Source organism: Nocardioides sp. NPDC054178, assembly GCF_055585005.1.
The window spans coordinates 1-56,358 of record NZ_JBVJKY010000005.1 but is presented as its reverse complement, the minus strand read 5'-3'; the positions used below and the strand labels follow the sequence as shown (position 1 = coordinate 56,358).

Here is a 56,358-nt window from a genome sequence, read left to right as displayed (position 1 = left end):
TTCCTCGACAGCGGCGCCGAGCGCCGCGCCGCCGAGGAGCTCAGCCGCTCGCTCGACGTACGTCCGGCCGGGGTGGACCGGCCGGTCCGCAACCTGTCGGGCGGCAACCAGCAGAAGGTCGTGCTCGCCCGGTGGCTGCTGCGCGACTGCAAGGTGCTGCTCCTCGACGAGCCCACCCGGGGCGTCGACGTCGGGGCGCGCACCGAGATCTACAACCTCGTCCGCCGCCTGGCGGACGAAGGTGTCGCCGTGGTCGTGGTGTCCAGCGAGGTGGAGGAGGTGCTCGGTCTCGCCGACCGGGTCCTCGTCATCAGCGAGGGCGCCGTCGTCCACGAGGGACCCGCCACCGAGATCGACGAGTCGAAGGTCCTGGACCTCGTGATGGAAGGAGAGGTCGCATGAGCGACACGCCTACGAACGCTGCTGTGGCCCAGGGGGACACGGCTCGGGTCGAGAAGGAGGCGGCCCGCCGGGCCGAGTCCGGTGGGCTCGGCCAGCTGTTGCGCGGCGGCGCCGGGCACAACCTCGGCCTGGTCCTGGCGCTGGCCCTGCTGGCCGTCATCGGCATCGCCACGGGCGGTGAGCGGTTCGCCTCGGTCGACAACGTGATGACGATCCTGCGACTGGCCTCGGTGATCGGCGTGGTCAGCATCGGGATGACGTTCGTGATCACCGGCGGCGGCATCGACCTGTCGGTTGGCGCGCTGGTCGCGCTCTCCTCGGTCTGGTGCACGACGGTGGCCACCCAGACGATGGCCAACGACATCCACTGGATCATCATCGTGACCACCGCCCTCCTGGTCGGCGCGGGCGCCGGCCTGATCAACGGGTTGCTGATCGCGTACGGCGGCGTGGTGCCCTTCATCGCGACGCTGGCGATGATGGCCAGTGCCCGTGGCCTGGCCGAGATCATCTCGGCGCGCAAGACCCAGATCGTCAGCGTGCCGGGCTTCACCGATGCGCTCTCCCGCGACGTGCTCGGGATCTCGGTGCTGATCTGGATCTTCGCCATCGTGGCCGTGATCGGCTGGGTCCTGCTCAACCGCACCACCTTCGGCCGGCGCACCCTGGCCATCGGCGGCAACCCGGAGGCCTCACGCCTGGCCGGGATCAACGTACGACGCCACACGGTGCTCCTCTACGTGCTCGTCGGTGTCTGCTGCGGCATCGCCGCGGTGATGCTGATCAGCCGCACCACGACCGGCAGCGCCACCCATGGCGGGCTCTACGAGCTGGAGGCGATCGCGGCGGTCGTCATCGGCGGCACCCTGCTCTCCGGGGGACGCGGCACCATCGTCGGCACCGTCTTCGGCGTGGTGATCTTCGCGACGCTCACCAACGTCTTCGTGCTCAACAACCTCTCGATCTCCGCCCAGGCCTTCACCAAGGGCCTGATCATCATCGCCGCCGTGCTGCTGCAGAAGCGGTTCTCACGACAGCCCGGGTCATGACCGCCCGACGCCGTCCGGCCAGCCGTCCTCGGGTCTCGGACTCATCCCCACTCCACCCTTCCACGCTCTAGGAGCACCTCATGAAACTGAAGTCCACAGCAAAGATCCTCGTCGCCGGTCTCTCGGTGCTCGCCCTCTCGGCCTGCATCAGCAACACCCCCGAGAAGTCCGAGAACGTCGGTGGCACCTCCAACGCCGAAGCCGGCTCCAACGACGAGAAGGGCGACACGGTCGTCATCGGCTTCTCGGCTCCCGCCGCCGACCACGGCTGGATGGGTGCGATCAGCGAGCAGGCCAAGACTGCTGCCGAGGCCTACGAGGACGTCGACTTCCGCCTGGCGGAAGGCACCAACGAAGTCGGCCTGCAGATCAGCCAGGTCGAGACCTTCATCAACGACAAGGTCGACGCCATCGTGCTGCTGCCCTTCGACGGCGCCGCGTTGACCCCGGTGGCTCTCAAGGCGATGGAGGCCGGCATCCCGGTCATCAACGTCGACCGCGAGTTCAACGACCCCAACGCCGCCCGGGTCACCGTGCTCGGGGACAACTACGGCATGGGTGTCTCGGCCGGTGAGTACGTCTGCGAGCAGGCCGACGGCAAGACGGACGCCGTCGTCGCCGAGATCGCCGGCATCGACTCGCTGCCCCTGACCCAGGACCGCAGCAAGGGCTTCAAGGACGCGCTGGGCAAGTGCGGCCTCGACGTCGACAACCGCGTCGCCGCCGACTTCACCGTCGAGGGCGGCGAGAAGGCGGCCTCCAACCTGCTCCAGGCCGCGCCGAAGATCGACTTCCTGTGGAACCACGACGACGACCAGGGTGTCGGCGTCCTCGCCGCGATCAACAACGCCGGCCGCGACGAGTTCACCATGGTCGGCGGCGCCGGCTCGGCCAACGCGATGCGCGAGATCGAGGCTGACAAGGGTGTTCTCAAGGCGACGGTCATCTACCCCTCCACGCAGGCCGCCGACGGCATCAAGCTCGCCCGGCTCCTGGCGCAGGACAAGGCCATGTCCGACCTGGTCGAGGTGACCGTGCCGCGCACCATCCAGCTGGACGCGCCGGTCGTCACCAAGGACAACGTGGACGAGTTCCTGCCCACGGCCTTCGAGTCCTGACCGGCCGGCCAGACAGGCCGACAGGCCAGGCAGGGCCAGGTAGAGCCAGACCGCAAGGTCGCTCCGCGCTCGGGCGCGGAGCGACACCACCGAAACACAGGATCGAGTTCCGATGACCGACCAGAACGCCACGCTCGGCGTGGGGATGATCGGCTACGCCTTCATGGGCGCCGTCCACTCCCACGCCTGGCGAAGTGCCCACCGCTTCTTCGACCTTCCGCTGACCCCGCGGATGCAGGTCCTCTGCGGCCGTGACGCGACTCGCGTGGCCGAGGCCGCCACCCGGTTCGGCTGGGAGGAGAGCGTCACCGACTGGCGCGACGTGATCGCCCGCGACGACGTCGACCTGGTCGACGTGTGCACGCCCGGTGACACCCACGCCGAGATCGCGATCGCCGCGCTCGAGGCCGGCAAGCACGTGCTGTGCGAGAAGCCCCTGGCCAACAGCGTGGCCGAGGCCGAGCGGATGGCCGCGGCCGCCGCGGTGGCCGCCGAACGGGGCGTACGGGCGATGGTGGGGTTCACCTACCGCCGGGTGCCCGCGATCGCGCTGGCCCGGAAGCTGGTCGCCGACGGTCGCCTCGGGGAGCTCCACCACGTGCGTGCGCAGTACCTCCAGGACTGGCTGGCCGACCCCGAGGCGCCGCTGAGCTGGCGTCTGGACAAGGCCAAGGCCGGCTCGGGCGCGCTCGGCGACATCGGGGCCCACATCATCGACCTGACCCAGCACATCACCGGCGACCGGATCCTGGAGGTCTCCGGGATGCTGGAGACGTTCGTCAAGGAACGCCCCGTCGCCGAGAGCTCCTCCGGGCTCTCCGCCACCGCCGGGGCCGACCGCGGCCCTGTCACCGTCGACGACGCCGCGCTCTTCCTGGCGCGCTTCGCCGGGGGAGCGGTCGGCTCCTTCGAGGCGACCCGCTTCGCCACCGGCCGCAAGAACGCGATCCGGATCGAGATCAACGGGTCGAAGGGGAGCCTGGCCTTCGACTTCGAGGACATGAACGTCCTGCACTTCCACGACGGGACCATCCCGGACGCCGAGGGTGGCTTCCGCCGGATCGTGGTCACCGAGCCCGAGCACCCGTGGGTGGCCGGCTGGTGGCCCCCGGGCCACGGCCTCGGCTACGAGCACGGCTTCACCCACCAGGTCGTCGACCTCGTCCGGGCGCTCGGCGAGGGGGCCGATCCGGCGCCGACGTTCGCCGACGGACTCCAGGTGCAGCGGGTCCTCGCCGCGGTCGAGACCAGCTCCGACACCAGGACGTGGCAGGAGATCCCCACCTGATCCACCCGGGGCCGCTCGGCCGATTCCAGCCTGTTCAGACCGTTGAGCACAGAAGGGATACGCATCATGAAGCACGGATCGAGAAGGTTCCGGACACTCATCGCGGCGATCGGGCTGGTGGCGGTGGCCGCCATGGCCCCGGGCCTGTCACCGGCCGCGAGCGCAGGCCGCCCCAGTGGAGGCGAGGGGCCGGGGACGTACGACGTCCTGGTGTTCTCCAAGACGGCCGGGTTCCGGCACGGGTCCATCCCTGACGGCATCGCGGCGATCCAGAGGCTGGGCGCCGAGAACGGCTTCACGGTGACCGCCACCGAGGACGCGGCGGTGTTCAACGACACCGACCTGGCGGCGTACGAGGCGGTGCTGTGGCTCTCCACCACCGGGGACGTGCTCGACGCGGGGCAGCAGGCCGCCTTCGAGCGCTACATCCAGAGCGGCGGCGGATATGTGGGCGTGCACGCCGCCTCCGACACCGAGTACGACTGGCCCTGGTACGGCGGTCTCGTCGGTGCCTACTTCGCCGGTCACCCCGCCCAGCAGACCGCGACGGTGAAGGTGCACGGGCACAACACCGCGGCGACGGCCGGGCTGCCGAAGCGGTGGACGCGCTGGGACGAGTGGTACAGCTTCCGCGACCGTCCGGCCGACTCGATCCGGGTCCTCGCCGATCTCGACGAGCGCAGCTATGACCCGGGCCCGTTCGCCATGGGCAACCCGCACCCGATCGCCTGGTGCCACCGCTACGACGGCGGCCGGGCCTTCTACACCGGCATGGGCCACACCTCGGAGTCGTTCACCGAGCCGGAGTTCCTCTCCCACGTGCTCGGCGGCATCCAGATGGTCGCCGGGGTCGCCCGGTTCCGCTGCGAGGGAGACCGATGAGCGAGCGGGTCGGGCTCTGGCTGGTCGGCGCCTGCGGCTCGGTGGGGGTCACGACGACGGTCGGCGCGCTGGCCGTCAGAGCCGGGCTCGCCGGGCGGGTCGGGCTGGTCGCCGAGCAGCCCGAGATCGCGGCTGCCCAGCTGCCCTCGCTCGACGACCTGGTGATCGGCGGACACGATCTGGCGGCCGAGCCGTTGGCCAAGCGGGCCGAACGGCTCGCCGCAGGCGGGGTCCTTCCCGCCGGGATCCTGCCGGCGATCGCGTCCGAGCTGGAGGAGATCGAGGGGCGGCTGCGTACGGGCTACGACCCGGCGGGCACCGAGCCCCAAGGTGTCGCGGTCGAGCGGCTGACCGCCGATCTGGTGGCCTTCCGCGAGGAGCACGGGCTCGAGCGCGTGGTCGTGGTGGACGTGGCGAGCACCGAGCCACCTGCCGAGGTCACCGACGGTGGACCGCTGGCCGATCCCGACGCCCTCGACGCGGCGCTGGCCGCGGGGGAGTCCCCGCTGCCGGCGAGCTCCGTGTACGTCCTGGCCGCCTACCGGGCCGGGTGCCCGGTGGTCTCGTTCACGCCGAGCCCCGGGCCGCGGCTGCCGGTGCTGGTCACCCTCGCCGAGCGGGCCGGGCTCCCGTGGGCGGGCTCGGACGGCAAGACCGGGGAGACGCTGCTGAAGTCGGCGCTGGCACCGATGTTCTCGACGCGGGCGCTACAGGTCAACGCCTGGGCCTCGTACAACATGCTCGGGGGTGGGGACGGAGCCACGCTCGCCGACCCGGCCAACGCGCAGAGCAAGCTCGTCACCAAGGCCCAGGGACTGGAGGCGATGCTCGGTCACCCGGTGGAGGGGCCGATGCACATCGACTACGTCCCCGACCACGGCGACTGGAAGACCGCCATCGACCACGTCTCCTTCGAGGGATTCCTCGGCGTGCGGATGTCGCTGCAGTTCACCTGGAGCGGCTGCGACTCGGCGCTGGCCGCGCCCCTGGTGCTCGACCTGGCGCGGCTCACCCTGCGCGCTGTCGAGGTGGGGGAGTCCGGTCCGCTTCCGTTCGGGTTCTTCTTCAAGGACCCGGCCGGCTCCACCGAGCACCGGCTCGGCACGCAGTGGGAGGAGCTGGTCGCGTGGTGCGGCCGGGTCGGCCGAGCAGGCCGGGTGGGCGCATGACATCTCGCGCCCGAGCCTTCGCCGAGCTGGTCCGGCTGCCGGCGGCCCTCACCGTGCCGGGGGACACCCTGGCCGGGGCGGCCGCGGCCGGTCCGCTGGGGGCCCGCGCGGTCGCGATGCCGGCCGCCTCGGTGGCGCTCTACTGGGCAGGGATGGCGCTCAACGACTGGGCCGACCGGGACCTCGACGCCGTCGAGCGCCCCGAGCGGCCGATCCCGTCGGGTCGCGTCAGCCCCCGGCAGGCGCTGGGGGTGGCCGTCGGGCTGACCACGGCGGGTGTCGGGCTGGCCGCCCTCGCCGGAGGACGCCCGGCCGCGGTCACGGCGGTGGCCCTGGCCGGGACGGTGTGGGCCTATGACACCGTCCTCAAGGACACCGCTGCCGGGCCCGTCGCGATGGCCGCGGCCCGAGGCCTCGACGTGCTCCTCGGGGCGAGCGCGAGTGGACGTACGCGGGCCGGGCTGGTGCCGGCCGGCCTCCTCGCCGCGCACACCACCGGGGTCACCCTGCTCAGCCGGGGCGAGGTCCACGGCACCCGACCCTTCACCGCGAGCCTCGCCGGTGGCGTCACGGTCGCGACCGCGGCGGTGGCTGCCGGCCACGGACGGGCGGCGCTTCCCGTCGCCCTCGCCGCGACGTACGCACGCAGTGTCGGCTCCGCCCAGCTCGCCGCCGTCTCCTCACCGGATGCCGGCACGGTCCGGCGGGCCACCGGCGCCGGGATCCGCGGGATGATCCCGCTCCAGGCCGCGCTCGTCGCCCGGCGCTCGCCGCTGGCCGCGCTCGGGCTGCTGGCCGCCGGACCGATCGTCAAGGCCGCCTCGAAGGTGGTGTCACCGACATGAGCACGACGAGCACCCTGCGGTTCGGCTACGGCACCAACGGCATGCACAGCCACCGGCTCGAGGACGCGCTGGGCCTCCTGGCCGACCTGGGCTACGACGGGGTCGCCCTGACCCTCGACCACCTTCACCTGGACCCCTACCGCCCGAACCTGGCGAGCCGCGTCGCCCAGATCGGCGCCCGCCTGGACGAACTCGGCCTGTCGGTCGTCATCGAGACCGGTGCCCGCTACATCCTCGACCCACGCCGCAAGCACTACCCGACCCTGCTCCACCCCGGTCCCGAGGCGAGCCGCCGGGTCGACTATCTGCACCGAGCGGTCGAGGTGGCCGCCGACCTCGGCGCCGAGGCGGTCTCGTTCTGGTCGGGGAGCCTGCCGGACGGCGTGGACGAGGACCGAGCCTGGGGACGCCTGTGCGACGGGGTGTGGCAGGTCCTCGACCTGGCGAGCCGACGCGGCGTCGTCTGCGCCGTCGAGCCCGAGCCCGGGCACTTCGTCGACACCCTCGATTCCGTCCTCGAGCTGCGCCGGCGCCTCGACGACCCGGAGCTGCTGCGGGTCACCCTCGACCTGGGCCACGTGGTCTGCAACGAGCCGCGGGGGATGGCCGAGACCATCCGCCGGGCCGGTCCGCTGCTGGCCAACGTGCAGGTCGACGACATGGTCGAGGGCGTCCACGAGCACCTGGAGCTGGGCACCGGCGAGGTCGACTTCAGCGCCGCGCTCGGCACCCTCGTCGAGATCGGCTACACCGGGCTGGCCGCGCTCGAGCTGCCCCGGCAGTCCCACGCCGCACCGGTCGTCGCCGAGCGCTCCCTCGCCTTCCTGCGCGAGACCCTCGCGGCGCTTCCCCGTCCCGAGGAGGTGGGCGCATGAACGAGCTGCTGCTGGCCGAGTGGTGCGCCGAGATCGAGGCCGTTCCCACCCGGATCCGCACCCTCTTCCCGGCCGCGGCCAGGGAGATCGGCCGCACACCGGGCACCTCGCCGGAGCCGGGCGCGCAGCGGGCCGAGGACGACGTACGCGTGAGCCTGCTGCAGGCGCTCGGCCGGGGCCTGGCGGGTGATGCCGACACGTTGAGCACCGAGGTGCACGACCTCTACCGCTTCGGCGACGCCGACGAGCGGCGGGCGGTCCTGCTCGGCCTCGGGCACCTCGAGGACGCGCTCGGCGACCGCGCGGTCGACCTGCTCCACGACGCGCTGCGCACCAACGACCCGCGGCTGGTGGCAGCCGCCCTGGGGACGTACGCCGCTCGACTCGATCCCGCTGCGTGGCGCCAGGCCGTCCTGAAGTGCCTCTTCGTCGGCGTACCTCTTCGGCTGGTGGCCGGCCTCGACGGACCGGCCGGGTCCGACGACGAGCTGCGCCGGATGGTCGCCGACTACGCCGCGGAGCGGCGCGCGGCCGGCCGCGAGGTGCCGGCCGACGCCCTGCCCTTCGTTCCCGTCCCCACCCAGACCGATCGGGAGTCCTGATGCGCATCTTCGACCCGCACATCCACATGAGCTCGCGTACGACCGACGACTACGAGGCGATGGCGGCCGCCGGCGTCCGGGCCCTGGTCGAGCCGGCCTTCTGGCTCGGCCAGCCGCGGACCAGCGTCGACTCGTTCGTCGACTACTTCGACGCGCTGGTCGGCTGGGAGCGGTTCCGGGCCTCGCAGTTCGGGATCGCCCACCACTGCACGATCGCGCTCAACCCGAAGGAGGCCAACGACCCGCGCTGCACGCCGGTGCTCGACCTGCTGCCGCGCTACCTCGCCAAGGACGGGGTCGTCGCGGTCGGCGAGGTGGGCTTCGACTCGATGACCGAGGAGGAGGAGAAGGCCTTCAGCCGCCAGCTGGAGCTGGCTCGCGAGTTCGCGCTGCCGGCGCTGGTGCACACGCCCCACCGCGACAAGCTGGCCGGGACCCGTCGCACCCTCGACCTCGTCGAGGCGGCCGGGATCGAGCCCGGGATGGTCGTGGTCGACCATCTCAACGAGGTGACTGTCGACGTCGTCGACGAGGCCGGCGCCTGGATGGGCTTCTCGATCTACCCCGACACCAAGATGGACCCGGACCGGATGGTCGCCATCCTCCAGCGCCGTGGTCTCGACCGGGTGCTGGTCAACTCGGCCGCCGACTGGGGCAAGAGCGACCCGCTGCGCACCCGGGCGACCGGCGAGGCGATGCTCGCGGCCGGCTTCACCGAGGACGACGTGGACCGGGTGCTCTGGCGCAACCCGGTGGAGTTCTTCGGCCAGAGCGGGCGGCTGCTGCTCGACGTACCCGCCGCCGAGCAGGGCGCGACCTTCGCCGGCAACTCGCTGCTGCGTGGTGAGCGATGAGGTTCCGGCATCGAGACGGCACGGTCGTCCACCTCGGCTACTGCAGCAACGTGCACCCGGCCGAGGACGTCGACGGCATCCTCGACCAGCTCCGCCGCTACGCCGGCGAGGTGCGGACCCGGCTCGGCGTGCAGCGGCTCGGGCTCGGTCTGTGGCTGCCCGCCGCGACGGCGCACGAGCTGGCCGGCGACCCCGCCACCCTCGACCGGCTGCGCGCCGGCCTGGACCGCCACGGCCTGGAGGTCGTCACCCTCAACGCCTTCCCGTACGCCGGCTTCCATGCCCCGGTCGTGAAGCGTGACGTCTACTCCCCGGACTGGTCGACCCGGCGCCGCCTCGACTACACCCTCGACTGCGCCCGGGTGCTGGCGGCGCTGCTGCCCGAGGATGCCTCCCGCGGCAGCATCTCCACCCTCCCGCTGGGCTGGCGCACCCCGTGGTTCACCGACCGCGACCGGGCGGCGCGCGAGCTGATCGGCGAGCTCGCCGAGGGTCTGGCCGGCATCGAGGCCGAGCACGGCCGCACGATCCGGGTCGGCTTCGAGCCGGAGCCGGGCTGCGTCGTGGAGACCACCCGGGACGCGGTGACCCGGCTCGCCGGGCTGGCCCCGGAGTATCTCGGCATCTGCGTCGACACCTGCCACCTCGCCACCCAGTTCGAGGACGCCACCGAGGCGCTCGACCGGCTGCAGGTGGCCGGGCTGCCGGTCGTCAAGGTCCAGGTCTCCGCGGCCCTGCACGCCGACGACCCGAGCGACCCGGCGACGCGGGAGGCCCTGGCCTCCTACTCCGAGGACCGCTTCCTCCACCAGACCCGCGAGCCGCGAGGGGCGCGGGTGGACAGCCGCGACGACCTGCCCGAGGCGCTCGGTGGCCATCGCCCGCTGCCGGCCGAGCATCCGTGGCGGGTGCACTTCCACGTACCTCTCCACGCCGACCCGGCCCCGCCGCTGCGCAGCACCCGCGACCACCTCGCGGGCACGCTCGACGCGCTCCTCGGCGGTCCGGTGGCGCACACCGACCACCTCGAGGTCGAGACCTACACGTGGGGCGTGCTGCCCGAGCAGGTCCGCCCCGACGACGACACCGGCCTGGTCGCGGGCATCGCGGCCGAGCTGGCCTGGACACGCGACCGGCTCCTCGAGTCCGGTCTGGAACAGCTGCAGGAGGCCTCCGCATGAGCGAGAACCCGAACGAGAAGCTGCTGGTCATCGACGTGGTCGGGATGACCCCTGACCTGCTCCAGCACATGCCGCGGGTGCGGCAGGTGGGGGAGTCGGGGTTCACCGCCGAGCTGGGCACGGTGCTGCCGGCGGTCACCTGCTCGGTCCAGTCGACCTTCCTGACCGGCGCGCTGCCGCGCGAGCACGGCATCGTCGGCAACGGCTGGTACTTCCGCGACCTCGGCGAGGTGCTCCTGTGGCGTCAGCACAACGCGCTGGTGCAGGGGGAGAAGCTCTGGGACGTCGTCCGCCGCCGGAGACCCGGCGCCAAGGTCGCCAACATCTGCTGGTGGTACGCCATGGGCGCCGACGTCGACACGACCGTCACCCCACGCCCGGCCTACCACGCCGACGGCAAGAAGTCGCCGGACTGCTGGACCTGGCCGCCGTCGCTCCACGACGAGCTCACCGCGGAGCTCGGCCCGTTCCCGCTGTTCACCTACTGGGGACCGACCGCCTCGATCAAGAGCTCGGCGTGGATCGTCGAGGCCGCCCGCAAGGTCATGCCCGACCACGACCTCACCCTCGTCTACGTCCCGCACCTCGACTACGACCTGCAGCGCTTCGGCCCCGACAGCCCGCAGGCGGCCCAGGCCGCACGCGATGTCGATGCCACGCTGGCGCCGCTGCTCGACGACGCCGAGGCCGCAGGAGTCCGCGTCGTGCTGCTCAGCGAGTACGGCATCACCCGCGCCACCCGGCCGGTCGACGTCAACCGGCTGCTGCGCCGTGAGGGTCTCCTGCACGTCCACCACAACGCCACCGGCGAGCTGCTCGACCCGTGGACCTCGCGGGCCTTCGCGGTCGCCGACCACCAGATCGCCCACGTCTACGTCAAGGACCCCGCCGACCTGGAACGCGTCCGGGAGCTGCTCACCGGCCTCGACGGGGTCGCCGAGGTCCTCGACCGCGCCGGCCAGGCGGCGTACGGACTCGACCACGAGCGCGCCGGCGAGCTGGTCGTGGTGGCCGAGCCGGACGCCTGGTTCACCTACTACTACTGGCTCGACGACACGAACGCGCCCGACTTCGCCCGCGGCGTCGAGATCCACAAGAAGCCCGGCTACGACCCCGCCGAGCTGTTCCTCGACCCCGAAGACCGCTGGGTCAAGCTGCGTGCCGCCACCACGCTGGCCCGTAAGGCGGCCGGGCTGCGCTACGCCATGAGCGTGGTGCCGCTCGATCCCGCCCCTGTCGCCGGCAGCCACGGCCGGCTGCCCGACGACCCCGAGCACGGCCCGGTGCTGATCTGCTCCGACGCCTCCGCCAAGCGCGACCGGTTCGAGGCCACCGAGGTCCGCGACCTGCTCGCCTCCCTGCTCTGAACCCTCTGACCCCACGTGGAAGGACAACCATGACCCGCCCGATCACACTCTTCACCGGCCAGTGGGCCGACCTGCCGTTCGAGGAGGTCTGCCGCCTCGCCTCCGAATGGGGCTATGACGGCCTCGAGATCGCCTGCTGGGGCGACCACCTCGACCCCTGGCAGGCCGCCGAGGACGAGGCGTACGTCCGGGCGAAGCTGGACCTGCTGGCCAAGCACAACCTGCAGGTCTTCGCGATCTCCAACCACCTCAAGGGGCAGGCGGTCTGCGACGACCCGATCGACCAGCGCCACCAGGACATCCTGCCCGCCAAGATCTGGGGCGACGGCGACCCCGAGGGCGTACGTCAGCGGGCAGCCGAGGAGATGAAGATGACCGCCCGGGCGGCCAAGAACCTCGGCGTGAAGACCGTCGTCGGCTTCACCGGCTCCTCGATCTGGAAGTACGTCGCGATGTTCCCGCCCGTGTCCCAGGAGATGGTCGAGGCCGGCTACCGGGACTTCGCCGACCGGTGGAACCCGATCCTCGACGTCTTCGACGAGTGCGGGGTGCGGTTCGCCCACGAGGTCCACCCCTCCGAGATCGCCTACGACTACTGGTCGACGGTCGCGACGCTGGAGGCGATCGGCCACCGGGAGGCGTTCGGGCTCAACTGGGACCCCAGCCACATGGTGTGGCAGCAGGTCGACCCGGTCGGGTTCCTGTGGGACTTCCGCGACCGCATCTACCACGTGGACTGCAAGGACACGAAGATGCAGACCGGCAACGGCCGCAACGCCCGGCTCGGCTCTCACCTCGCCTGGGCCGACCCGCGCCGCGGCTGGGACTTCGTCTCCACCGGCCACGGCGACGTGCCGTGGGAGCAGTGCTTCCGGATGCTCAACTCCATCGGCTACGACGGCCCCATCTCGATCGAGTGGGAGGACGCCGGCATGGACCGTCTCATCGGTGCCCCCGAGGCGCTCGAGTTCGTCTGTCGGCTCGCCTTCGACGCCCCCGAGGCGTCCTTCGACGCGGCGTTCTCGACCGCCGACTGACCCGCTACACCCAAGAAGAAGGAGTTACCAGATGTGTTTTGGATTCGACGGTGAAGGTGCGCTGAAGCGCTCGCTCGAAGCGCGCGGCCTCAGCCGGCGCTCCCTCCTGCGCGGCGCCGCCGCGGGCGCTGCCGCACTCGGGGTCAGTGGTGCCCTGGCCGCGCCGGCACAGGCCGCCGCCGGCACCAGCGCCGGCGCCGGACACGGCGGCCGCCGCGTCCCGGCCGACAAGATCAGCATCCAGCTCTACACGCTGCGGTCGGTCATGACCGGAGCAGGTGTCGACGCCACGCTGGCCAAGCTGGCCCAGATCGGCTACGACCGCGTCGAGCTGGCCGGGCTCTACGGGCGTACCGCCGAGGACATCCGGGGCGTCCTCGACGGGCTCGGGATCCGCTCCAACTCCAGCCACGACGGCCTGAGCAGCAGCTTCGCGGCGCTCGAGACCAAGTTCGACAACTCCGAGACGCTCGGGGTCCGCTACCTCAACGTCCCCTACCTGGCCTCCAGCTCGCTCTCCGACTGGCAGGCCTGGGCCGACCAGATGAACAACGAGGCGGCGGCGGCCAAGCGGCGCGGCTTCCGCTACGGCTACCACAACCACGCCCACGAGTTCACCACCGACCTCGGTGGCGGCGTCACGCCCTGGGACGTGTTCATGCGCGAGCTCGACCCGGCCTACGTCCACCTCGAGGTTGACCTCTACTGGGCCGTCACCGGTGGCGTGAACCTCGGCATGTCCAGCGACGAGGCGATCGACTTCGCGATCGACGTCGTCGACCAGGCTCCGCTCGAGGTCCGCCAGTACCACGTCAAGGACCGCAACGAGGCCACCGGCGACCACGTCGACCTCGGCACCGGCTTCATCGACTTCTCCAAGATCTTCCGCGCCCACCAGGTCGAGGACTACATCGTGGAGAACGACACCCCCGACGTCACCCCGATCCAGACGGCGGAGGTGGGCTACTCCTACCTGCGTCGCCTGCGCTTCTGACGTACGTCACGCCGGACTCGGCAGCCGCCCCCGACCCTCCCTCCGGGGCGGCTGCCGTCGCCTTCCAGAGACTTGGTGAACCCTCTGAGAAGTTGAGATGACGACCATCCCCCAAACGGTCGAGCGCCCCGTGTCGGGCTCAGCGAACCCTCGGTGAGGGTCATAGGCTGGAGACCATGCCATCGCCCCGGGTATCGCTGATCACCGCTGTCTACAACCCGCCCGCCGATGCCTTCGAGGACACGATCGCGTCGGTTCTCGGTCAGACCCACCAGGACTGGGAGTGGGTCCTCAGCGATGACCGTTCGCCGGCCCCCTGGGTGCTGCCACGGCTGCGGGAGCTGGCCGCGCGGGAGCCGCGGGTGCGCATCGTGGAGCGCGCGGAGAACGGCGGCATCGTGGCCGCCTCGAACTCGTCGCTGGCCGAGGCGAGCGGCGAGCTGGTCGCGCTGCTCGACCACGACGACGTGCTCGAGCCGAACGCCCTCGCGAAGATGGTTGCCGCCTACGACCGGTTCGAGGATCTCGACTACGCCTACAGCGACCAGGACCTGATGTCGGACGCGGGCGAGCTCCGCGACGCCTACTACAAGCCTGACTGGTCCCCGGAGCGGCTGCGCCACCACAACTACTGCACCCACTTCTCGGTCTTCCGCCGCTCGGTCGTGGAGGAGGTCGGCGGCTTCCAGGAGGGGTTCGACGGCTCCCAGGACCACGATCTGGTGCTGCGGGTCAGCGAGCGCGCGCGACGCATCGTCCACGTCCCGGGCGCGCTCTACCACTGGCGCCAGGTGCCGGGCTCCGCCGCCGCGGACAACCAGGCCAAGCCGTACGCCTGGGACGCCGGCGTACGCGCCGTGCAGGCCCATCTCGACCGGCTCGGGATCCGGGCGACGGCCTCGCGCGGCGTCTCGCCCGGGCTCTACCGGGTCGAGCGGGAGCCCGACCTGGACACCCCGGTCAGCGTGATCATCCCGACCATCGGCACCAGCGCGATCGTGTGGGGTGAGAAGCGCGCGATGGTCGTGGAGACCGTCCGCTCGGTGCTCGCCTCGAGCAAGCACCGCAACGTCGAGTTCGTGATCGTCTACGACACCCCGACCCCGGCCCCGGTGCTGGCGGCGCTGCGGGCGATCGAGGGCGCCGACATCAAGCTCGTCGAGTTCACCGAGAAGTTCAGCTTCAGTGCCAAGTGCAACGTCGGCGCCGCCCACGCGACCGGTGACGTCCTGGTCTTCCTCAACGACGACATGGAGGCCTACTCCGAGGGGGTCATCGAGAATCTGATCGCGCCGCTGCGTGAGCCGGACGTCGGGATGACCGGCCCCAAGCTCCTCTTCGAGGACTTCCGCATCCAGCACGCCGGGCTCGTCTACGGCAGCGGCACCATCACCCACGCCTACTACCGGGCGCGCCCCGAGGAGCGTGGCAACCACGGCGAGCTGCACATCAACCGGGAGACCTCCGCGCTGACCGGCGCCTGCGTCGCGATGCGCCGCGAGGTCTTCTTCGACGCCGGCGGCTTCAGCGAACGGCTGCCGGTCAACTACAACGACGTCGACCTGTGCCTCAAGGTGCGCCGCTCACTGGGCCTGCGCCTGGTCTGGCTCCACGACGTCACCCTCTTCCACTTCGAGTCCGTCAGCCGCGACAACGCGGTCCACGACTGGGAGAAGGACTTCATCAACAACCGCTGGGGCAACTACAAACACGTACGCGAGGGCTACTCCAACGGAGTCCGCTGACCCGCCTCGCCCCGTCCCGCCCGAGATGCGCCGAGTCGGCGCAAATTGACCGGTTTCATCGCCGAGTCGGCTCGTTATGACGAGCCGACTCGGCGGGGTTCGTGGTCAAGACGAGCCGACTCGGCGGGGGTTTAGTCAGGACTGGGCTGCGCGGCGGAGGCGGCGGACGATCCGGCGGGCGAAGTTGCGGACCGGGTGGCGGGTGGCGTACGTCAGGTCGGCCTCGAGGCCGGCGACCTTGCCGCGCAGCCGCTCGATGCGCTCGCGGCGGCGCCGGTTGACCTCGCGGGCCTCGCGCAGCTGCTTGGACAGGGTGCCGACCCGGGCCTGGGCGGAGTTGGCCGAGGCCTGGATGCCGAGGATGTGGTCGCGGGTGGCCAGCCGGGAGCGGGTGGCCTCCTCGAACCTCTGGGTGTGGACGTCGCGGAGCCGGACCTCGTCGGCCGGGGCGGCCTGGACGAGCTCGGGCGCGGCCGGTGCGGGCTCGCCCTCGGCGAGCGGCCGTGCGGCCAGCTGGAACTGGTAGACCAGCGCGTCGGGCTGCTGGCGCACCCACTCCACGGCCACCTCGGGAAGCAGGCCGGGGTCGACCGAGACCTCGACGTTGAGCGGGTCGGCGGTGGTGCCGCGCAGGTCCTCGATCGCGTAGCCCGCCTCGGTGAAGAGCTCCACCAGCCCCTGGCGCGAGTAGAACTTGATGTGGGTGCGGTCCAGGAGACCGGTGTCGGTGGTCTGCCAGCGGCCCTGGAGCAGCGCGAGGCGGACCGACCCGTGGGTGACGTTGGGGATCGAGATCACCACCCGGCCGCCGGGGGCGAGCAGGTCACGGGCCTGCTCGAGCGCCGCCCGCGGGTCGACGAGGTGCTCGAGGACGTCGGCGAAGATCACCACGTCGAAGGAGCCGGGCTCGACGATCTCGGTCAGCGGGGTCGCGTCGAGGTCGGCGACGACCACCTTCTCCAGGACCTTCTCGGCCAGGCTCGCCGCCTCGGGGTCGATCTCGATGCCGGTCACGGTGCAGCCGCGCTCGGTGAGGATCCGGCCGACCTCGCCGGTCCAGCAGCCGACGTCGAGGACCCGCTTCCCGCTGCCCGTCGAGGCAGCAGACTCAGCCAGGTCGATGACCTGCACATGGCTGGTGTTGCGGTGATCGAGGTCGATCTCGACGGCGTAGTGCGACATGCGACGAGGGTAGCGACCTTTGGTGGCGCCGCGCGGGTTCGGCACGGGTGATTCACGGGCTGTTTCGATGCTTCGGCGACGTACGGTGAAAAGGTCTGTTACACAGTGGAAACAGGCGCTTCGGGGTGTCGAAACGTCTCCAGGTGAAGGTGGCGGCGAAGATGACAGGATCAAGGACCTTGGAGGCGCCCTCTCGTGAAGCTCGTGACCGCAGTGATCAAGCCCCACAAGTGGGAGGACGTGCGCGAGGCCCTCGAGGCCTTCGGCGTGACCGGCATGACCGTCTCCGAGGTCTCCGGCTACGGCCGGCAGAAGGGTCACACCGAGGTCTACCGCGGTGCCGAGTACGACATCGCCCTGGTGCCGAAGATCCGCATCGAGATCGTGGTCGAGGACGAGGATGCCGCGGACGTCGTCGGGATCGTCGTGAAGACCGCGCAGACCGGACGGATCGGCGACGGGAAGGTCTGGCTCAGCCAGATCGAGTCCGTCGTCCGTGTCCGGACCGGCGCGCGCGACGCCGAGGCGCTCTGACTAGGCTTCGTTCGAGTGCCGGTCCATCGAATCCCACCGGAGGAGAGAAATGAAGCTCGTCACCGCAGTGATCAAACCCCACAAGTGGGAGGACGTCCGCGTCGCCCTCGAAGCTGTCGGTGTCACCGGCATGACCGTCTCGGAGGTCTCCGGCTACGGCCGGCAGAAGGGGCACACCGAGGTCTACCGCGGTGCCGAGTACGACGTCGCCCTGGTGCCGAAGATCCGCATCGAGATCGCCGTGCCCGACGAGGAGGTCGAGTCGGTGGTCAGCGCCATCGAGACCTCGGCGAAGACCGAGCGCATCGGTGACGGCAAGGTCTGGGTCTCCCCGTTGGAGACCATCGTGCGGGTCCGCACCGGCGACCGCGACGACGCCGCGATCTGAGTCACTCATGAAGGGGCTGGCGCATGAGCGAGCGGCAGCGAGCGACGATCAGGATCGTCGCGCCGCCGCGTTCGTACCCTGGCTTCTTCCTACGATCGCGGCGGCGTGACGGCTGAGGGCCGGGCGGAGCGCACAGCCGAGGCCGACGCGCAGTGCGCGAAGGCGTACGCCGCGGCCGGCGGCCCCGAGGTCGGGGTCGCGCTGGTCGCGGTCGGAGGATACGGGCGCGGCGAGCTCGCGCCCTTCTCGGACTGGGACGTGGTCCTGGTCCACGACGACAGCGTCTCGCCGGGGTCCGTGGCCGAGCAGGTCTGGTACCCGCTGTGGGACACCGCGCCCCGGCTCGACCACTCGGTGCGGTCGTTCTCCGAGATGCTCTCGTCCTCGACCGGTGACCTCCGGGTCGCCCTGGGGCTGCTCGACATCCGGCACCTGGCCGGCGACCGCGGGCTCGTGCTGCGGCTGCGTACGACGATGCTGGCGCACTGGCGCAAGCACGCCCGCGCCCTGCTGCCCGAGCTGCGGACGATGAGCGTGGAGCGACACCGGCGTGCCGGTGAGCTCGCGCACGCCTCGGTGCCGGACCTGAAGGAGATGTACGGCGGGCTGCGGGACGCCGTCGTGATCAAGGCGATCGTGGCGACCTGGCTGGTCGACGTGCCGGCGGTCGACCTGGAGAAGTCGCGCCGAGCCCTGCTCGACGTCCGTGATCTCGTGCAGGAGATCGGCGGCCGGGCCACCGACCGGGTCGTGCCGGAGATGTGGGACCAGCTCGCCGAGCGGCTCGAGCTGGCCGATGCGCGCACGGCACAGGCCCACGTACGCACCATCGGGCGTCGCCTCGCCCACCTCTCCCGGCTGGCGTGGCGACGGGTCGACGGGGTCCTGGAGCGCTCGCGCCCCGGGGCGCCGCGCCGCCCGCGGCTCGCGCCGCTGGGCAACGGTCTGGCGCTCGCCTCGGGCGAGGTGGTGCTCGTGCCGGGTGCGCGCCCGTCTCGGGATCCGCTGATGCTGCTGCGCGCCTCGGCGCTCGCCGCCGAGCACGGGGTCGCGCTGGCGCCGCCGACCGCCGCGAGACTGGCCCGGGACGCCCCGGCGCTGGCCGAGCCGTGGCCGGAGGAGGCGCGGCACCTCTTCGTACGGCTGCTGGGTGCCGGGCGCGGGCTGCTCGCGGTCTGGGAGACGCTGGAGGAGACCGGCGCGGTCTCCCGGATCCTGCCCGAGTGGGAGCGGATCCGGCTGCTGCCGCACGCCTCGATCATCCACCGCTTCACCGTCGACCGGCACACCATCGAGACCTGCATCGAGGCGGTCGCGCTGCTGCCCCGCGTGGCCCGTCCGGATGTGCTGCTGGTCGCCGCGCTGCTCCACGACATCGGCAAGGGGTCGCTGACTGAGCACAGCGTCGCGGGGGAGCCGATCGCCCGCCGGGTCGCCTCCCGGATGGGCTTCTCGGAGGAGGAGGTCGACCTGATCTCGCTGCTCGTGCGCTGGCACCTGCTGCTCTCCACGAGCGCGACCACCCGTGACCCCGACGACCCGGCCACCGTCGACCTGGTGGTGGAGACGATGGGCGACGCCGAGGCGCTCGCCCTGCTCACCGCGCTCACCGAGGCCGACGCGCGCGCGACCAGCACCCAGGCCTGGACCAGCTGGCGGGCCCGGCTCATCCTCGACCTGGCCCGCCGTGCCGCGCGGGTCCTCGACACCGGCATCGCGGCGGGGGAGCGGCCACAGGCCGCGGTGGAGATCCCCGAGGGCGTACGTTCGGGGTCGGTCTCCTTCCGTGCGGAGCCGCTCGCCGACGGCGCCCGGGTGTGGGTGATCGCCCCCGACCGGCTCGGCCTGCTCGCCGACCTGGCGGCCACCTTCGCCGTCGCGCGGCTGCCGGTCAGGGCGTGTCGTGCCTGGCAGCAGGAGGGTTTCGGGGTCAGCGTGTGGGACCTCGACGACTCCTATGTCGACGCCGCGGTGCTGCGCACCCGCTTCTCCGCCATCACCGAGGGCCGCCTCGACCCGGCGACCCGGCTGGCGCCGAGCGCGGCGGCGCGGGGGAGCGAGCCCTCGGTGGTCGTACGTCCTGAGGCATCCAGCAAGGCCACGGTCCTCGAGGTGCGCACCATCGACCGTCCCGGGGTCGTCTACACCGTCGCCGACGCCCTGGCGCGGATGGAGATCGCCGTCCGCTCCGCCCACATCTCCACCCTCGGCCCCCAGGCCGTCGACGTGTTCTACCTGCAGGAGGCCTCGGCCGGCGCCCTCGCCGAGCAGCGGTCGGCCGAGGCGGCCCACGCGGTCCGCGCGGCCCTCGAACGCTGACCGAGGCGATGTCCTGAGCTTGTCGAAGGGTGACTCGGTGAACGTTCGGCGGGCCGCCGCAGGGGTAACACGGTGTTACACCGGGTAGCAGCCCGCTGTAGCCCGCTGCTACCCGTGCGGACGCCGTGTTACCCCTGAGCGGGCCTGCCGAATAGCACCCCGCGTACAACAGTTCGTTAGTCTTGGCAGGACAACCACTCTGCTGAAGGACCGCTTTGTTCGCCACGCTCTCCGACCGGCTCGCCACGACGTTCAAGAACATCCGGGGCAAGGGCCGCCTCACCGATGCCGACATCGACGCCACAGCTCATGAGATCCGCATCGCGCTGCTCGAGGCCGACGTCGCGCTGCCGGTGGTGCGCGAGTTCGTCGCCCGCGTCAAGGAGCGGGCGCGCGGCGAGGAGGTCAGCCAGGCGCTGAACCCCGCCCAGCAGATCGTCAAGATCGTCAACGACGAGCTGGTCACGATCCTGGGTGGCGAGACCCGCCGGCTGCGCTACGCCAAGACCGGCCCGACCGTCATCATGCTCGCGGGTCTGCAGGGTGCCGGTAAGACCACCCTGGCCGCGAAGCTCGCGCTGTGGCTCAAGGAGCAGGGCAAGGCGCCGCTGCTGGTGGCTGCCGACCTGCAGCGGCCCAACGCGGTCAACCAGCTCCAGGTCAACGGTGAGCGCGTCGGGGTCCCGGTCTACGCCCCGCAGCCCGGCAACGGTGTCGGTGACCCGGTCGAGGTCGCCCGCGACGCGGTCGAGGAGGCCAAGCGCAAGCTCCACGACGTGGTCATCGTCGACACCGCCGGCCGCCTCGGCATCGACGAGGAGCTGATGAAGCAGGCCGCCGACATCAAGGCGGCGGTCAACCCCGACGAGGTCCTCTTCGTCGTCGACGCGATGATCGGCCAGGACGCGGTCAACACCGCCCAGGCCTTCCTCGACGGCGTCGGCTACGACGGCGTCGTGCTCACCAAGCTCGACGGTGACGCCCGCGGTGGCGCGGCGCTCTCCATCGTCCAGATCACCGGCAAGCCGGTCATGTTCGCCTCCAACGGCGAGAAGATGACCGACTTCGACCTGTTCCACCCCGACCGGATGGCCGGCCGCATCCTCGACATGGGCGACATGCTCACCCTGATCGAGCAGGCCGAGAAGACCTTCGACCAGGGTCAGGCCGAGAAGGACGCGGCCAAGATCGCGACCGGCGAGTTCACGCTCGAGGACTTCCTCAAGCAGATGCAGCAGCTGCGCAAGCTCGGCTCGATGTCGAAGCTGATGGGCATGCTGCCGGGCATGGGCCAGTTCCGCGAGCAGCTGGACAACTTCGACGAGCGCGAGATCGACCGGATCCAGGCGATCATCCAGTCGATGACCCCGGCCGAGCGGGCCAACCCGAAGATCCTCGACGGCTCCCGCCGCGCCCGCATCGCGAAGGGCTCGGGCCGCCAGGTCTCCGACGTCAACCAGCTCATCCAGCGCTTCACCGAGGCGTCGAAGATGATGAAGCAGCTCGCCTCCGGCGGCGGCATGCCCGGGATGCCCGGCGCGCCCGGTGCCGGCTTCGGCAAGCGCGCCGGCGCCAAGCAGGTCGCGCAGAAGAAGAAGGGCAAGGGCGCGCGCAAGTCCGGCAACCCGGCCAAGGCCGCCCAGCAGGCGAAGGCGGATGCCGAGAAGAAGCCGGCCGCCGCCAACCCGTTCGGCACCCCGGGCGGCGAGGAGATCGACTACGAGAAGGCCGCCGCCGAGCTCAACCTGCCCTCGGACTTCTCCAAGTTCCTCAAGTAGGCCTCGTGTCGACGGTTCTGGTCGTCGACGGCGCCAACGTCGTCGGCGCCCGCCCGGACGGGTGGTGGAAGGACCGCGCCGGCGCGGCGCGCCGGCTGCACGAGGCGCTGCTGGTCGCCGATCTCCCGCAGGACCGGATCGTCCTGGTCCTGGAGGGACAGGCCAAGGGCGGCGTACGTCCTGGCAAGGACGCCCACGTGCACACGGTGCACGCGCCCAAGGACGGCGACGCCGCGATCGTCGGTGTCGTCCGTGAGGCGCTGGCGAAGGGTGACCGGGTGACGCTGGTGAGCGCCGACCGGATGCTCCAGGCTCGTTGTGGTGGCGCCACGGCGCTGGGGCCGTCCTGGTTGCTTGACCAGATCTGAGTAATTCGCGGGGTTACGCACGCGTAGCCATTGACCGACCCTGTGATCGCCGTCACGCTGGGAGCGCTCTCACGAGCCCTGGCGCCTCATCGCCGAGGTGCTGGTAGATCACTCTCAGGAGGTCTGTCCCGTGCGAACACCCAGACAGCGCGGTGCGATCGGCGGAGCCTCGGCTCTCGCCGGCCTGCTCTGCGCCACGCTTCTCGTCGCCCCCGTCTCCGACGCGGCATCCGCCGCTCCCGCGGCAAGCGCCGCCGCCACCCGCGCGGACCACGCGCTGCCCTACAAGAACCCACGACTCGCCACCAAGACCCGTGTCGCCGACCTGCTGGCCCGGATGACCCTGGCCGAGAAGGTCGGCCAGATGGCCCAGGCCGAGCGGGCGGACGTCGCCGCGAACCCCGGCCAGATCGCCGAGCTCGGGCTCGGCAGCGTACTCTCCGGCGGCGGCTCGACCCCCGCCGAGAACACTCCCGAGGCCTGGGCCGACACGGTCGACGCCTTCCAGGAGCAGGCGCTCTCGACCCGGCTGGGGATCCCGCTCCTCTACGGCGTCGACTCGGTCCACGGGCACGGCAACCTCAACGGCGCGACCGTGTTCCCGCACAACATCGGGCTCGGCGCGACCCGTGACCCCAAGCTCGCCGAGCGGATCGGGCACATCACCGCGGAGGAGACCCGCGCCTCCGGGCCACAGTGGACCTTCGCCCCGTGCATCTGCGTCGCTCGCGACGACCGGTGGGGGAGGACGTATGAGTCCTTCGGGGAGGACCCCAAGCTCGCCGCGAAGATGTCCCAGATCATCGAGGGGTTCCAGGGCGACAAGGGTGAGCTCGACGATCCCGACCGCGTGCTCGCCACGGCCAAGCACTTCGCCGGCGACGGCTTCACGACGTTCGGCACCGGCGAGGGCGACTACACCATCGACCAGGGCATCACCCAGGCCTCGCACGCCGAGTTCGAGAAGCTGGCGCTCTCGCCGTACGTCACCGCCATCAAGAAGCACGACGTCGGCTCGGTGATGCCGTCCTTCTCCAGCGTCGACTGGACCGAGGACGGTCTCGGCAACCCGCTCAAGATGCACGCCCACCAGGAGCTCGTCACCGGCTGGCTGAAGCAGAAGCAGGGCTTCGACGGCCTGGTGATCTCCGACTGGCGCGCGATCCACCAGATCCCGGGCACGTACGCCGAGCAGGTGGCGATCTCGGTCAACGCCGGTGTCGACATGTTCATGGAGCCGTTCTCCGGTGACACCGTCGGCTATCCGCAGTTCATCGAGACCCTGACCGCGGCGGTCGAGGACGGCGCCGTCCCGATGGCCCGCATCAACGACGCCGTCTCCCGGATCCTGACCGCGAAGTTCGACCTCGGCCTCTTCGAGAAGCCGTTCACCGACCGGCGCAACATCGACGAGATCGGCAGCGCCGACCACCGTCGCGTCGCGCGTGAGGCGGTCGCGAAGTCGCAGGTCCTGCTCCGCAACAGGCACACCCTGCCGCTCTCCGGCCGCGACGACGTCTACGTCGCGGGCAGCAAGGCCGACAGCATCGGTGACCAGGCCGGCGGCTGGACGATCACCTGGCAGGGCAACTCGACCCACCAGATCCCCGGCGACACGATCCTCGACGGCATCGAGTCCGCGGCACGCGGCGAGGTGACCCACTCGCCCGACGCCTCCGCGCCGGTCCCGGCCGGGGCGCACGGCGTCGTGGTCGTCGGCGAGCACCCGTACGCCGAGGGCTTCGGTGACGTCGGCGGCCCGCGCTGGGGCTATGACCCGGGCGAGGGCGGCGTGCTCCGGCCGGCCCTGACGATGCACCTCAGCGACGCGGACACCGCGGCGATCGAGACGGTCTGCGCGGCCGCGGCGACCTGCACGGTGCTCGTCGTCTCCGGGCGTCCGATGATCATCCCGCCCGAGCTGCTCGGGCAGATCGACGCCCTGGTGGCCTCCTGGCTGCCCGGCAGCGAGGGCAAGGGTGTCGCCGACGTGCTCTTCGGCAAGCGTCCGTTCACCGGGAAGCTCCCGGTGACCTGGCCGCGCACGGTCGACCAGGAGCCGATCAACATCGGCGATTCCGACTACGACCCGCTGTTTGCGTACGGATACGGTCTGAAGACCCACCGCTAGAAGATCGGCCCGATCCGAGTTGTCCGAATCTTCGATTCGCGACGCTTGGATCGGGCCGTTTCGGTGCATGATTCGTGCATGCAGACGCTTCGCGTAGACGTATCGGGACGTGCGCTCAGCTTCCCGCCCGACAAGATCGTCCGAATAGGGCGTTCGATCGATGCCGACGTGGTGCTCTCGTCCTCCTCGGTCTCCCGCGCCCACGCGGAGCTGCGCCCGGACCCGTCCGGGTGGAAGCTGGTCGACGTGGGCTCCGCCGGAGGGACGTACGTCTCCGGCAGCCGCGTCACCGAGGCGCCGTTGACCGGGGCGACCGAGATCCAGCTCGGCCCGGCGGGGCCGGGCTCGACGATCACCGTCACCCTCGACGACGCCCCGGTCGCGGCGGGTGCTCCGCGCGCCCAGGCACCGGCGCCGCCGCCTCCGCCGGCGATGGCGGCCGCCACGGCGGCCCCGCCCTCCGGAGCGGCACCGGCCGCTCCGCCACCGCCCGGGAACCTGCCGCCCGCGCCCCCGGCGCCCGCGGTGACCCAGGACATCTCCGAGATGACGATCGCTCCCGGTATGCCGCGGCCGGCCGCTCCCGGGCAGCCGCCGACCGCGCCGACCGGACCCGACCTGCTGCTGGTCGCCGAGGGCAAGGAGCACCGCTTCCGCCACCCGGTGACGGTGACCATCGGTCGCGCGGCCGACAACTCGGTCGTGCTCGAGGACCAGGGCGTCTCGCGCCAGCACGCCCGGCTGGTGGCCACCCCCGGTGGCTGGACCTTCGAGAACGGCTCCCAGGCCGGCTCGTTCCTCAAGGGGAAGCCGCTGGTCAGGGAGGAGATCGACGAGGAGACCGAGATCCGTCTCGGCCACCCGGTCGCGGGTGAGATCCTCAAGGTCATCCCGATCTACGCCGCCGAGGTCGAGGTCGCCCGTGCCGCCGCCAGGCGCCGCAACAAGCTGCTGCTGTGGGGTGGGATCGGCGCCGCGGCCGCGGTCGTGGTCATCGGACTGGTGGTGGCGATGTTCGTCGTGCCCGGCGGCGACCCGTCCGCCCAGGACACCGGCCTGACCAAGGACGAGCTCAACAGCGCGCAGCGGGCCGTTGTCTGGATCACCTACGCGCCGACCGAGGACACCATCGCGATGGGGTCCGGGTCGATCGTCAGCGAGGACGGCAAGATCCTCACCAACGCCCACGTCGCCGACCCGGCGAAGATCCCGGAGTACGCCGCCAAGGGCGAGGTCTCGCCCGAGGTCGTCAACATCCACCTGACCGACCCGGCCGCGGGCTACAAGGTCGGCGAGCCCGACTACATCGCCAAGGTCATCGAGTCCGACGGCGAGGTCGACAGCGCGGTCGTGCAGATCGTCGCCGACGGCGAGGGCAACCCGGTGAACCCGTCCTCGCTGGACCTGCCGACCATCTCGCTCGGCGATTCCAACGCGGTCGACCGCGGCGACTTCATCGCCACGATCGGCTTCCCGATGCTGCCGAAGGAGAGCTTCGCGGACAAGGAGGGCGTGCTCTTCCAGCCGCCGACCGTCGCCGAGGGCAACGTGGCGACGATCCTCTCCTTCGAGGGGGAGGAGCGGGCCGTCTTCGACGTCACCGCCCGGATCTCCAGCGGCAACTCCGGTGGCGCCGCGGTCAACGACGACGGTGAGCTCGTCGGCGTACCGACCTCCATCGGGTGGGACGAGAACAACGTCGTCACCGGCCAGGTCATCCCGCTCGCCCAGCACTTCCCGATCCTCGAGGCGGCCGGGGTGAAGGTGCCCGCGTCGGGCAAGTAGGTAACCTGCGTCACATGACTGCTCTGCGCTTCTCCGGTCCGATTCTTCCCGATGGAGAGGTGCGGGACCTCTACGTCCTCGACGGCCGCATCACCTACGAGCGGCCGTCGGGGGCGGAGTCCGGTGCCTCGGGCTGGATCGTCCCCGGTCTCGTCGACGCCCACTGCCACGTGGGCCTCGGGCCCGACGGTGCCGTCGACCAGGAGACCGCCGAGGCGCAGGCGATCGCCGACCGTGACGCCGGCGCGCTGCTGCTGCGCGACGCCGGCTCCGCCGCCGACACCCGCTGGGTGCAGTCCCGCGAGGACCTGCCCCGGCTGATCCGCGCCGGCCGACACATCGGACGAACGAAGCGCTACATGCGCAACTACGCCGACGAGGTGGAGCCCGAGGGTCTGGTCGAGGCCGTCGAGCGGCAGGCCCGCGCCGGTGACGGCTGGGTCAAGCTCGTCGGTGACTGGATCGACCGGGCCGAGGGAGACCTGAAGCCGTCCTTCCCGGCCGAGTCGTTCGCCGAGGCGATCAAGGTGGCCCACGACAACGACGCGCGGGTCACCGCGCACTGCTTCGGCCAGGAGGTCCTGCCCGGCCTGATCGAGGCCGGGATCGACTGCATCGAGCACGGCACCGGGCTGACCCCCGACCTCGTCGAGGCGATGGCCGAGCAGGGCACCGCACTGGTCCCCACCGTCGCCCAGCTCGAGATCTTCCCCGACCTGGCCGCGGCCGCGGCGCCCAAGTTCCCGACGTACGCCGCCACGATGGAGGACCTCTACGCCCGCCGCCGCGAGACGATCATGAGCGCCTACGAGGCGGGGGTCGCTCTCTACGCAGGCTCCGACGGCGCGGGCGACCAGCTCCACGGCGTACTCCCGACGGAGGTCCTCGCCATGCACCGCCTCGGCCTTCCGGCCGACGTCGTCCTCGGCGCCGCCTCCTGGCGTGCCCGGGAGTGGCTCGGCCACAACCCCGGCCTCGCCGAGGGCGACCCCGCCGACTTCGTCGTCTACGCCACCAACCCCCTCGAGGACCTCAGCGTCCTCGCTCGCCCTGCTGCGGTCGTACTCCGGGGGAAGGTCTACGCCTGAGCCCGCTGAGATTTCGCCGCTTCCGGCCACCTCTGGCAAACTGAGGTGCGTGTCCTGTGCGCAGGGACCCTCTCACCCAGCGCGACAGTGCCCGCCGAAGTTGCCTGACGGGTGTCCCCACACCGACACGGGCCTCTTCACCCATATTCGATTCCAAAGGAATACCACCAACAGTGGCTGTCAAGATCCGCTTGAAGCGCCTGGGCAAGATCCGGGTTCCGCAGTACCGCATCGTCATCGTCGACTCGCGCAAGAAGCGCGACGGCGCTGTGATCGAGGAGATCGGTCTCTACCGTCCCAAGGAGGAGCCGAGCTTCATCCAGGTCGACTCCGAGCGCGCCCAGTACTGGCTCGGCGTCGGCGCCCAGCCGACCCCGGCTCTCGAGGCGATCCTCAAGGTGACCGGCGACTGGCAGAAGTTCAAGGGCCTCCCGGGCGCCGAGGGCACCCTGCGGGTCGCCCCGCCGAAGCCCGACAAGCTCGAGCTCTTCAACAAGGCTCTTGCCGAGGCTCACGCCTCCGCCGGCGCCGAGGCCGTGACGAAGAAGTCGGCCAAGAAGGCTGAGGAGCCCAAGGCCGAGGAGGCTCCGGCCGAGGAGCCCAAGGCTGAGGAGCCGAAGGCCGAGGAGACTCCGGCCGCCGAGGCCGAGGCCTGAGCAGCATGCTCGCCGAAGCTCTCGAGCACCTCGTCCGAGGAGTCGTCGACAACCCGGACGAGGTGAGCGTGCGCGACAAGCAGCTTCGTCGCGGCTCCGTCCTCGAGGTCCGGGTCCACCCCGACGACCTCGGCAAGGTGATCGGCCGCGGTGGCCGCACCGCCACCGCGTTCCGCACGGTCATCTCGGCGCTGGCCGGCAAGGGCGGCGCGCGGATCGACTTCGTCGACGTCGACGGCGGTCGCTGAGCACCGGCTGCACCAACTCACAACGGGCGCCACTCCTTCGGGGGTGGCGCCCGTTGCGCATTTCGGCGGCCCCACCCCGGCCCCGTCCCGTGCTCGGTCGCCCGCGCTGAGGAGTTCGGTCCGACGTACGCCACCCTCTAGGCTCACCTCGTGGAGTTGATCGAGGTGCTGGTCGGACGGATCGGCAAGCCGCATGGCATCCGGGGGTTCGTGACCGTCGAGGTACGCACCGACGAGCCCGACCGGCGGTTCGCCGAGGGCGCGGTGCTGCGGGCGCAGCCGCCGAAGGGTTCGGCGTACGCCGCCGAGCAGTTGACGGTGGAGGGTGCCCGTTGGCACGGGCAGGTGCTCCAGGTCGCCTTCGAGGAGATCACCGACCGCAACGAGGCCGAGGCCGCGCGCGGCACGCTGCTCTTCGCCGACGTCCCGGCCGAGGAGACTCCCGAGGACCCCGACGAGTACTACGACCATCAGCTCGTCGGTCTGACCGCCTTCGACGAGGAGGGCCGCGAGCTGGGCACGGTGAAGTCGCTGGTCCACGGGGGAGCGCAGGACCTGCTGACGATCCGTACCCCGGACCGGCGCGATGCGCTGGTGCCGTTCGTGAAGGCGCTGGTGCCGGTCGTCGACCTCGCCGAGAAGAAGGTCGTCATCGCCGACCGCCCCGGCCTGGTCACGCCCTTCGCCGAGGACGAGAACGAGGGCGACGCCACGTGAGGCTCGACTACCTCACCATCTTTCCCGACTACCTCGCGCCGCTCCGGCTGAGCCTGCCGGGCAAGGCGATCGAGTCCGGGCTGTTGGAGATGCACGTCCACGACGTACGTGAGTGGACCCACGACCGCCACCGCACCGTCGACGACACGCCCTATGGCGGTGGCGCCGGGATGGTGATGAAGCCGGAGCCGTTCGGTGAGGCCTTCGACGAGCTCGAGATCGACGGCGCGACCGTGATCGTGACGACGCCGAGCGGCGAGCCGTTCACCCAGGCGGTGGCCCGGGACCTCTCGACCCGGGAGAGACTGGTCTTCCTGCTCGGCCGCTACGAGGGCATCGACCAGCGCGTGCTCGACCATGCCGCCACCCGCGCGGAGGTCCGCGAGATCTCCCTGGGCGACTACGTCCTCAACGGCGGAGAGGTCGCCGCCATGGCGATCACGGAGGCCGTCGTACGTCTGCTCCCCGGGTTCATGGGCAACGCCGAGTCGCTCGTGGAGGAGTCCCACGAGGACGGCCTGCTGGAGTACCCGGTCTACACCAAGCCCGCCAGCTGGCGTGACCTCGAGGTCCCGAAGGTGCTGCTCAGCGGCGACCACAAGCGCATCGCGCAGTGGCGCCACGAGCAGGCGGTGGCCCGGACCTCCGTACGCCGCCCCGACCTGCTCCACGCCTCCCAGGCGGCCACGGAGTGGGAGATCGTGCCCGCCGTACGCGCCGATGTCCCCGAGCTGCACACGCTGCAGCTCGCCTGCTGGGTGCAGGAGATGCACGACAACCCTGGCGTCGCGATCCCGCCGCTGCACGAGTCGCTCGAGGACACTGCGCGGGCGCTGGAGACGCACGACGTCTACGTGGTCCGCTCCGCGGGGCGGCTGGTCGGCTCGGTCCGGGCCCGGCTCGAGGGTGATGTCTGGGAGATCGGACGGCTGATGACCGCCCCGGACCTGCAGGGCCGGGGTCTGGGTCGTCAGCTGCTCGACCACATCCAGGCGGTGGCGCCGGCGGGTGCCAAGACCCACCAGCTCTTCACCGGAGCGAAGAGCGAGCGGAACCAGAAGATCTACAAGAAGGCCGGCTTCCGTCTGCGCCGTGACCTCGAGGCTCCCTCAGGCGCCGTCATCATGACCAAGACCCATGCAACTCGACGGTAACGGATCAGCAACCGAAAACTCTGTTACTTTTCTGTAACACAAGGCATCCGTCTCTGAAACCTTGCGTCGCAACGATGCCGGGCAATGCGTACGACGAGCGATGTGGCTCGCGTGGCGTCACAGCCCCATCCCGAGACTCAATCAATGAGGCACTGAATGTCTGTCGAACTTGCGTGGCAACTCCTGTGCGCGGCCCTGGTCATCTTCATGACTCCCGGTCTCGCGTTCTTCTACGGCGGCCTGGTGAAGGCCAAGTCCGTCGTCTCGATGATGATGCTGAGCTTCGGCTCGATCGCCGTCGTGACGATCCTCTACGTCCTCTACGGCGGCACCGGCATCGCTGGCAACGGCACCAGCGGTGGGAGCAAGCTCTTCGGTAACCCGTTCGAGGACTTCGGTATGACCGACCTCGTCACCTCCGCCGGTAGCGGCGACGCGGGCAACCTCTTCGGCGGCCACGCCTTCCTGGTCGCCTTCTGCATCATCACCGTCGCCCTGGTCTCGGGGGCCGTCGCCGACCGGGCTCGCTTCTGGCCCTGGATGATCTTCGCCGTCTTCTTCGCGACCTTCGTGGTCTTCCCGACCTTCCGCTGGATCTGGGGCGTGGACTCCGAGGGCAACTTCTACGGCTGGCTCGCCAACAACGTCTACGGCCTCGGCGGCGCGCTCGACTGGGCCGGCGGCACCGTGATCCACCAGTCGGCCGGCGCCGCGGCGCTCGCCCTGGCGCTCGTGCTCGGCCGCCGCAAGGTCGGCTTCTCCAAGGAGGAGACGGTCGCTCACAACGTGCCGCTCGTGCTGATCGGCACCGCGATCCTCTGGTTCGGCTGGTTCGGCTTCAACACCGGTGTCTTCGGCGCCGACGAGGGCCAGACCTCGCTGATCTTCCTCAACACCCTGCTGACCCCCGCCGCCGGCCTGATCGGCTGGATCGTCGTCGAGCAGTTCAAGGACGGCAAGCCGACCGCCGTCGGCGCGGCCTCCGGCATCGTCACCGGTCTGGTCGCGATCACCCCGGCCTGTGCGTTCGTCACCCCGGTCTGGGCCCTCGTCCTCGGCCTCGTCGCCGGTGCCATCTGCGCCCTGGCCGTCGAGATCAAGTTCAAGCTCGGCTTCGACGACACGCTCGACGTCGTCGGCATCCACCTCGTCGCCGGTTTCATCGGCTGCGTGTGGGTCGGCATCTTCGGCGCCGAGGCGCTCACCGGCGGCAGCCTGGTCTTCGGCGGCAGCATCAAGCTGCTCGGTGCCCAGGTCCTCTCCTCGCTCACCGTGATCGCCTTCTCGTTCGTGGTCGCCTACATCATCGGCTTCGCGATCGAGAAGACCATCGGCTTCCGCGCCAAGGAGGAGGACGAGGTCGCCGGTATCGACACCGTCCTCCACGAGCCGGGCTACTCCGAGCTCGGCTGATCTGCTCGCATTCTCTACGAGGCCCGTCCCGTTCGCGGGGCGGGCCTCGTGGCGTACGGGGGCCTTTGACCCCGAAGGAGCAGGCCTCAGCGCGGCCCGTACGGAAGCTGTCGGGCCTGATGCTGGATGCGGGCGCTGAGGTCCTCGACCTCGGCCAGCACCGCCGGCGCGACCCACACGGGGGAGCGGCGGGTGCGTCTGGGGCGGGTGAGGACTCCGGCATCCTCGAGGCCCTCGATCGTCCCCTCGGGGTCGGCGATCCCGAGGCGCTCGGAGACCAGGTCGGCGTTGAGGATGGGCTCCTCGGTGAGCAGGTCGAGAAGGCGGTACGCAGCAGAACCGGGCCGTGGGTCACCGGCCGACTCGCCCCAGCCGCGCCGGATGCTCTCCAGCGTCTCGGCCGTCTTCCACGACTCCGTCGTCGCGATGGTCGTCGAGGCGGCGAGCATGGCGATGATCGTGGACGCGGTGCCGGCCCGATAGTCGTTGAGGGCGGCGAAGTAGCGGTCGCGGTGGGCGACGAGCGCGGAGGCGATCGGGACGGCCAGGTGGCGGGCGGCACGGCGCCGCCGGAGCACGGCGTGGATGAGCGCCCGCCCGATGCGGCCGTTGCCGTCGATGAAGGGATGGATCGACTCGAACTGGGCGTGCACGATCGCCGCCTGGGCGATGGGGGAGAGGTCGTCGCGGTTCGCGAAGGAGACCAGGTCCTCGATGTAGTCGACGACGGTCTCCGGTGGCGGTGGCACGTGGAGGCTGTCGCGGGGCGCGTAGTCGGAGCCGCCGACCCAGTTCTGCACGACCCGGAACCGGCCGGCGTTGGCCGCCTCGTCGGGGTGTCGGGCGAAGAGGTCCCGGTGGGCGCGCAGGATCGCGTCGGAGGTGATCTTGCGGGTGGTGTCGGCCTCGGTGATCAGCCGCTGCATGGCCTGGGTCGCGGATGCCATCGAGGTCGCCGAGGAGTTGGCGCCGATGCCGAGCAGAGCTCGGCCGTAGTCGGCCAGGCTGGCCTCGACGTGCTCGATCTTGGAGGAGTCGATCGCCTCGGTGCGCAGCTGCAGGTGGTTGAGCCCGTCCATCGTCCGGCCGTGGACCAGGTCGAGATGGCGGAGCGCACCCGCGCTGGCGGTCGTCATCGCCGCCACCGGCCGCTCCAGCGCCAGGTCGAGGTCGGCGATGTGGGGCGGCAGCGCCACCGTGACCTCGCGGAGCAGCCGGTCCACGCGCGGACCCCGCGGGATCCGCTGCCGGTAGGGGCGGGTCACGTAGGTGTGCGGTGGCCAGTCGGTGTCGGTCACGGGGGCATCCTTGCACGGGCGCGGTTGTGTCGCGTACGTCTCGATTCCCGGCGCTCCACGGCGCTGTGGCAGACTTGTGGGCCGGTCCAGTCGGCCGAAGCACGCTCCGAAGAAGACACCCGGAGGTGTCGCGACGGGCTCCTGCCACAGGGGGAACCGTACGCCGCCGGCCAGCGTGGCTGGACCACCGCCAAAGATCGCCCTGACCAGGGCATGGATGACCGCGATCGGCCTGTGGCGAGCGTGAGGAGAAAAGATGAGCAACGTACTCGCTGAGGTCGGCAACGCCTCCAAGCGCGACGACCTGCCGGAGTTCCGCGCCGGTGACACCGTCAAGGTGCACGTGAAGGTCGTCGAGGGCAACCGGTCCCGCGTCCAGGTCTTCCAGGGTGTCGTGATCCGCGTCCACGGTTCCGGCATCGGCCGCACCTTCACCGTCCGCAAGGTCTCCTTCGGCGTGGGTGTCGAGCGCACCTTCCCGCTGCACTCCCCGATCTTCGAGCAGATCGAGGTCGTCACCCGCGGTGACGTCCGTCGTGCGAAGCTCTACTACCTGCGCAACCTGCGCGGCAAGAAGGCGAAGATCAAGGAGCGCCGCGAGGCCTGAGCGGCTGGGGCTTGATCGGCGGAGCGAAGCGACGCCCGATCTGCCCCAGACCGGGGCCTGAGAGGCTCCTGAAGATAGCGAGTCGATGAGGCTCGTTGTGGAGGAACTCTCTAGACTCACCGCGTGACTTCGAACGACCGCGATCCTTCCGTCGGTGCCGGGCCCCAGGCCCGCTGGGACGGGCCCGAGACAGGGGGATCGCGGTCGTTCTCGTCTTCTCCACAGGCCCCGCGCTGGGCCTCGCAGCCGCCGGGCCCGGCCACCGGCCCGCGCCGCGAGGAGGAGCACAAGCCCCGCCTGTCGGCCTGGCAGGAGGGCATCGTCCTGGTCGTGCTGGCCGTGCTGGTCGCGGTCGTGGTGAAGGCGCTGTTCGTGCAGGCCTTCTACATCCCCTCCGAGTCGATGGAGCCCGGCCTGCAGGGCGGCCCCTCGGTGGCGACCGACGACCGGGTGCTGGTGGAGAAGCCCTCCTACTGGCTCGCGGGCACGCCCAAGCGCGGCGATGTCGTGGTCTTCTCCGACCCGGGCTCGTGGCTCGGTGTCGACGACTCGGCCGGCCCGAGCAATCTTGTCGGCAAGGCGCTGGCGGTCATCGGTCTCTACCCCGAGGGCGGCCACCTGGTGAAGCGCGTCATCGGGGTCCCCGGCGACGTCATCGAGTGCTGTGACAAGCAGGGTCGGCTGATCGTCAACGGCGTCCCGATCGACGAGCCGTACGCCCGGCCCTCGCAGACCAAGTGCGGCCGCCCCAACAAGGAGGGCGAGTGCTTCGGGCCGATGCCCGGCAACCGTCACTGGGAGGCCGGCCCGGTGCCCGAGGGGTCGCTGTTCGTGATGGGCGACAACCGGGCCAACTCGGCCGACTCGACCGTGCACATGTGCACGGCCAACGAGACCGACTGCGCCCTGGTGCCCTGGGTGCCCGAGGACAACGTCGTCGGCAAGGTCGTGGCGCTCGGCTGGCCGCTGGACCGGGCGAAGTGGATCCACCGGCCCGAGAGCTTCGAGGACGTGCCGTCACAGTGAGCAGTGCGCCAACCCTGCGAGTCGAGCGGTCCCTGCTGCGCGAGGGCGTCACCCACCTCGGTGCCGTCGACGAGGTGGGGCGCGGCGCGCTCTGCGGGCCGGTCTCGATCGGGATCGTGGTGATCTCCGCGGCGACGCGGACGGCACCCCAGGGCGTACGCGACTCCAAGCTGCTCACCCCCGAGGCCCGCGAGCTGCTCGCGCCGAAGGTGCGCCGCTGGGCCGTCGACTCCGCCGTCGGCCACGCCCTGGCCTCCGAGATCGACGAGGTCGGGATCATGGCCGCGATGCGGCTGGCCGGTCAGCGGGCGCTGAGCGCCCTGGACGTACGTCCCGATGCGCTGCTGCTCGACGGCAACCACAACTATCTGACCCCGCCGGTGCAGGAGGGGCTCTTCGGTGAGGTCTCCGCGATGGTGGAGGAGGTCGAGGTGCCGCCGGTGACGACGATGATCAAGGCCGACATGAAGTGTGCCGCCGTCGCCGCTGCCTCGATCCTGGCGAAGACCTCGCGCGACGCGCTGATGGTCGCGCTCCACGAGGAGTACCCCGACTACGCGTGGGCCGACAACAAGGGCTACTCCGCGCCCGCCCACGTCGCCGCGCTGGAGCGCCTGGGGCCCTCGGCATATCACCGCCGCTCGTGGAGTCTTCCCGGGACTTCGCGTGAGTTGGCTCTAGAGTCTTAAAGCATGAGCGCGGAGGATCTCGAGAAGTACGAGACCGAGATGGAGCTGACCCTCTACCGCGAGTATCGCGACGTGGTCGGCATCTTCAAGTACGTCGTCGAGACCGATCGCCGGTTCTACCTGTGCAACCAGGTCGACGTGCGAGCGCGTACGGACTCGGGGGACGTCTACTTCGAGGTGTCGATGAACGACGTCTGGGTGTGGGACATGTATCGGCCGGCCCGGTTCGCGAAGGCGGTCAAGGTGCTCACCTTCAAGGATGTCAACGTCGAGACGCTCAACCCGACCGACATCGACCAGCCGCTGGACTGACGGCCTGCTGATCTCGGGCCAGTTTCTGTCCACAGGGCGATCTCGATCCGGGGTTATCCCCAGGCGTCCCGAATCCGGCTCGGATTGTCGGTGCCCACGATGAGTCTGGACCTCGAAGCCGAAAGGCAGGAGGTCCATGATGAGTTCAACGGCGCCGGCGCGGATCGCGCTGGGAAACTACGGCGAATCGGTCGCCGAGAGGCATCTGGTCGAGGCGGGCATGACCGTCCTCGACCGCAACTGGCGGTGCGCTGACGGGGAGATCGACCTGGTCCTGCGCGAGGGCGACACCCTTGTCGTCTGCGAGGTGAAGACCCGCAGCCATGACGGGTGCGGCACCCCGCACGAGGCGGTCGACAAGATCAAGCTCGACCGGCTGAAGCGGTTGGCGATCGCCTGGCTGGAGAAGCACGACGTGCGCGCCCCGGGGATCCGGATCGACCTCGTCGCGGTGATGCACGCACCCCGTGGCTCGGCGCTGGTCGAGCACGTCAGGGGCCTGTGATGGGATACGCCCGAGCTCATGGCGTCGCGCTGCGGGGCGCGGTCGGCCACTTGGTCGACGTGCAGGCCGATGTCTCGCCCGGTCTGGTGGGAGTGACCCTGGTCGGCCGCGCCGACAGCGTGCTGGCCGAGGGCCGCGACCGGGTCCGGATGGCGATCATCAACTCTGACCTCGAGTGGCCCGCGACCAAGCGGATCACGGTGCTGCTCTCGCCCGCCGACCTACCGAAGGGCGGCTCGCACTACGACCTCGCGATGGCGTTGGCGATCCTCGCGGCCGGCGGCGAGCTCGAGACGATCGGGCTGGAACGCACGGTCTTCATCGGCGAGCTGGCGCTCGATGGTGGGCTGCGGCCGACCTCCGGTGTGCTCCCGATGGTGCTCGCGGCCTCGCATGCCGGGATCGCTCGCGTGGTGGTGCCGGAGCCGCAGGTGGCCGAGGCGCGGATGGTGCCGGGGATGGAGATCCTGGGGTTCCGGTCGCTGGGCCAGGTGGTCGCCGAGCTCCGGGGCGAGCCGGTGCCCGACGCGCCGCCGGTCGCGACCGGCACCGGCGGCAGCCTGCTCGGCTGGCGAGGCGACCGCAGGCTCGACGACATGGACATGTCCGACCTTCGTGGCATGCCGGAGACCCGCTACGCGGTCGAGGTCGCGGCCGCCGGTGGACACCACCTGCTGCTCAAGGGACCGAAGGGCTGTGGCAAGACGTCGATCGCCGAGCGGATCCCGACGATCCTGCCCGACCTCTCCCGCGAGGAGTCGCTGGAGGTGATGGCGGTGCAGTCGCTGGCCGGGGTGCTCGAGGTCGACCGAGGGCTCCTGACCCGGCCGCCGTTCGCCGCCCCGCACCACGACGCCTCCAAGCCAGGCATCGTCGGCGGTGGCACCGGTCGGGTCCGTCCGGGCCAGGTCTCGCTCTCCCATGCCGGCGTTCTCTTCCTCGATGAGTTCCCGTTGTTCAAGAGCGACGTCATCGAGTGCCTGCGCGAGCCGCTGGAGAGCGGCGACATCACGGTGTCGCGAGGCGAGGAGTCGGTGACGCTCCCGGCGCGTGCCCTCGTCGTACTCGCCGCCAACCCTTGTCCGTGCGGCAACTTCGACGCCTCCATCACCAAGGACGGTTGCATCTGTCGGTCCAACGAGCGCCAGTCCTATGAGCGCAAGGTCTCCGGGCCGATCACCGACCGCATCGACATCATCCGCACCCTGCGGCCGATGTCGGAGCAGAACCATGATCCGTGGGGCTCGGAGACCAGCGCCGACATCCGCGAACGGGTCACGGCTGCCAGACGCCGCCAACGCGAGCGCTACGACGACTTCGGGTGGCGGCTCAACGGGCAGGCGAGCGGGATCGCGCTGCGCGACAACTGGCCGTTGCCACCAGCGGCCGAGGCGCTCATCGACTCACGCATCTTCTCCGGCGCCTTGACCCGTCGCGGCGCGGTGCGCGTGCATCGCCTCGCGTGGACGGTTGCCGACCTCGCCGGGGTCGACTGGCCGGGCGTCACCGAGACCGAGACAGCCCTCGCGCTGCGCAACGGCGGCTCGCTCACGGTTTCCACCTTCGAGGGGAGGTCGGCATGACCGCCGCACCTGTCGCGCCGACGTTCACCGACCTCGAGCGTGAGCGGCTGGCCCGGATCGCGCTGACCCAGCTGATTGAACCCGGCACGCCCCTGCTCGACACCTGCATGGTGGGATCCACCGCGACCGAGGTCTACCGGCGCTTCGCCGAGGAGGATCCGGAGCTCGGCGACGACGGGCTCGAAGCGAGGTTGCGGCTGGCTCAGATCCATCCCGACCGTGACCTGGAGCGGGCGGCCAACGCCGGGTTCCGCTACGTCATCCCCGGTGACGAGGAGTGGCCCGCCCAGGTCGAGCGGCTCGCCGGGCAAGAGCCACTTCAATACCGCACCGGCACGCCGCTGGGTCTGTGGGTGCGGGGCCCGCTCCTGCTCAGCGACCTCGACCGCTCGGTCGCCATCGTCGGGTCCCGGGACGCGACCGCCTACGGTGCCGACGCCGCGGCGCGGATCGCGGCGGATCTCGCGGTCAACGACTTCGTCACCGTCTCCGGGGCAGCGGTCGGGATCGACGCCGCCGCGCACCGGGGCGCGCTCACCGGCCCGCCGGGGAGCACCGTCGCCGTGCTTGCCGGCGGTGTCGATGTTCCCTACCCGTTGCGCAACCGGCGCCTGCTCGACGCGATCGCCGAGAGCGGGGCGGTGATCTCGGAGATCGCGCCGGGGTTCCCGGTCACCCGCTATCGCTTCCTCTCCCGCAACCGGATCATCGCCGCTCTCGCCCGGGGCACCGTCGTCGTCGAGGCGGCGGCGCGCAGCGGCTCCCTCAACACCTCCCACTGGGCCTACAGCATCAACACGCCCGTGATGGCGGTGCCGGGTCAGGTGGGTGCGATGACCTCGGTCGGCACCCACGAGCTCGTGCGCAGCGGCAAAGGCGTCCTGGTGACCGACGGTCTCGACGTCCGCGAGCTCGTCGGCGACATGGGGGAGGCGGTTCCCGCCGAACCCCGAGGCCCCGTACGCCGCCGCGACGTGCTCACCTCCATCGAGAAGCAGGTCCTCGACGCGGTCCCGGTGAGCAGCCCCTCCTCACAGCTCACGATCGCCAGGTCGGCGTGCCTGCACCCGAAGACGGCCGGCACGGCGCTGTCGCGACTCGAGGCGCTCGGTCTCGCCGAGCGGTTCCCCGACGGGTGGCAGCTGGCGCCGGGCGCGGCTCGCACCTGAGCCCCGGGCCACCGCCTATCCTGGCTCGGGTGAGCGCTGATCCGGACGCAGAAGCGGAAGGCGGGTCCGCGGAAGCGGAGCTCCCCGAGCTCTACGCCGCGCTGCTCGGGGACTACGAGCGACACCTCAGCGCGGAGCGCGGCCTCTCCGACCACACGGTCCGGGCCTACCTGGGCGACATCCGCAGCCTCCTCGACCACGCCGGCCGCATGGGCCGCACGGAGCCCGAGGCGATCGATCTGCGCACCCTCCGCAGCTGGCTGGCCAAGCAGCAGACAACCGGCCACTCACGTACGACCCTGGCCCGGAGGGCCACCGCGGCCCGGGTCTTCTGCGGATGGCTGGTTCGCACCGGTCGGGCGCAGGTCGATGCCGGTGCCGCGCTCGGCTCGCCCAAGGCCCACCGGACGCTTCCGCCCGTGCTGCGCCCCGACGAGGTCGAGTCCCTCATCGGCGCCGCCATCAGCGCGGCCGAGGACGGCACACCGGTCGGCATGCGCGACATCGCCCTGCTGGAGATGCTCTACGCGACCGGGGCCCGGGTCGGTGAGCTCGTGGGCCTCGACCTCGACGATGTCGACTACGAGCGCCGAGTCATCCGGGTGCTCGGCAAGGGGCGCAAGGAGCGGATGGTGCCCTTCGGTGGTCCCGCGGTGCGGGCGCTCGATCGTTGGGTGGTCCGCGGCCGGCCTCAGCTGGTCACCGAGTCCTCCGGCCCGGCGCTGTTCCTCGGAGCCCGCGGCGGCCGTCTCGACCAGCGTGCCGTACGCACCCTCGTCCACCGCCGCCTCGCCGATGTCCCCGGCGCCCCTGACCTCGGCCCACACGGTCTGCGCCACAGCACCGCCACCCACCTCCTCGAGGGCGGCGCCGACCTCCGCTCGGTCCAAGAGCTCCTCGGCCACGCCAGCCTGGCGACCACCCAGATCTACACCCACGTCAGCAGCGACCGGCTCCGCAAGGCCTACCGCCAGGCCCACCCCCGCGCCTGATTCGCCGAGCCGTCACCCGCGTTGGCCGAGGCGTCACCCGCGTTGGTCGAGCCGTCACCCCCGTTGGCCGAGGCGTCACCACCGTTGGCCGAGGCGTCACTCGCGTCGGTCGAGCCGTCACCCGCGTTGGCCGAGCCGTCACCCGCGTCGGCCGAGACGTCAGAGTGGTGGGCGAGATGACAGAACTGGCAGCCGAGAGTCGAGCCGTGAGCGACGATAGTCGAGCTCGGCCGCCCACGGCTGGCAGTTTCGATCGCTAGAGCTCCCGATGCGGGCTACCTGACCGGGTCGCCACGCCAGAGGGGAAGGAGCCGGACCGGCCGCGGAGCGTCGACGAGCAGCAGCGGGTCGAGATAGACATCGTCGGCGTTGCGGATCCAGCCCCAGTGCAGACAGGCGGCCGGGAAGCAGTGGGAGCCGGCGAGGCCGAGGCGGCCCAACGGCGCGCCGGCCGCCACCGGATCGCCGACTGACACGGTGGCGACGACCGGCTCATAGGTGGTCCGGGTGGCTCCGTGGTCGACGCTCACGACCGCCTTGCCGGCGATGGTTCCGACGAAGGCGACCGTCCCGGTCATCGCGGCGTGAACGACGGCGCCCGGTGACCCGGCCAGGTCCACGCCGCGGTGACCCGCGCCCCAGGGAGCATCCGGCGGGTCGAAGCGGCGGACGATCTCCGGCTGGGGTGCCAGCGGCCACTCGCCCTGCGGGACCTCCTCGGCCTCTCCGACCGGGCTCGGACCCTCGTCGTGACCCCCAGCCCCGCCCAGCGCGGCGCCGGACGGCGCCACCTCGGCACGTGGCGTTCCGAGGGCTGGGCTTGCCGGGGCGATGAGGACGACGAGGAACAGGGCCGCGACGAGGGCGCGGGCCCGGTCGGAGAGGCGGTGCGAGGTCATGACGAGCAGACAACCCCGGATCGAGGGACCGCACAACGAGACCCGTACGTTCTGTGGATAACCTCGTCCCGAGACACCCCTGTGGACACTGATCGGCCCGCGCCGGAGCCGGTCGCGGTGGATTGGCCCGAGACCCGGTCGGCGGCTAGTCTTGGACCGGCAGCCCCCTGTGGGCTGACTTCGCACGCCAGCAGACCGCGACGGTGCCTCGCTCCGAGACGCCGGTCGCCCGCGGGCGCGGCCCTCAGTCCCGAGCAGCATGCTCAGGTCGGACCGCGTGCAGGCGTCAGGGCCCGTCACCACCGACGGGCGCGAAACTGAAAACCGACCGGCTCGCGCCAACACCCGCCCGACCTCGAGAAACGCAAGGTCGAGCCACCAGCGGTGCACACGCGGGCCACCACCTAGGAGAAAAAACATCATGGCAGTCGTGACCATGCGCCAGCTCCTCGAGAGCGGCGTCCACTTCGGACACCAGACCCGTCGCTGGAACCCGAAGATGAAGCGGTTCATCCTCACCGACCGCAACGGCATCTACATCATCGACCTGCAGCAGTCGCTGGCCTACATCGACCGCAGCTACGCCTTCATCAAGGAGACCGTGGCCAAGGGCGGCACGATCATGTTCGTGGGCACCAAGAAGCAGGCCCAGGAGGCCATCGCCGAGCAGGCGACGCGCGTCGGGATGCCCTACGTCAACCAGCGCTGGCTGGGCGGCATGCTCACCAACTTCCAGACCGTGCACCAGCGGATCAACCGCCTCAAGGAGCTCGACGAGGTCAACTTCGACGACGTCGCCGGCTCGGGTCGCACGAAGAAGGAGCTCCTGCAGATGAAGCGGGAGCGCGACAAGCTCGAGAAGACCCTGGGCGGCATCCGCGAGATGGGTCGCACCCCGTCCGCCGTCTGGATCGTCGACACCAAGAAGGAGCACCTCGCCGTCGAGGAGGCTCGCAAGCTCAGGATCCCGATCGTCGGCATCCTGGACACCAACTGCGACCCCGACGAGGTCGACTTCCCGATCCCGGGCAACGACGACGCCATCCGCGCGGTCGGCCTGCTGACCCGCGTGGTCGCCGACGCCGTCGCCGAGGGCCTCATCGCCCGTTCGGGTGGCAAGACCGAGGGCACCGAGGGCGCCACCGCCGAGGAGCCGCTGGCCGAGTGGGAGCGCGAGCTCCTGGCGACCCCGGCCACCGAGGAGGCCACGGCCGAGGAGACCCCGGCCGCCGAGGCTGCTGAGACGACCGAGGTCGCCGAGACCACCGAGGCCAAGGCCGAGGAGACCCCCGCCGAGACCCCTGAGGCCCCGGCCGAGGCCTGAGCCTCATCGTCCACCCCAGAGCCACTTAACAAGTCAGAGGAAGACACGCATGGCTTACACCGCTGCCGACGTCAAGAAGCTCCGCGAGCTGACCCAGGCCGGCATGATGGACTGCAAGAAGGCGCTCGACGAGGCTGACGGCGACTTCGACAAGGCCGTCGAGATCCTTCGCGTCAAGGGCACGGCCAAGGCCGCTGCCCGCGCCGCGGAGCGCACCACCTCGGCCGGCCTCGTCGCCGCGTCCGGCAACGCCCTGGTCAGCCTCCTCTCGGAGACCGACTTCGTCGCCAAGAACGAGAGCTTCGTCGCTGCTGCCCAGCAGATCGCCGAGGCTGCCGACGCCAACAAGGTCAACGACATCGAGGCCCTCAAGGCCGTCTCGCTCGGTGACAAGACCGTCGGTGAGACCGTCGAGAAGCTCGCCCGCACCATCGGCGAGAAGATCGAGCTCGGCCAGGTGGCCCACTTCGAGGGTGAGACCACGGTCTACCTGCACAAGAAGGCCTCCGACCTGCCGCCGAGCCTCGGCGTCCTGGTCGCCTACGAGGGTGACGAGGCGGCCGCGAAGCAGGCCGCTCAGCAGGCTGCCGCGCTCAAGGCGCAGTACCTCACCTCCGACGAGGTCCCGGCCGACGTGGTCGAGGCCGAGAAGGACGTCCTGACCAAGAAGACGCTCGAGGAGGGCAAGCCCGAGGCTGCCGTCGCCAAGATCGTCGAGGGTCGGATCAAGGCGTTCTTCAAGGAGATCGTCCTGCTCGACCAGGAGTCGGTCTTCGAGTCGAAGAAGTCCGTCAAGCAGGTCCTGGACGCCGCCAACACGCAGGTGAAGCAGTTCGCCCGCTTCGACGTCGGCGCCTGAACCGAGCCTGACTCCGCGCGAACAGCGCGCGATCAGTTAGGTTGAGCAGCAACGTACGACGAAAGGGGCCGGTCCGATGAACCGAATGGTGATCATCGGACCGGCCCTTTCGTACGCCATCCCCACATGCATCACCCCGCACGACGTCGCCCCAGGAAAGGCCACGGCATGACCCGCTACCAGCGAATCCTGATCAAGCTGTCCGGAGAGAACTTCGGCGGCGGCGAGGTCGGCGTCGACCCCATCGTGGTCGCCTCGATCGCCAAGGAGATCTCCGCTGTCGCCGCCTCCGGCGTGCAGGTCGCGATCGTCGTCGGCGGTGGCAACTTCTTCCGCGGCTCCGAGCTGCAGCAGGCCGGCATGGACCGGTCCCGCGCCGACTACATGGGCATGCTCGGCACCGTCATGAACTGCCTCGCGCTGCAGGACTTCCTCGAGAAGGAGGGTGTCGACACCCGGGTGCAGACCGCGATCACGATGGGCCAGGTCGCCGAGCCCTACATCCCGCGCAAGGCCATGCGTCACCTGGAGAAGGGCCGCGTCGTGATCTTCGGCGCCGGCTCCGGCATGCCCTACTTCTCCACCGACACCGTCGCCGCCCAGCGGGCCCTGGAGGTCCACGCCGAGGTCGTCCTGATGGCCAAGAACGGCGTCGACGGGGTCTACACCGCCGACCCGAAGAAGGACCCGACGGCGACGAAGTACGATGAGCTCACCTTCGGTGAGGCGCTGCAGAAGCAGCTCAAGATCGCCGACGCCACCGCGTTCGCCCTCTGCATGGAAAACAAGATGCCGATCGTCGTCTACGGCGCGGAGGACGAGGGGGCGGTCTACCGGATCGTCCAGGGTGAGAAGATCGGTACGCTCGTCACCGCTGGCTGAGCGGCACGAGCACCCACGCCACCCACACCCACCACACTTACGAGCGCACAGGAGCATCCGGTGATCAACGACATCCTCAACGAGGCCGACAGCAAGATGGTGAAGTCGGTGGACTCCACGCGTGAGGACTTCGCCACGATTCGCGCCGGCCGGGCGACCCCGCAGATGTTCAGCAAGATCCTGGTCGACTACTACGGCACCCCGACGCCGATCCAGCAGCTCGCCTCGTTCACCAGCCCCGAGCCGCGGATCATCAACATCGCCCCGTTCGACATCGGCGCGATGGCCAACGTCGAGAAGGCGATCCGCGACTCCGACCTCGGTGTCAACCCGTCCAACGACGGCAAGATCCTGCGTGCGGTCTTCCCCGAGCTGACCGAGGAGCGCCGCAAGGAATACATCAAGCTCGCCAAGGAGAAGGCCGAGCAGGGCCGCGTCTCCGTGCGCCAGGTGCGTCAGAAGGCCAAGCAGAATCTCGAGAAGCTCGAGAAGGACGGCGAAGCCAGCAAGGACGACGTCACCGGTGCCGAGAAGCGCCTCGACAGCCTCACCAAGAAGCACACCGACGCGATCGACGAGCTGCTCAAGTCCAAGGAAGCCGAGCTGCTAGAGGTCTGAGCCTGTGACCCTGCGAGCGAAGCGAGCAGAGTCACAACGCGAAGAGAGCGAGCGCAGCGGCTGAGTTTGCGAAGCCGCGAAGCGGGTCGAGACCTACCCGTACGCGGTCGGGTTCCACGAGCGATTCGGACCGCGACCACCAAAAGGACCTGAGCATGAAGGAATCACTTGTGAGCCAGACGCCGCCGTCTCCTTCTTCCCCGGCATCCGAGCCGCCGAAGAAGGACTACGGTCGCGCCGGCCGCAACCTGCCCGCGGCTATCGGCTCCGCGGTGGTCCTCCTGGTGGCCATCGCGCTGAGCCTGATGTTCGTGAAGACAGCCTTCATGCTGATCGTCGTCGGCTGTGTCGTCGCCGCGGTCTGGGAGCTGCACCGCGGCCTGATGGCCAAGGACATGGACGTCCCCGAGCAGCCGCTGATGATCGGCGGCACGGTGATGGTCCTGGTGGCCTACTTCCTGGGCTCCGACGCGCTGGTGACGGCCACCGCGGTCACCGCTCTGGTGATCATGCTGTGGGTGCTGCGGCGTGGGGTCGAGGGTTACGTACGCACGTCGGCGGCCTCGGTCCTCACCCTGTTCTACCTGCCGTTCCTGGGCTCGTTCGTCGCGCTCATGCTCGGTGAGGGCGGCGGCTGGACCTCGGGCGGCCTCTCCGACGACGGCGTACGCGGCATCATCGTCTGGGTCCTGCTCACGATCATGTCCGACATCGGCGGCTACGTGGCCGGGGTGCTCTTCGGCAAGCACCCGATGGCGCCGGTGATCTCCCCGAAGAAGTCCTGGGAGGGCTTTGCGGGCTCGGTCGTCTTCACCGTCGCCACCGGCGTCGGCCTGGTCGTGTGGCTGCTCGACGGATCCTGGTGGGTCGGCGTCGCGCTCGGTGTGGTCGCCTGCGTGATGGCGGTCCTGGGCGACCTGGTCGAGTCGGTCATCAAGCGCGACCTCGGCATCAAGGACATGAGCCAGATCATCCCGGGCCACGGCGGCCTCATGGACCGCCTCGACTCGCTCCTGGCGACCGTCGCGCCGGTCTGGCTGATCCTCCACTACGCGGTCTTCTGAGGGCGCGTCTTCTGATGCTCTTCCTCGTACGCCACGGCCGACCCATCCAGGTCCGCGGCGTCGCCGCGGAGCACTGGGATCTGGATCCGGCCGGGTTCGACGAGGTCTGGGCGCTGCGTGACCGGCTTCCGGCCGGCGCCGCGTGGTACTCCTCGCCCGAGCCCAAGGCGCAGCAGACCGCCCAGCTGCTCACCGACGGCGAGGTCGGCGTGGTCGACGATCTCCGCGAGCACCGCCGCGGCGACGCGTGGGTCGATGACTTCCACGCCGCGGTCGAGCGCGCGTTCGCGGAGCCGAGCGTGCCTGCGTACGACGGCTGGGAGCCGCTCGAGGAGTGCCGCGCCCGCGTCATGAAGGCCATCGCCGGGATCCTGTCCGCCCACGCCGGCGAGGACGTCGTGCTCGTCGGTCACGGCACCGCTTGGACCATCGTGGCAAGCCAGCTCACCGGCGAGGCCCCGGATCTCGCCCGGTGGCGAGACCTCGGTCTGCCGGACGTGATCACGGTCGACGCCTGACCGCGTTGATTCACCCGAGTTCGTCGCGGCAGCGATTCTTTACCGAAGACGGCGGGGTTCGGCGCTACGGTTGAAGGGTGACCCAGCGTCCCGCGGACCTCGACGTGGACTCCGATCCAGACGTCGAGGCAGATCACGGCCCGGAGGGGGAGTCCTCGGGGTCCGGTGGGCTGTGGGCCTGGATGCACGACTCGCACCCGACCGTCGCCGCCCTGGTCGGGTTCTACATCGGCCTGGCGTACGCGATCCTGGTGCCCGGCACCTGGGGTGCGCTGCTGGCGTGGCTCCTCGGGCAGGAGCGGGCCGAGGAGCTGTTCCCGTGGGTGGCGCTGACCCTGTTGGTGCCTCTGGCCCTGCTGATCCCGCGCAAGACCCGCCGCCTGGCCCAGTTCGTCTGGCTGGGGATCATCCTCACCGTGCTGGTGGTGGTCGGTGTCGGCGCGCTGGTGTTCTGGATCCTGCTGAAGACGGGCTGACCGAGCGGCCCGGATCCAGGTTTCGCCGTACGCAGCACCCCGGTGGGACACTGGATACGTGACCGAGCCCGACCCTGTGACCGTACCGGCCCCGCACAGCCCCGAGGCCGAGGCTGCCGCGATGGAGGGGCGCCGCCTGCCCCTGGTGATGGCGCCGCCGAAGGGTCGCGGGAAGCCGCCGCGCCACCTGGCCGACCTCGATCTGGCCGGCCGCCAGGACGCGGCGAAGGAGGCAGGGCTTCCGGGGTTCCGGGCCAAGCAGCTCTCGGTGCACTACTTCGAGCGGCTGGTCGACGACCCCGAGAAGATGACCGACCTTCCCGCGGGCCAGCGCCAAGAGCTGGTCGACACGTTCCTGCCCGACCTGATGACCCCGATCCGTCAGCAGGAGGCCGACAAGGGCACCACCCGCAAGACGCTGTGGAAGCTCTTCGACGGCGCCCTGGTCGAGTCGGTGCTGATGCGCTACACCGACCGCGCCACGGTCTGCATCTCCTCCCAGGCCGGCTGCGGCATGGCCTGCCCGTTCTGCGCCACCGGCCAGGGCGGCCTCGAGCGCAACATGTCGACCGCCGAGATCGTCCACCAGGTCGTCGTCGCGGCCCGGCAGATGGCCAGCGGCGAGATCCCCGGCGGTCCGGGTCGCCTCTCCAACGTGGTCTTCATGGGCATGGGGGAGCCGATGGCCAACTACAAGGCGCTGATGGGCGCCGTCCGCCGCCTCACCTCCCCGGCGCCGGAGGGTCTCGGCCTCTCCGCCCGCCACGTGACCGTCTCCACGGTCGGCCTGGTCCCAAGGATCAAGCAGCTCACCGAGGAGGGCATCCCGGTCACCCTGGCCCTCTCGCTGCACGCCCCCGACGACGAGCTCCGCAACGAGCTCGTCCCGATCAACACCCGCTTCTCGGTCGCCGAGACCGTCGACGCCGCCTGGAACTACGCGCGCGTGACCAAGCGACGCGTCTCCATCGAGTACGCCATGATGCGCGGCATCAACGACCAGGCCTGGCGCGCCGACCTGCTCGCCGACGTGCTCAACTCCTACGGCGACTGGGGCTGGGTCCACGTCAACCTGATCCCCCTGAACCCGACCCCCGGCTCCAAGTGGACCGCCTCCGACCCGGCCGACGAGCGTGAGTTCGTACGCCGTCTCGAGGCCAAGGGCATCTCCACCACCGTCCGCGACACCCGCGGCCGCGAGATCGACGGCGCCTGCGGCCAGCTCGCCGCCGCCGAGTAGCACGTAGGGGCGGCGTCCTCGGGCGACGAGGACGGCACGATCGGCCGGCTCACGCCCCTGGCGCGGGCCGGCGCTCGTGACCGGCTTGACCTCGGGTGCGGCGGGCCTCCTTCAGCTCTGACTCGTAGAGGTGTCGCCTGCCCTCGACGAGGGCGTCGCGAGCCTCCTTCTCCAGCCGCTTGAAGGTGGCGTAGTAGCCGTCGTCGTACTCCTCGACGATCTGGAACGTCCACCTGCCGTTGAGCACGTTGCGGCCGACGAGCTCGCGCTCGAACGTGTCCGCCAGCTCGGTGTGGCCGGCCTCGCGCAGCTGCTGGACACCCTTGCCGAGGGTGAGGTCGGCCGTGCCGGTGATGCGGTGCAGCGCGTACAGATGGCCACGGGCGATCTCGATCGCTTCGAGTGCCTCGCTGATGGTGCCGAGCGCCTCGACGGTGAGATCGTCGACGCCTTCGGGCCGGATGTGCTCCTCATCGGTGGTCATGCCGCGATCGTGGCAAAGTCAGCGGGCGGGCGGCAACACCCCACGCGGCGACAGATCTCCGCGAGTCACGCGACGTTTCCGCTGATGACACCGCACGGACTACCTGTCGTCCGGAACGGAGTTCTGGCCACGGGAGGTTCACCGATCGGTCAACCAAGTCGGGGATCACGTTGCCGCAGGGCGCTCACGATCAGAAACATGAGCATCAGCCTCGATCGGGTCTCGCTGGTCGCCGCCAACTCGGAGCCGCTCCGCGTCCTCATCGTGACGGAGTCGTTCCTGCCCCAGGTCAACGGCGTGACGAACTCCGTACGCCGCGTGCTGGAGCATCTCGCGGTCGACGGCCACACCGTCGAGGTCGTGGCCCCCACCGGGCCCACCGAGTACGCCGGGTTCCCGGTGACCCGCACCCGTGGTGCGACGTTCTGGGTCTACAAGGACTTCCGTGTCGGCCTGGAGACGCGGCGCAAGCTGCGCGCGGTGATGCGCCGGTTCGGGCCCGACGTCATCCACGTCGCCTCACCGGCGCTGCTCGGCCGGCAGGCCGTCCTGGTGGCCAAGGAGCTCGGCATCCCGAGCGTGGCGATCTACCAGACCGACCTGGTCGGGTTCTGGGACAAGTACAAGGCCGTAGGTGGCCCGCAGGCCGCCGCGATGCTCACCCGGCAGGCGCACTCCGCCGCCGACCGCACCCTGGCGCCGAGCTCGTCGGCCCTCACCCAGCTCGAGGGTCTCGGCGTCCAGCGCACCGGCCTGTGGCCGCGTGGCGTCGACGTCGAGCTGTTCCACCCGAGCCGCATCGACCACGACCTGCGCGCGCAGCTCGCGCCCAACGGGGAGACCATCGTCGGGTACGTCGGCCGCCTCGCCCAGGAGAAGGAGCTGCACCTGCTGGCGCCGCTGGCGCGCAACCCGGCGTACAAGGTCGTGCTCGTCGGCGGTGGCCCGCAGGAGCGTGAGCTGCGCCAGCTGCTCCCGAACGCGACCTTCCTGGGCGTGCTGCAGGGGGAGGAGCTCGGAGCTGCGTACGCCTCGCTCGACATGTTCGTGCACACCGGCTCCCACGAGACGTTCTGCCAGGCGGTCCAGGAGGCGCTCGCCTCCGGGGTCCCGGTCGTCGCGCCGCGATCGGGCGGACCGCTGGACCTGGTCGCCGACGGCGTCACCGGGTTCTTCTACGAGCCGGGCAGCCGTGAGGACCTCGGCTCCCACGTCGCGCTGCTCCACCGCGACCCGCAGCTGCGGCTGCGGATGGGGCGCGAGGCCCGCAAGAGCGTCGCGCACAAGTCGTGGGGCGCGGTCAACGCCGCCCTGGTCGACCACTACCGCGACGTCATCGGGGCGCGCCGACTGCGATGACCTCGAGGACCTCCTCGGCGGTGTCGACGAGGTGGATGTGGTCCTCCATCGCGCGGCCCCGGGCGAGGGCCTGCAGGAGCGGCCAGACCGGTAGCTCCTCGGTCCAGTAGCTGCGCCCGACCAGCACCATCGGCGCGACCGCGCTCGTGTCGGCGTAGTAGTTCTCGCAGGCGTCCTGGAAGACCTCCTGCACGGTGCCGCCGGCGCCGGGTAGGAAGACGATCCCGCCGTCGCAGACCTCCAGCAGCACCGCCTCGCGGGTGGCGTTGCGGAAGTACTTCGCGATCGCCCCGGCGAACACGTTGGGCGGCTCGTGCCCGTAGTGCCAGGTCGGGATCCCCAGCGACCTCCCCGGTGTGCCGTCGACCCGGTTCCGTACGTCCAGCGCGACCTGTACCCAGGACCGGACCGACGGCCGGAAGAACGGCACGGTGGCCAGCGCCGTGAGCGCATCGTCCAGCACCGTCTTCGGTGCCCCGGCGAGGAAGGCGCCCAGGTTGGCCGCCTCCATCGCTCCCGGGCCGCCGCCGGTGGCGACCACATGACGGCTCGCCAGGTGCTGGGCGAGGCGGGCGGCGGAGGCGTAGGTCTCCTCACCCCGCCGCAGCGCGTGCCCACCCATCATCCCGACGATCCGCGTGCCCTCCTCGCGTCGCGCGCGCACCCATTCCTCGAGCGCGGCATCGATCGCGTGATCGTGGAGGGTGATCGCGAGCTCGTCGTCGGCGTCGAGCGGCTGCTGCAGCCAGGCGTACGACCTCGCATCCAGGCTCCGCGCATAGACCGGGTCGTCGTAGAGCTCCTCGGCGGTATAGAGGTGGGAGCGGTAGACGTCGACCGGTGTCTCCGGGATCACCGGCATCACCAGCGCGCCCTCGTCCTCGGCGTAATCGCCGTCCCCGGGCGCGAAGGTGCACCCGAGGAACGTCGCCCCCGCCAGCTCGGTCTCCCGCAAAGACTCCGAACGCGAGCTCAGATCCAGCGACCGCAGCCGCCACCCCCGCAGGCTGCCCGCCCCGGCCGCCAGATGCCCGTCGAGCTCCGCTACGGACTCGATGTCGACGTGTCGTCCGCGGTGATGCTTCATGGGAGCAACTTAGCCTCTGGCGAGTCGGCACGACCTGACGGGATTCAGCGCCGAGTCGGCTCGTCATGACGAGCCGACTCGGTGGCTGGTCAGAAGGCGTGGGCCATCAGGTCGGCGTAGACCTCCTGCTCGTCGACCTCCAGGCCCCGCGCCTGGAACCACTTCGCGACGTTGGTGATGTCGCGGAGCAGGAAGTCGAAACCGAGCGGGTTGCCGACCAGGTCGATGATCTGCGGAAGGTCGATGATCACCAGCCGGTCCTGCTGGGCCAGGATGTTGTAGGGCGAGAGGTCGCCGTGGACCAGGCCCGCCTGCACCATCGTGGCCAGCGCGTCGACCAGCCCGTCCCACCACATCTCCAGGACGTGGTGCTCCGGCCGGGTCTGGGCGAGCCGCGGCGCCGTCTCGAGTTCCCCGTTGCCGCCGTCGACGGCGATCCACTCCATCAGGATCTCGGTGCCGTCGATCTGCACGGGATAGGGGACCGGGAGGCCGAGGTTCCAGCAGCGTACGAGCGCGTTCCACTCGGCGTTGGCCCACTCGGCCTTGGCGACCTCGCGGCCGAAGGTCGAGTTCTTCTTCAGCGCGCGCTCGTCGCGGGAGCGCTTGACCGAACGGCCCTCGGTGTAGCTCGCTGCCCGGTGGAAGGTGCGGTGGTCGGTGTCGCGGTAGCGCTTGGCGACCATCAGCGCCTCCTGCTCCGGGAAGAGCGGGTCGGCGCGCACGACCAGGAAGGCGTCGGCCTCCTTGCCGGTCTTGAGGATGCCGAGCTCGGTGTCGATGGCGCCCTGAGAGGTCACCACCCAGTCCGGGCGCGGCTCCGGTCCACGGGAGAGCGGCTCCACGGAGAGCCAGGTGGACCAGCGTTGTCCGTCCTCCAGGTCGTCGTAGGTCTGGAAGTCGAAGACGAAATTCGGGTCGATCCCATCGATGGGATCAGCGGAGATGTTCTCCTGAGTCACTTCGGGTGCTCCTGATGCGAGAGATGTTGTCTGTGGGCAGGCACAGGACAGAGACAGTCATGGGTCTGCTCCTCTCGATCAGGGGCGCCTCGTGGACGAGGACGCCGGTCGCGGTCCATGGTGGAGGACCGCGACCGGCGTACGCAACAGGTTTATCCGGTCCCTACCCGGCGACCAGCCAGATGTCGTCGTCCCCGAGGACCAGGACACGTCCGTCCTGCAGTCCGAGGGAGGAGACTCCGTACGGCGCCGCGAGCTCGGCCGACTCCTCCCCGGAGGTTGCATCGAGATAGGTGTGCGTGTAGGCCGGGACGTCGCGCCCGATGGCGAGCGTGGCCAACGACTGGGGGCCGTTCCCGTATCGGTCGATGACGGGTCCGCTCACGTCGATGCCGGGGTAGACCTTCTTTGTCCCGTCCGATGCGCCATCAGAGGTTCGCGACAGCTTCTCGCTCCACAGCCTTTTCCCTGTCGTGGGGGAGTACGCGGCGATCTGGTCGGTCAGGGTGAGCACGATGGCATCCGGGGTGGGCGAGAGCTGGGTCCTGTCCTCCTCCGAGGTCGGCCCGGTCTTGATCCGGAAGCTCGTGGCTCGCCGGCCTTCGAGGTCCGCGGTGACGACGTCGTAGGCGTCACCTGAAGGGTTGGTGACGTAGATCCGGTCGGTGAAGACTTCTACCTTGGGGTATCCGAGATCGGGGCACGGAGTCGACGTGGTCCATGCCCGTTTGCCCGCTCGGGTGGCGGTGAAGTGACAGGTCCCGTCCTTGCGGGACATCCCGACGAGCAGGTCGCCGACCTGGGCGGCGACGTCGTCCGTGACTTCGACCGCGGGACCGAACGGCTCGCCGTCGCGTACTTGGAAGACGGAACGCTTCGTCGGGTCGATGTCGGTCGCGATCGTCGGGACCCGCCGGACGGACGGGTGGTCCACGAAGGTGTCGACGCCGATGACCACCGGCGTCCAGAGATCGGTCGAGCTGCGCGAGGTGCGTGATGTCACTCGACCGGAGACGTCGAACTGAGCGGTGACGCACCCGCTTTTCTCCGAGCAGGCGATTGCGTCCAGCGTGCCGTCGCGGCTGATGGCGATGGGCAGGTAGAGATCGTCCAGGGTCCGGTGCCAGAGGTCTTGGCCGTCCCGGTCGTACATCGCGATGCTGTCGTTCCCGACGACCGAGATGTGGCCACCGTCTCCGGCGAACGCCCACGCGCCGTCCCGATACTCCTCGGCGATCTGCTTCCCTGATCCGAGGTCACGAATCGTCAGCCGGTCGGTGTCGTAGGTGTAGATCCGGTCGCGCACGACGACCGCTTCATCGCCGCCGTCCTCGGCTGCCACGTGCCATACGACGTCGCCGGAGACCAGGTCGTGGGCCCGCCAGTGTCCGATCCCTACGAGCAGCGCGCCGACGCAGACCAGCACGCCGACAGAGACGAGCGCCTTCTTGGCGCCGGACGAGACAGCCATGAGTTCCCCCGAGATCCTCGTGCGACAGCCGCAGCGTAATGCCTGAGCACGAGGGAACGGCGAAGGCGCGAAACGTCAGTGACCGCCCACCAGCGGCGCGACGGCCCGGGCGACGAGGGATCCCTTGCCGGTGGCGGACTCCTCGGCGTCGGCCACGGTCATCGCGCGCAGCCCGGCGTTGACGCCGAGCCAGCGCAGCGGCTCCGGTTCCCAGCGCGGGGAGACGTGCCCGACCCAGGGGAGGGCGGTGAGGTCGGAGTCGGTGCCGAGGACCAGGTCTCGCAGCGTACGGCCGGCGAGGTTGGTGGTCGCCACACCGTCGCCGACGTAGCCGCCGGCGTGGGCGAGGCCGCTGGCGGGGTCGTAGCCGACCGAGGCGTGCCAGTCGCGCGGGATGCCGAGCACACCGCCCCACCGGTGGGTGACCGTGTGGTTGCGTACGGCCGGGAACATCTCGACCAGGGTCTCCTGCAGCCGACGGTGGGTCCGCAGGTCGGAGGCGTCCGCGTGGGTGACCTTCGAGCCGAAGGAGTACGGCGCGCCGCGACCGCCGAAGACGAGCCGGTCGTCCGCGGTGCGCTGCCCGTAGATCAGCAGGTGCCGGCCGTCCGAGAATGTCTCGCGCTCCTCCAGGCCGATGCTCGACCAGACCAGGTCGGAGAGCGGCTCGGTGGCGATGATCAGGGAGCGCACCGGGATGACCTCGCGCTCGAGGCCGGCCAGCGTCGGGGTGTAGCCCTCGGTGGCGCGTACGACGACGTCGGCGGTGATCACGTCGCGCGCGGTCCGCACCCGGTGAGGCTCGATCGCGGTGACCCGGGTCTGCTCATAGATCGTGACCCCGCGGGCCTCGACCGCACGGGCCAGGCCGCGGACGAGCTTGGCAGGATGGAGCGCGGCGCAGTCGGGGGTGTAGGTGGCGCCCAGGGTGCTGGTCGCGGCGAGCCGCTTCTCGGCGGCGGCCTGGTCCAGCAGGGAGATCTCGGCCTCGCCGAGCCCCCACGAGCGGGCGTGCTCGACCTCGTCCCGGGCGCGCCCGAGCTGGGCGGGCGTACGGGCCACGACGACCGTGCCGCCCTTGGCGATGTCAGCCTCGATGCCCTCCGCGCCGGCGACCCGGATCACCTCGTCGACGGTCGCCCGCATCGCCCGGTCCTGGGCGAGTGCGGCCTCCCGGCTCGAGCCCGCCGCCACCTTGTCGAGCGAGGCCGGGAAGAGGGCCGAGCACCAGCCGCCGTTGCGGCCCGAGGCGCCGAACCCGGCGACCTCGGCCTCGAGGATCGCGATCGTGAGGTCGGGCTTCGCCTCGGCCAGGTAGTAGGCCGTCCACAGCCCGGTGTAGCCCGCACCCACGATCGCGACATCGACCTCGATGTCGCCCATCAGCGCCGGCCGGGGCTCCCAGGTGTCGCCGGCGGTCTCGTGCCACAGGCTGATGCCGGCGTAGCCGGCGGTCACCTGACTCCCCAGGCGTAGGTCTGCTTGTGCAGGTGCAGGTACATGAACGTCTCGGTGCTCACCACGCCCTCGATGGCGCGGATCTTGCTGGAGACGAGGTTGAGCAGGGCCTCGTCGCTCTCGGCGACGACCTCCACGAGCAGGTCGTAGGAGCCGGCGGTGATGACGATGTAGTCGACCTCGTCGAGCTTGCCGAGCTCGTCGGCGATCCCCTCGATCGGCCCGGAGGTGCGTACGCCGATCATGGCCTGCCGCGCGAAGCCGAGCTCGAGCGGGTCGGTGACCGCGACGACCTGCATCACGCCGCTGTCGACGAGGCGCTGTACGCGCTGCCGCACCGCGGCCTCGCTCAGGCCGACCTCCTTGCCGATGGCGGCATAGCTGCGCCGCCCGTCCTGCTGGAGCTGTTCGATGATCAGCTTGTTGACCTCGTCGAGGTGAGCGCCCCCGTTGCGCTTGCGAGTGGTCATGGCACCCAGTCAACCTTTTCGTCGTCGCCGGATGCAACGAAATCCGTCGTGTGTAACGAACAATTTCCATGATTCCGTACATTCTGTGTGGCTGACGGCCTCTGAAGTTGTCATAGTGGCGTCGTGAACCATGCTGCGTTGACCAATGCGAAGCCCGCCGTCTACTGGCTCGACGACCCGGCGAAGCCCGCGCCGCTGCCGCCGCTGCTCGGGGCCTCGTCGGCTGATCTGGTGGTCGTCGGGGGCGGCTACTCGGGGCTGTGGACGGCGCTGCTGGCCCGCATGCGGTTTCCGTCGTGGTCGGTGGTGCTGCTGGAGGCGGGGCAGTGCGGGGACCAGGCATCGGGTCGCAACGGCGGCTTCGCCGAGGCGTCGCTGACCCATGGCTTCTGGAACGGCCTGGAGCGCTGGCCCGAGGAGCTCGCGACGCTGGACCGGCTCGGTCAGGAGAACCTCGCCGAGATGGCCGCGACCATCGAGGAGCACGGCATCGACTGCGACTGGCAGCTCACCGGGGCGTTGAACGTCGCGACCCGGCCGCACGAGGTCGAGGACCTCGCCGAGTGGTCGGCGGCGCTGAGCGAGCACGGCATCAAGCACCGGCTGCTGGACGAGACCGGGGTGCGGGAGGAGCTCCGCTCACCGACCTACCTCGGTGGCCTGGAGGTCGTCGGTGACACGGCCATCGTCGAGCCGGCACGGCTGGCCTGGGGGCTGCGGCAGGCCTGCCTGGACGCGGGCGTGGTGATCCACGAAGGCTCGGCTGTCACCGGTCTCGACCGGGACGGCGCCGGGATGCGGGTCTCGACGATCGCGGGATCGGTCCGGGCCGGGCGGGTGGCCCTGGCCACCAATGCCTTTCCTTCGCTGCTGCGACGCCTGCGGATGATGACCGTGCCGGTCTACGACTACGTACTCATGACCGAGCCGCTCTCCGCCGCGCAGATGGACGCCATCGGCTGGGCGAACCGGCAGGGCGTCAGCGACTCCGCCAACCACTTCCACTACTACCGCCTGACCAGGGACAACCGGATCCTGTGGGGCGGCTACGACGCGATCTACCACTTCGGTTCGAAGATCTCCCCGGAGCTCGAGACCGGCGCCACCCACGACAAGCTCGCCAGCCACTTCTTCGAGACCTTCCCGCAGCTGGAGGGTCTGCGCTTCACCCACCGCTGGGCCGGCGTCATCGACACCTGCACCCGCTTCTCGGCCTTCTTCGGCAAGGCCTACGCCGGCCGCGTTGCCTACGCCCTCGGCTACACCGGTCTCGGCGTCGGAGCCACCCGCTTCGGCGCCCAGGTGATGCTCGACCTCCTCAGCGGCGAGCAGACGGAGCGTACGTCGCTGGAGATGGTCCGCTCCAAGCCGTTGCCGTTCCCGCCCGAACCGGCGCGCTACGCGGGCATCTCGATGATGGTCCGCTCGCTCGGCAAGGCCGACGCCAACGGCGGCCGCCGCGACCTCTTCCTGCGGACGATGGACCGGCTCGGGCTCGGCTTCGACTCCTAGGGCTCGCTTGGCGAGCGCTGTGGCTGGCGTTTTCTCGTGGGCTCGTCGCAAACCCGTTGGGAGGGTGCTCTGGGCGGTTCCCAGGGGCGGGGCGGTGTCCCTGAGGTTGTCGAGGGGGCGGCCTGCGCCGTCGGCTTCGCTGCTTGCTTCGTGGTGCTGGGTGGCGGTCCGTGGAGGGGTGTGGCTGGCGTCTGGGGCTGAGCCGGTTCGCTGGGTTGGTGAGGGGCGGGTTTTCGGGGTTGGGGTGTCTCGTTGGGCTGGTGGCCGCCGACCCGTTACGGAGGGTGTTCTCGCCGGTTCCCGGAGTCAAGGACGGCCTGCGGCC

55 protein-coding genes (1 of these 55 only partly in view) are annotated in these 56,358 nt (G+C 70.5%); 46 read left to right on the top strand and 9 right to left on the bottom strand.

All coding sequences use genetic code 11. From position 1 onward, the window contains the following. From ACZ6WN_RS18835 to ACZ6WN_RS18765, 15 genes are all read left to right on the top strand, one after another. Positions 1-402, top strand: the final stretch of a protein-coding gene (locus ACZ6WN_RS18835; RefSeq protein ID WP_465866684.1) for a sugar ABC transporter ATP-binding protein. 1,158 nt of this gene lie to the left of the window's left edge; 402 of the gene's 1,560 nt are visible here — the last part of the coding sequence; its start codon lies off the left edge, out of view; its stop codon occupies positions 400-402. Continuing rightward, a complete protein-coding gene (locus ACZ6WN_RS18830; RefSeq protein WP_465866683.1) occupies positions 399-1,451 on the top strand; it encodes an ABC transporter permease in 1,053 nt (350 codons plus the stop codon). Before ACZ6WN_RS18835 ends, ACZ6WN_RS18830 begins: the two co-directional genes overlap by 4 nt. A gap of 80 nt (positions 1,452-1,531) precedes the next feature. Then, a complete protein-coding gene (locus ACZ6WN_RS18825) occupies positions 1,532-2,569 on the top strand; it encodes a substrate-binding domain-containing protein (RefSeq protein ID WP_465866681.1) in 1,038 nt (345 codons plus the stop codon). A 112-nt stretch (positions 2,570-2,681) separates the two neighbouring features. Beyond that, positions 2,682-3,857: a Gfo/Idh/MocA family protein gene (locus ACZ6WN_RS18820; protein ID WP_465866679.1), complete on the top strand. Its 1,176-nt coding sequence runs from the start codon at positions 2,682-2,684 to the stop codon at positions 3,855-3,857. 66 nt (positions 3,858-3,923) lie between these two features. Next, positions 3,924-4,739, top strand: a complete 816-nt coding sequence (locus ACZ6WN_RS18815) for a ThuA domain-containing protein (RefSeq protein ID WP_465866677.1) — start codon at positions 3,924-3,926, stop codon at positions 4,737-4,739. Beyond that, the gene (locus ACZ6WN_RS18810; protein ID WP_465866675.1) at positions 4,736-5,908 is read left to right on the top strand and encodes an inositol-3-phosphate synthase; all 1,173 of its coding nucleotides are present in this window, start codon (positions 4,736-4,738) and stop codon (positions 5,906-5,908) included. Before ACZ6WN_RS18815 ends, ACZ6WN_RS18810 begins: the two co-directional genes overlap by 4 nt. After that, complete coding sequence (locus tag ACZ6WN_RS18805) at positions 5,905-6,753, top strand: SCO3242 family prenyltransferase (protein ID WP_465866674.1); 849 nt, start codon at positions 5,905-5,907, stop codon at positions 6,751-6,753. Before ACZ6WN_RS18810 ends, ACZ6WN_RS18805 begins: the two co-directional genes overlap by 4 nt. Further along, positions 6,750-7,628 carry a sugar phosphate isomerase/epimerase family protein gene (locus ACZ6WN_RS18800; protein WP_465866672.1) on the top strand — a complete coding sequence of 293 codons (879 nt, stop codon included), beginning with the start codon at positions 6,750-6,752 and terminating at the stop codon, positions 7,626-7,628. Before ACZ6WN_RS18805 ends, ACZ6WN_RS18800 begins: the two co-directional genes overlap by 4 nt. Then, a complete protein-coding gene (locus ACZ6WN_RS18795) occupies positions 7,625-8,230 on the top strand; it encodes an EboA domain-containing protein (RefSeq protein ID WP_465866671.1) in 606 nt (201 codons plus the stop codon). Before ACZ6WN_RS18800 ends, ACZ6WN_RS18795 begins: the two co-directional genes overlap by 4 nt. Next, the gene (locus tag ACZ6WN_RS18790) at positions 8,230-9,084 is read left to right on the top strand and encodes a TatD family hydrolase (protein WP_465866670.1); all 855 of its coding nucleotides are present in this window, start codon (positions 8,230-8,232) and stop codon (positions 9,082-9,084) included. The genes ACZ6WN_RS18795 and ACZ6WN_RS18790 overlap by 1 nt, the downstream gene beginning before the upstream one ends. After that, positions 9,081-10,265, top strand: coding sequence for a metabolite traffic protein EboE (gene eboE / locus ACZ6WN_RS18785; RefSeq protein WP_465866668.1), 1,185 nt, complete (start codon positions 9,081-9,083; stop codon positions 10,263-10,265). Before ACZ6WN_RS18790 ends, eboE begins: the two co-directional genes overlap by 4 nt. Then, positions 10,262-11,632: an alkaline phosphatase family protein gene (locus ACZ6WN_RS18780; protein ID WP_465866667.1), complete on the top strand. Its 1,371-nt coding sequence runs from the start codon at positions 10,262-10,264 to the stop codon at positions 11,630-11,632. The genes eboE and ACZ6WN_RS18780 overlap by 4 nt, the downstream gene beginning before the upstream one ends. 29 nt (positions 11,633-11,661) lie before the next feature. Beyond that, complete coding sequence (locus tag ACZ6WN_RS18775; protein ID WP_465866665.1) at positions 11,662-12,669, top strand: sugar phosphate isomerase/epimerase family protein; 1,008 nt, start codon at positions 11,662-11,664, stop codon at positions 12,667-12,669. A 31-nt stretch (positions 12,670-12,700) separates the two neighbouring features. Continuing rightward, complete coding sequence (locus ACZ6WN_RS18770) at positions 12,701-13,663, top strand: sugar phosphate isomerase/epimerase family protein (RefSeq protein ID WP_465866663.1); 963 nt, start codon at positions 12,701-12,703, stop codon at positions 13,661-13,663. 176 nt (positions 13,664-13,839) lie between these two features. Beyond that, positions 13,840-15,408, top strand: a complete 1,569-nt coding sequence (locus tag ACZ6WN_RS18765) for a glycosyltransferase family 2 protein (protein WP_465866662.1) — start codon at positions 13,840-13,842, stop codon at positions 15,406-15,408. 135 nt (positions 15,409-15,543) lie between these two features. Here the strand turns inward: ACZ6WN_RS18765 and ACZ6WN_RS18760 are convergent, their stop codons facing one another. Then, a complete protein-coding gene (locus ACZ6WN_RS18760) occupies positions 15,544-16,590 on the bottom strand; it encodes a class I SAM-dependent methyltransferase (RefSeq protein ID WP_465866661.1) in 1,047 nt (348 codons plus the stop codon). A 195-nt stretch (positions 16,591-16,785) separates the two neighbouring features. Between ACZ6WN_RS18760 and ACZ6WN_RS18755 the strand changes: the two genes are divergently transcribed. From ACZ6WN_RS18755 to ACZ6WN_RS18695, 13 genes are all read left to right on the top strand, one after another. Then, positions 16,786-17,124 carry a P-II family nitrogen regulator gene (locus ACZ6WN_RS18755; RefSeq protein ID WP_465866660.1) on the top strand — a complete coding sequence of 113 codons (339 nt, stop codon included), beginning with the start codon at positions 16,786-16,788 and terminating at the stop codon, positions 17,122-17,124. A gap of 49 nt (positions 17,125-17,173) precedes the next feature. Continuing rightward, on the top strand, positions 17,174-17,512 hold the full coding sequence (locus tag ACZ6WN_RS18750) for a P-II family nitrogen regulator (protein ID WP_008363338.1): 339 nt from the start codon (positions 17,174-17,176) through the stop codon (positions 17,510-17,512). Positions 17,513-17,617: 105 nt separating this feature from the next. Beyond that, positions 17,618-19,831 (top strand): [protein-PII] uridylyltransferase, encoded by a 2,214-nt coding sequence (locus tag ACZ6WN_RS18745; protein ID WP_465866659.1) that lies wholly within the window; start codon positions 17,618-17,620, stop codon positions 19,829-19,831. A 215-nt stretch (positions 19,832-20,046) separates the two neighbouring features. Next, positions 20,047-21,609 (top strand): signal recognition particle protein, encoded by a 1,563-nt coding sequence (ffh, locus tag ACZ6WN_RS18740; RefSeq protein WP_465866658.1) that lies wholly within the window; start codon positions 20,047-20,049, stop codon positions 21,607-21,609. 5 nt (positions 21,610-21,614) lie between these two features. Further along, the gene (locus ACZ6WN_RS18735) at positions 21,615-21,977 is read left to right on the top strand and encodes a hypothetical protein (RefSeq protein ID WP_465866657.1); all 363 of its coding nucleotides are present in this window, start codon (positions 21,615-21,617) and stop codon (positions 21,975-21,977) included. 130 nt (positions 21,978-22,107) lie between these two features. Further along, positions 22,108-24,108 carry a glycoside hydrolase family 3 protein gene (locus tag ACZ6WN_RS18730; RefSeq protein WP_465866656.1) on the top strand — a complete coding sequence of 667 codons (2,001 nt, stop codon included), beginning with the start codon at positions 22,108-22,110 and terminating at the stop codon, positions 24,106-24,108. Between the two features lie 78 nt (positions 24,109-24,186). Then, the gene (locus ACZ6WN_RS18725) at positions 24,187-25,893 is read left to right on the top strand and encodes an FHA domain-containing protein (protein ID WP_465866655.1); all 1,707 of its coding nucleotides are present in this window, start codon (positions 24,187-24,189) and stop codon (positions 25,891-25,893) included. Between the two features lie 14 nt (positions 25,894-25,907). Further along, positions 25,908-26,981 (top strand): amidohydrolase family protein, encoded by a 1,074-nt coding sequence (locus tag ACZ6WN_RS18720; protein ID WP_465866654.1) that lies wholly within the window; start codon positions 25,908-25,910, stop codon positions 26,979-26,981. A 173-nt stretch (positions 26,982-27,154) separates the two neighbouring features. Next, positions 27,155-27,637: a 30S ribosomal protein S16 gene (gene rpsP, locus ACZ6WN_RS18715; RefSeq protein WP_465866653.1), complete on the top strand. Its 483-nt coding sequence runs from the start codon at positions 27,155-27,157 to the stop codon at positions 27,635-27,637. A gap of 5 nt (positions 27,638-27,642) precedes the next feature. Then, the gene (locus tag ACZ6WN_RS18710) at positions 27,643-27,885 is read left to right on the top strand and encodes an RNA-binding protein (protein ID WP_008363327.1); all 243 of its coding nucleotides are present in this window, start codon (positions 27,643-27,645) and stop codon (positions 27,883-27,885) included. Positions 27,886-28,035: 150 nt separating this feature from the next. After that, positions 28,036-28,602, top strand: coding sequence for a ribosome maturation factor RimM (rimM, locus tag ACZ6WN_RS18705; protein WP_465866651.1), 567 nt, complete (start codon positions 28,036-28,038; stop codon positions 28,600-28,602). Then, positions 28,599-29,756, top strand: coding sequence for a tRNA (guanosine(37)-N1)-methyltransferase TrmD (trmD, locus tag ACZ6WN_RS18700; RefSeq protein WP_465866650.1), 1,158 nt, complete (start codon positions 28,599-28,601; stop codon positions 29,754-29,756). Before rimM ends, trmD begins: the two co-directional genes overlap by 4 nt. Positions 29,757-29,912: 156 nt before the next feature. Continuing rightward, positions 29,913-31,169, top strand: coding sequence for an ammonium transporter (locus tag ACZ6WN_RS18695; RefSeq protein ID WP_465866649.1), 1,257 nt, complete (start codon positions 29,913-29,915; stop codon positions 31,167-31,169). An 86-nt stretch (positions 31,170-31,255) separates the two neighbouring features. Here the strand turns inward: ACZ6WN_RS18695 and ACZ6WN_RS18690 are convergent, their stop codons facing one another. Next, positions 31,256-32,467: a Fic family protein gene (locus tag ACZ6WN_RS18690; RefSeq protein ID WP_465866647.1), complete on the bottom strand. Its 1,212-nt coding sequence runs from the start codon at positions 32,465-32,467 to the stop codon at positions 31,256-31,258. 256 nt (positions 32,468-32,723) lie between these two features. On the opposite strand from ACZ6WN_RS18690, the gene rplS reads away from it, so the two are divergent. From rplS to ACZ6WN_RS18650, 8 genes are all read left to right on the top strand, one after another. Next, positions 32,724-33,074: a 50S ribosomal protein L19 gene (gene rplS / locus ACZ6WN_RS18685; protein WP_091050100.1), complete on the top strand. Its 351-nt coding sequence runs from the start codon at positions 32,724-32,726 to the stop codon at positions 33,072-33,074. 123 nt (positions 33,075-33,197) lie between these two features. Next, positions 33,198-34,100, top strand: coding sequence for a signal peptidase I (gene lepB, locus ACZ6WN_RS18680; protein WP_465866645.1), 903 nt, complete (start codon positions 33,198-33,200; stop codon positions 34,098-34,100). Beyond that, positions 34,097-34,789: a ribonuclease HII gene (locus tag ACZ6WN_RS18675; RefSeq protein WP_465866643.1), complete on the top strand. Its 693-nt coding sequence runs from the start codon at positions 34,097-34,099 to the stop codon at positions 34,787-34,789. Before lepB ends, ACZ6WN_RS18675 begins: the two co-directional genes overlap by 4 nt. A 3-nt stretch (positions 34,790-34,792) precedes the next feature. After that, positions 34,793-35,101, top strand: coding sequence for a DUF2469 domain-containing protein (locus ACZ6WN_RS18670; RefSeq protein ID WP_045550889.1), 309 nt, complete (start codon positions 34,793-34,795; stop codon positions 35,099-35,101). A gap of 139 nt (positions 35,102-35,240) precedes the next feature. Beyond that, positions 35,241-35,606: a YraN family protein gene (locus ACZ6WN_RS18665; RefSeq protein ID WP_465866640.1), complete on the top strand. Its 366-nt coding sequence runs from the start codon at positions 35,241-35,243 to the stop codon at positions 35,604-35,606. Then, complete coding sequence (locus ACZ6WN_RS18660) at positions 35,606-37,189, top strand: YifB family Mg chelatase-like AAA ATPase (protein WP_465866639.1); 1,584 nt, start codon at positions 35,606-35,608, stop codon at positions 37,187-37,189. Before ACZ6WN_RS18665 ends, ACZ6WN_RS18660 begins: the two co-directional genes overlap by 1 nt. Continuing rightward, the gene (gene dprA / locus ACZ6WN_RS18655) at positions 37,186-38,358 is read left to right on the top strand and encodes a DNA-processing protein DprA (protein WP_465866638.1); all 1,173 of its coding nucleotides are present in this window, start codon (positions 37,186-37,188) and stop codon (positions 38,356-38,358) included. The genes ACZ6WN_RS18660 and dprA overlap by 4 nt, the downstream gene beginning before the upstream one ends. 29 nt (positions 38,359-38,387) lie before the next feature. Continuing rightward, entirely contained in the window at positions 38,388-39,350 is a 963-nt protein-coding gene (locus tag ACZ6WN_RS18650; RefSeq protein ID WP_465866637.1) for a tyrosine recombinase XerC, read from the top strand. A gap of 275 nt (positions 39,351-39,625) precedes the next feature. Here ACZ6WN_RS18650 and ACZ6WN_RS18645 read toward each other — a convergent pair whose 3' ends face one another. Further along, on the bottom strand, positions 39,626-40,249 hold the full coding sequence (locus ACZ6WN_RS18645; RefSeq protein WP_465866636.1) for a peptidoglycan DD-metalloendopeptidase family protein: 624 nt from the start codon (positions 40,247-40,249) through the stop codon (positions 39,626-39,628). A 421-nt stretch (positions 40,250-40,670) separates the two neighbouring features. On the opposite strand from ACZ6WN_RS18645, the gene rpsB reads away from it, so the two are divergent. The 8 genes from rpsB to rlmN all read left to right on the top strand — a co-directional run bounded on the left by rpsB (position 40,671) and on the right by rlmN (position 47,230). After that, complete coding sequence (gene rpsB / locus ACZ6WN_RS18640; RefSeq protein WP_465866635.1) at positions 40,671-41,573, top strand: 30S ribosomal protein S2; 903 nt, start codon at positions 40,671-40,673, stop codon at positions 41,571-41,573. Positions 41,574-41,622: 49 nt separating this feature from the next. Then, the gene (gene tsf / locus ACZ6WN_RS18635; RefSeq protein ID WP_465866634.1) at positions 41,623-42,432 is read left to right on the top strand and encodes a translation elongation factor Ts; all 810 of its coding nucleotides are present in this window, start codon (positions 41,623-41,625) and stop codon (positions 42,430-42,432) included. A 168-nt stretch (positions 42,433-42,600) separates the two neighbouring features. Continuing rightward, the gene (gene pyrH / locus ACZ6WN_RS18630) at positions 42,601-43,314 is read left to right on the top strand and encodes a UMP kinase (RefSeq protein ID WP_350827204.1); all 714 of its coding nucleotides are present in this window, start codon (positions 42,601-42,603) and stop codon (positions 43,312-43,314) included. 63 nt (positions 43,315-43,377) lie between these two features. After that, complete coding sequence (frr, locus tag ACZ6WN_RS18625) at positions 43,378-43,932, top strand: ribosome recycling factor (RefSeq protein WP_465867242.1); 555 nt, start codon at positions 43,378-43,380, stop codon at positions 43,930-43,932. A gap of 155 nt (positions 43,933-44,087) precedes the next feature. Continuing rightward, a complete protein-coding gene (locus ACZ6WN_RS18620) occupies positions 44,088-44,996 on the top strand; it encodes a phosphatidate cytidylyltransferase (RefSeq protein ID WP_465866633.1) in 909 nt (302 codons plus the stop codon). A 14-nt stretch (positions 44,997-45,010) separates the two neighbouring features. Beyond that, a complete protein-coding gene (locus ACZ6WN_RS18615) occupies positions 45,011-45,514 on the top strand; it encodes a histidine phosphatase family protein (RefSeq protein ID WP_465866631.1) in 504 nt (167 codons plus the stop codon). Positions 45,515-45,591: 77 nt separating this feature from the next. Beyond that, complete coding sequence (locus tag ACZ6WN_RS18610; protein ID WP_465866629.1) at positions 45,592-45,990, top strand: hypothetical protein; 399 nt, start codon at positions 45,592-45,594, stop codon at positions 45,988-45,990. A 121-nt stretch (positions 45,991-46,111) separates the two neighbouring features. Further along, the gene (gene rlmN / locus ACZ6WN_RS18605) at positions 46,112-47,230 is read left to right on the top strand and encodes a dual-specificity RNA methyltransferase RlmN (protein WP_465867241.1); all 1,119 of its coding nucleotides are present in this window, start codon (positions 46,112-46,114) and stop codon (positions 47,228-47,230) included. Between the two features lie 49 nt (positions 47,231-47,279). Here rlmN and ACZ6WN_RS18600 read toward each other — a convergent pair whose 3' ends face one another. Beyond that, positions 47,280-47,714 (bottom strand): hypothetical protein, encoded by a 435-nt coding sequence (locus ACZ6WN_RS18600; protein WP_465866627.1) that lies wholly within the window; start codon positions 47,712-47,714, stop codon positions 47,280-47,282. Positions 47,715-47,912: 198 nt separating this feature from the next. Here ACZ6WN_RS18600 and ACZ6WN_RS18595 point away from each other — a divergent pair, with 198 nt between their 5' ends. Beyond that, positions 47,913-49,073 carry a glycosyltransferase family 4 protein gene (locus ACZ6WN_RS18595; RefSeq protein WP_465866626.1) on the top strand — a complete coding sequence of 387 codons (1,161 nt, stop codon included), beginning with the start codon at positions 47,913-47,915 and terminating at the stop codon, positions 49,071-49,073. On the opposite strand, the gene ACZ6WN_RS18590 is transcribed toward ACZ6WN_RS18595, so the two are convergent. The 5 genes from ACZ6WN_RS18590 to ACZ6WN_RS18570 form a co-directional block, all read right to left on the bottom strand. After that, entirely contained in the window at positions 49,048-50,160 is a 1,113-nt protein-coding gene (locus ACZ6WN_RS18590; RefSeq protein ID WP_465866624.1) for an LOG family protein, read from the bottom strand. The genes ACZ6WN_RS18595 and ACZ6WN_RS18590 overlap by 26 nt on opposite strands. 89 nt (positions 50,161-50,249) lie before the next feature. Then, positions 50,250-51,122 carry a serine protein kinase RIO gene (locus ACZ6WN_RS18585; RefSeq protein ID WP_465866623.1) on the bottom strand — a complete coding sequence of 291 codons (873 nt, stop codon included), beginning with the start codon at positions 51,120-51,122 and terminating at the stop codon, positions 50,250-50,252. Positions 51,123-51,285: 163 nt separating this feature from the next. Continuing rightward, the gene (locus ACZ6WN_RS18580) at positions 51,286-52,593 is read right to left on the bottom strand and encodes a hypothetical protein (RefSeq protein WP_465866622.1); all 1,308 of its coding nucleotides are present in this window, start codon (positions 52,591-52,593) and stop codon (positions 51,286-51,288) included. Between the two features lie 75 nt (positions 52,594-52,668). Beyond that, positions 52,669-54,051: an NAD(P)/FAD-dependent oxidoreductase gene (locus tag ACZ6WN_RS18575; RefSeq protein WP_465866621.1), complete on the bottom strand. Its 1,383-nt coding sequence runs from the start codon at positions 54,049-54,051 to the stop codon at positions 52,669-52,671. Beyond that, positions 54,048-54,521 (bottom strand): Lrp/AsnC family transcriptional regulator, encoded by a 474-nt coding sequence (locus ACZ6WN_RS18570; RefSeq protein ID WP_008363265.1) that lies wholly within the window; start codon positions 54,519-54,521, stop codon positions 54,048-54,050. Before ACZ6WN_RS18570 ends, ACZ6WN_RS18575 begins: the two co-directional genes overlap by 4 nt. A gap of 138 nt (positions 54,522-54,659) precedes the next feature. Here ACZ6WN_RS18570 and ACZ6WN_RS18565 point away from each other — a divergent pair, with 138 nt between their 5' ends. Continuing rightward, positions 54,660-56,033 (top strand): NAD(P)/FAD-dependent oxidoreductase, encoded by a 1,374-nt coding sequence (locus ACZ6WN_RS18565; protein WP_465866618.1) that lies wholly within the window; start codon positions 54,660-54,662, stop codon positions 56,031-56,033. Positions 56,034-56,358: the final 325 nt, after the last annotated feature.

Excerpts from the sequence above, each read along its gene's own strand:
- ACZ6WN_RS18830 (WP_465866683.1), top strand. The coding sequence starts at position 399 with ATGAGCGACACGCCTACGAACGCTGCTGTGGCCCAGGGGGACACGGCT.
- ACZ6WN_RS18825 (WP_465866681.1), top strand. The coding sequence starts at position 1,532 with ATGAAACTGAAGTCCACAGCAAAGATCCTCGTCGCCGGTCTCTCGGTG.
- ACZ6WN_RS18820 (WP_465866679.1), top strand. The coding sequence starts at position 2,682 with ATGACCGACCAGAACGCCACGCTCGGCGTGGGGATGATCGGCTACGCC.
- ACZ6WN_RS18815 (WP_465866677.1), top strand. The coding sequence starts at position 3,924 with ATGAAGCACGGATCGAGAAGGTTCCGGACACTCATCGCGGCGATCGGG.
- ACZ6WN_RS18810 (WP_465866675.1), top strand. The coding sequence starts at position 4,736 with ATGAGCGAGCGGGTCGGGCTCTGGCTGGTCGGCGCCTGCGGCTCGGTG.
- ACZ6WN_RS18805 (WP_465866674.1), top strand. The coding sequence starts at position 5,905 with ATGACATCTCGCGCCCGAGCCTTCGCCGAGCTGGTCCGGCTGCCGGCG.
- ACZ6WN_RS18800 (WP_465866672.1), top strand. The coding sequence starts at position 6,750 with ATGAGCACGACGAGCACCCTGCGGTTCGGCTACGGCACCAACGGCATG.
- ACZ6WN_RS18795 (WP_465866671.1), top strand. The coding sequence starts at position 7,625 with ATGAACGAGCTGCTGCTGGCCGAGTGGTGCGCCGAGATCGAGGCCGTT.
- ACZ6WN_RS18790 (WP_465866670.1), top strand. The coding sequence starts at position 8,230 with ATGCGCATCTTCGACCCGCACATCCACATGAGCTCGCGTACGACCGAC.
- eboE (WP_465866668.1), top strand. The coding sequence starts at position 9,081 with ATGAGGTTCCGGCATCGAGACGGCACGGTCGTCCACCTCGGCTACTGC.
- ACZ6WN_RS18780 (WP_465866667.1), top strand. The coding sequence starts at position 10,262 with ATGAGCGAGAACCCGAACGAGAAGCTGCTGGTCATCGACGTGGTCGGG.
- ACZ6WN_RS18775 (WP_465866665.1), top strand. The coding sequence starts at position 11,662 with ATGACCCGCCCGATCACACTCTTCACCGGCCAGTGGGCCGACCTGCCG.
- ACZ6WN_RS18770 (WP_465866663.1), top strand. The coding sequence starts at position 12,701 with ATGTGTTTTGGATTCGACGGTGAAGGTGCGCTGAAGCGCTCGCTCGAA.
- ACZ6WN_RS18765 (WP_465866662.1), top strand. The coding sequence starts at position 13,840 with ATGCCATCGCCCCGGGTATCGCTGATCACCGCTGTCTACAACCCGCCC.
- ACZ6WN_RS18760 (WP_465866661.1), bottom strand. The coding sequence starts at position 16,590 with ATGTCGCACTACGCCGTCGAGATCGACCTCGATCACCGCAACACCAGC.
- ACZ6WN_RS18750 (WP_008363338.1), top strand. The coding sequence starts at position 17,174 with ATGAAGCTCGTCACCGCAGTGATCAAACCCCACAAGTGGGAGGACGTC.
- ACZ6WN_RS18725 (WP_465866655.1), top strand. The coding sequence starts at position 24,187 with ATGCAGACGCTTCGCGTAGACGTATCGGGACGTGCGCTCAGCTTCCCG.
- ACZ6WN_RS18720 (WP_465866654.1), top strand. The coding sequence starts at position 25,908 with ATGACTGCTCTGCGCTTCTCCGGTCCGATTCTTCCCGATGGAGAGGTG.
- ACZ6WN_RS18710 (WP_008363327.1), top strand. The coding sequence starts at position 27,643 with ATGCTCGCCGAAGCTCTCGAGCACCTCGTCCGAGGAGTCGTCGACAAC.
- ACZ6WN_RS18695 (WP_465866649.1), top strand. The coding sequence starts at position 29,913 with ATGTCTGTCGAACTTGCGTGGCAACTCCTGTGCGCGGCCCTGGTCATC.
- rplS (WP_091050100.1), top strand. The coding sequence starts at position 32,724 with ATGAGCAACGTACTCGCTGAGGTCGGCAACGCCTCCAAGCGCGACGAC.
- ACZ6WN_RS18670 (WP_045550889.1), top strand. The coding sequence starts at position 34,793 with ATGAGCGCGGAGGATCTCGAGAAGTACGAGACCGAGATGGAGCTGACC.
- ACZ6WN_RS18665 (WP_465866640.1), top strand. The coding sequence starts at position 35,241 with ATGAGTTCAACGGCGCCGGCGCGGATCGCGCTGGGAAACTACGGCGAA.
- ACZ6WN_RS18660 (WP_465866639.1), top strand. The coding sequence starts at position 35,606 with ATGGGATACGCCCGAGCTCATGGCGTCGCGCTGCGGGGCGCGGTCGGC.
- dprA (WP_465866638.1), top strand. The coding sequence starts at position 37,186 with ATGACCGCCGCACCTGTCGCGCCGACGTTCACCGACCTCGAGCGTGAG.
- ACZ6WN_RS18645 (WP_465866636.1), bottom strand. The coding sequence starts at position 40,249 with ATGACCTCGCACCGCCTCTCCGACCGGGCCCGCGCCCTCGTCGCGGCC.
- rpsB (WP_465866635.1), top strand. The coding sequence starts at position 40,671 with ATGGCAGTCGTGACCATGCGCCAGCTCCTCGAGAGCGGCGTCCACTTC.
- tsf (WP_465866634.1), top strand. The coding sequence starts at position 41,623 with ATGGCTTACACCGCTGCCGACGTCAAGAAGCTCCGCGAGCTGACCCAG.
- pyrH (WP_350827204.1), top strand. The coding sequence starts at position 42,601 with ATGACCCGCTACCAGCGAATCCTGATCAAGCTGTCCGGAGAGAACTTC.
- ACZ6WN_RS18620 (WP_465866633.1), top strand. The coding sequence starts at position 44,088 with ATGAAGGAATCACTTGTGAGCCAGACGCCGCCGTCTCCTTCTTCCCCG.
- ACZ6WN_RS18615 (WP_465866631.1), top strand. The coding sequence starts at position 45,011 with ATGCTCTTCCTCGTACGCCACGGCCGACCCATCCAGGTCCGCGGCGTC.
- rlmN (WP_465867241.1), top strand. The coding sequence starts at position 46,112 with ATGGAGGGGCGCCGCCTGCCCCTGGTGATGGCGCCGCCGAAGGGTCGC.
- ACZ6WN_RS18600 (WP_465866627.1), bottom strand. The coding sequence starts at position 47,714 with ATGACCACCGATGAGGAGCACATCCGGCCCGAAGGCGTCGACGATCTC.
- ACZ6WN_RS18595 (WP_465866626.1), top strand. The coding sequence starts at position 47,913 with ATGAGCATCAGCCTCGATCGGGTCTCGCTGGTCGCCGCCAACTCGGAG.
- ACZ6WN_RS18590 (WP_465866624.1), bottom strand. The coding sequence starts at position 50,160 with ATGAAGCATCACCGCGGACGACACGTCGACATCGAGTCCGTAGCGGAG.
- ACZ6WN_RS18580 (WP_465866622.1), bottom strand. The coding sequence starts at position 52,593 with ATGGCTGTCTCGTCCGGCGCCAAGAAGGCGCTCGTCTCTGTCGGCGTG.
- ACZ6WN_RS18570 (WP_008363265.1), bottom strand. The coding sequence starts at position 54,521 with ATGACCACTCGCAAGCGCAACGGGGGCGCTCACCTCGACGAGGTCAAC.